The sequence below is a fragment of the Mesoterricola sp. MK458 genome, assembly GCF_055384935.1.
In genome coordinates this window covers 3,525,598-3,582,841 of sequence record NZ_AP045075.1, presented here as the reverse complement: position 1 = coordinate 3,582,841, position 57,244 = coordinate 3,525,598, and the positions used below count along the sequence as shown (strand labels likewise).

The window sequence follows — 57,244 nt, the reverse complement described above, 5'->3', positions numbered from 1 at the left end:
CCTCCCGTCAAGTCTTCCCAATGTAGGCAGGGTTCCCGGGGCTTGCCAGCACAATCGATGCCGAACGGCGGCGGGTCAATTTGCCACCCCGTGCCCAAAGGGTTTGGTGGGAGAATCAGGGAATGAAACAGAAAATGAACCCCGAGGAGCGCCGGGAGCGCCGGAGGCGGGTTGTCGCCCGGTCGAAGTTCGCCCTGCCCTCCGCCATCACCCTGCTTTCCGTCTTCTGCGGATTCTCCAGCGTGGTCATGTCCATCAACGCCGCCGGAGACCATCCGGGCGTTTACTTCCTGTGGGCCGCGGGCCTGCTCCTGGCCGCCGGTGTGTTCGATGGCCTGGACGGCCGCATCGCCCGGGCCACCAACACCGCCACCGAATTCGGGGTCCAGCTGGACTCCCTTGCCGACGTCCTGAGCTTCGGCATGGCCCCGGCCATCCTGGCCTACCGCTACGGGTTCTTCCAACTCGGCCTGGCCGACCCCCAGCTTCGCGCCGTGGGGTGGGGGGCCTCCTTCTTCTTCGTGGCCTGCGGGGCCCTGCGCCTGGCCCGGTTCAACGTCCAGGTGGGGTCGGTGGACGCGCGCTTCTTCGTGGGCATGCCCATTCCCGCGGGCGCGGCCTGCATCGCCGCGGTGATCCTCTGCTGGCCGGAGGCCCCCACCCGGGCCTGGGTGGCCTACGCCTTCGCCGCCCTGCTGTTCCTGGTGGGCCTGCTGATGGTCTCGACCCTCCGCTTCCCCAGCTTCAAGAAGCGCTCCGCCAGCCCGGGCGCGGCCCGGCTCCTGACCCTGGCCCTCCTCCTGGTCCTGGCCATGATTCCCATCCTGCGGGAGCGCTTCTTCGTCTACTTCTTCTCGGCCTTCATCCTGGGCTCCCTGGCCCTGAACCTTGCCTGGATGGCCGGCTGGAGGGGGGTCGAGCCCCCGACCCGGAAGGTCGCCGAGCCCCCGCCCCCGGTGGAATAGTTATTTCCTTCTCCCCTTGCGGGCCTTCACGCCGTCGGCCGGCACCGGAAGGCCCCCGGTGACGCGCGTGCCGTCGCTCAGGGTCAGGTTCCAGCCCAGGCGATCGCCCTTGCGCAGGGACAGCCTCCTGAGGGTGCCCGAGGGAAATTCCACGAAGTGCCGGGAAAGGACCGCCCCGCCGTAGGTGGGGCAGTCGTCGCCCCGCATGGGGGAACAGGGGGGCACGGCCTCGGCGGTCTCCACGATGGTGCCGTCCTCCTTCACCCAGGCCACGTCCAGGGAGATGAGGCAGTTCTTCATCCAGATGCTGCGGGTCCCCTCGTCGGGGTAGATGAAGATCATGCAGCGGTCCTTGGCCAGGGAGGTGCGGCGCATGAGGCCCAGGGCCTGCTCCTGCGGCGTGCGCGCCACCTCGGCCAGGAACTTCTGGCCCTTGGCCACGACGGTCCCCCCGTCGGGAACCACAGGGGCGGCGGCGAGCAGCAGGCTGAGGAACAGTGGGGTCATGGGTTCTCCGGGGCGACCCTCCATGGTAGAGCGACTATTCCAGCCAATCCACCACGCGTTCCACGTCCTCGGGATCGTGCCAGCCGTGGAAGGCCACCCGCAGGTAGCCCTCCCGCACCGAGGCGTAGACGCCCCTGCGCATGCCCTTCATGAGAAGTTCCTGCATGGCCGCGGGTCCCCGGCCCCCGTGGTGGAGGCTCAGGATGGAGCCCAGGCGCCCCGCTTCCAGGAGGGTCCGCAGGCGCTGCGCCTCCTCCGCCCAGGCGGGGTTCCGGGCCAGCCCTTCCAGGAACCGTTCCTGAAGCCGGCGGATGTGGGCGGCGATGGCCGGGATGCCGGCCTCGTTGACGGTGCGGAAGGACTCCAGGGCTCCGGCGCAGGAGACGATGCTGAGGGTTCCCGGCTCCATGCGCTGGCCGTCCTCGAGCCAGGCGCGGTTGTGGTCCGTGGAGGCGCGGTCGAAGGCCGTGCCTTCCTCCACCGACATCCAGGAGCCCATGGGGATCAGGTCCTTGCGGAAGGCGGGGTCCGTCCACAGGAACCCCTGTCCCTGGGGGCCCAGGAGGCCCTTGTGGCCGCCGGAAGCGAACGCGCTGACCCCGGTGAGGTCCGCCGGCAGGGTGCCGGCGCCCTGGATGCCGTCCACCACCAGGTGCACGCCCCGCGCCCGGCACGCCGCGCCCAGGGCGGCGACGTCCAGCTTGAGGCCGTCCTGGAAGCGCACCCACGAAACCGCCAGGACGCGGGTGGCGTGGCCCAGCGCCGCCAGGAGGCGGGCTTCCACGTCGTCGCCCGCCCGGGGCGCCGTGGAACTCCACGCGGCCGCCCCGGCCTGGTGCCCGTCCCAGAGGGGCACCTCCCGGAATCGCACCCCGCGGGCCTCCAGGGCCTTCCAGGGCCAGATGTTGGTGGGAAACTCCCCCAGGGGCGCCACCACCTCGTCCCCGCGGCTCCACCGCAGGCTCTGGGCCACCGTCACCAGGCCCGAGGAGGTCGAGGGGGTGAGGGTGATGTCCGAGGCTTCCCCACCCACGATCTTCGCGGCCTCCCGGCGCAGCTCGTCGGGAATGCCCAGGTAGTCCTCCTTCCACTTCAGCTCCCAGGGCCAGAGTTCCTTGTGCAGGTAGGCCCGGACGCTGCGCACCACCGACCGGGGCACCGGCCCCTCGGAACAGTGCATGAGCCAGAGGTGGTCGGAGTCCAGGTGGAGGAGGGCGGGATTGAGCGGCGGGAGGGTCACGGGTGGACGTTCTCCAGGAGGGCCTTGAGGGCATGGGGGTAGAGTTCCTCCACCATGCGCCGAACGGCGTGGGCGTACTGCTGGATCTCCCACTGGGCGTGGCCGTCGGTGCGCAGGCGGATGAAGTGGGCGACGGCCTGGAGGCTGACGGTCCAGTAGACTTCGGAATAGAGCCCCAGGGGCAGGACGCAGCGGGCCTGTTCGCGGCAGACCCCGAGAGCAATTAGCTTTTTATACTGGGCGACGGCGTTCCGGCAGCTGTCCAGGAAGATGGCGTGGGCCTGGTCCCCCGCTTCGCCGTCCACCTGACCTTCGGACCCCTGCTTGTTCACCTTGGCCTGGCGGCGGAAGGTCTCAGGCACGAAGAACTCATCCTCGGGGAATTCCACATAGCGGCCGCTGATCTCATTGAACTCGCTGGCGATGCGGTGCTTCATCCACTGGCGGAAAACGAAGATCGGCGCCTTCACATGAAAGGTCAAAGCCGTGTGCCGGAAGGGCGAGGTGTGGTCGTGTTCCGCCAGATAGGAAATGAGCTTCCCGTCCGCCTCGTCGAACACCTCCTTGCGCTTCCCGAAGGACACCCGCGCGGCGTTCACCACGCTGAGGTCCGAACCCATGTGGTCCACGAGCTTCACGAATCCGCGGTCCAGGACGGCCAGTTCGGTCAAGGGCATGGGAGGTCTCCAGTTGCCCCATTGTAACCAGAGGCGGCGGCCTGGCTCCGCCCGGCCACCGCTCGTTCATGTCGACGCCCCTTCCGGCGCCCCCCGGGACCTGCGAGAATGGGGATGCTTGGCAGGCGAACCCCGCGCGCCCCGGCCGGCCCCAGCGGGCCGAGGGGGCGCGCGACTTCCAGGCCCCAAGGAGATTCCATGAAATTCTTCATCGACACCGCCAACATCAGCGAGATCAAGCGCATCAACGAATGGGGGATCCTGGACGGCGTCACCACCAACCCCAGCCTCATCGCCAAGGAATCCGGCAAGCCCTTCGAGGCGATCATCGAGGAGATCTGCTCCATCGTGGACGGCCCCATCTCCGCCGAGGTCATCGCCCTGGACGCCCCGACCATGATCAAGGAAGGCCGCCTCCTGGCCAAGATCCACAAGAACGTGGTGGTCAAGGTCCCCCTGACCGCCGAAGGCCTCAAGGCCACCCACGCCTTCAAGGCCGAGGGCATCCGCACGAACGTCACCCTCTGCTTCAGCGCCACCCAGGGCCTCATGGCCGCCAAGGCCGGCGCCACCTACGTGAGCCCCTTCGTGGGCCGCCTGGACGACATCAACGCCGTGGGCATGGAACTCATCGAGGATCTGGTGACGATCTTCACCAACTACGACCTGGAGACCCAGGTGCTGTCCGCCTCCATCCGCAGCCCCCGCCACGTCACCGAGTCCGCCCTGGCCGGCGCCCACGTGGCGACGATCCCCACCAAGGTCTTCGACCAGATGCTGGCGCACCCCCTGACCGACAAGGGCATCGAGGGCTTCCTGGCCGATTGGAAGAAGAGCGGCCGGTAGAGGACTGACAGGAAAAGGTTCGCCTCAACGCACGAACCCGTCGCCCGGCGAAAACCAGAAAAAGCGCTGGGGAGGAGAAGGTTCTATCCACTTCATCCCTGGAATCTGCGTCTCTACTGGGGCGTCAGGGAGCTCTTACGTCGGGCCAAGGCATTCCGGGAGGCGGTCGAGGATCAGGTCGGCCACAGAAGGGACACCAGGGCAAGGTTCGGATTGCCTCTCGGGCGACCCAGGCCCTCAGGGTGGGGATGGAAAACGGGCTATGGCGTTCGGGCCGGACCAGCGGGGGTCCGCCAGGAACGGGCTTCGGGAAAGGGAGGTTTCGGAGATCCAAGGAGTTCGTGAATCGTAGGGGGGAAAACCCGAGCTCGCTCGGTGACCAGGAACGCAAAGGTGGCCAAGCAACAACTGCCATGGTGGTGGAAGCCGGCCCAGGTCCGGCCCTCGAAGTGTCCCAAGCCGAGTTCCCCCTTCAATTCCTGGTAGTCCCGCTCGACCCGCCAGCGCAGCTTGGCCACCTGGACTAGGGCTCGCAACGAGGTGTTGGCCGGTAAGTTGGAGAGCCAGAACCGCACCGGGCTGGGAGACTCCGGTGGCCACTCGACCAGCAGCCATTGCTCCGGATGGATGAACACATAGTTGCCCTTGGAGCGCAGGAGCCCCGGCACCAAAACCCTGCAGGCGGCGAATCGGGAGGTCAATGGTCCCTTCGAGCCTTCTCGCCATTCGATGGATCTCCAAGCCGTCTTCGGTAGCCCCTGGGCCAGGACCAGGACCTTTCGGGTCGGCTGCTTCGGGTTGGGCCTGAAACATTGCGAGTATCTCCCGCGCTTGGGCCTCCGCCGCCGGGGTGGCAGCGGACCTTGTCCCTCCTTCCAGGCCAAGATGCTGGAGCGGACTCCCACCATGAAACTCAAACCTCGATCGGCCAGCCCCTTGCGGAAGGCACCACTGTCGCCGTAACCCGCATCGGCGACTACCGGCGCAAAGTCCGTTCCTTCTGCAATCAGGTCATCGATCAGTCCAAGCGCAATCTCCGGCTTGGAAAGGAACTTCATGTCCTCCGGGATGCCGGTCATCCGGCGGCGGGCTGAATTCTGCGTCCATTCCTTGGGCAGGAACAGCCGGTAGGCGGTAGGCAGGCTCGCAAATTGGTTGGCAAGGTTGATCGTAACCACGCTTTGGCAATTGGCGACGATGCCCCGCTCGCCGCAGTATTGATTGGCCACCCCTACGGAGCAGGAACCGCGTTTCGGAAAGGAGGTATCGTCCACGACCCAGGCTTCCAGGGCACCCCTGGAGAGCAGAAATGGCAAGGCATAGTCCCGGGCCCCGCGCAGAATGGCCCGGTGATCCCAGACGGAATCCGTGATGAATCGTTGCAGCGACGCATGCTTGGCCTGGGTGCTCTCGGGTGCGAGCCGCGCCGCCATGGGCTCCATGCTTTTTCGCTCGCCGGGCAGCGCCAGCCCTCGACAATAGTCGCAAACGACTTGCTCCGGACCCCACCAGTTGGCCTTCCGCAAGGCCGGCACCAACAGAGCACTGGCAAATGCCACTACCTTGGCCTGATCGATCTCCTGTACGGTCATCTGACACCTCCAGACCCCGTAATCTCTACTGCCGCATCGGGACCGAGGGTTACATCCTCCCCCCAGCATCCATAACCCCTGCCAATCCAAGATTCCGGGAATGGCAGACGCGCGCCCCAGTAGAGGCGTCCATGAACGGCGATGCTTGGGATTAAGAAGGATGGGGCTCGGCCCTGGCGCCGGCCGAAGACTACATCTTTTTCCAGAACCCCCGGTGCAGCTCTGCGACCTCCTCCTCCACCTCGGGAACGGGGCCGATGACCTGGATCGCCTTCTGGCTGTGGGCATAGATGTAGCGCGCCGGCACGTCCATGGTCGGGTTTTCCGGGTCGCTGCCGGTCAGTTTCAGCAGGCGCCTTTCGTCCATGCCGTAGACGAGCCGGCCGATGTTGGCCCAGTACTGGGTCGCGGCGCACATGGCACAGGGTTCCACCGTGGTGTAGAGGGTGCAGCCCCAGAGGTATTCCGGGGTGAAGTTCATGTCCGCGGTGCGGGCCAGGACGCTTTCGGCGTGGTTCACGGTGCTCACGTTGCCCTGCTCCAGGAGGACCGTCTCGTGGTCGGGGGCCACCAGGAGGGCCCCGAAGGGGTGGTGGCCCATGGCCATGGACCGGGCGGCGACCGCGTTGGCCCGGCGAAGGTGGCGCTGGATCTGGCCGGGGGTGGGCCCGGGCTGGTCGGTCATGGGCAGGCCTCCGTTTACACGTGTGGTGCCTCCAGGGTACTACCGGGCGATGAACAAAATTTTATTATTCCAGGAAAAAAATAAGCCATTTTGGGGAGTGCTGGTACACTCGAGAGTGAAAATCCCTTAACCCAACCAGGAGGCAGACCATGAGGAAGCCAGTTCTCGCGCTAGGAGCGGTCTTCGCGTTCACCTGCGGACTCTCCGCAGCTCCGCCCAAGGCCAAGGTCAAGATCGCCCTTATCGTCGAATCCACCGTGGACGACAAGGGCTGGTGCCAGTCCATGCACGACGCCATCAAGCAGGTGCAGAAGACCTACGGCGAGGCCAAGGTCGAGTACAGCTACAGCGAGAAGATGAAGCCCGTGGACGCGGGTTCCGCGGCCCGCCAGTACGCCTCCAAGAAGTTCGACATCATCATCTGCCACGGCGCCCAGTACAAGAACCTGGTCACCGAGATGGCCCCCGACTTCAAGGACACCACCTTCGTGTTCGGCACCAGCGCGGACATCGGCGGCAAGAACGTCTTCACCTACATGCCCGAGAGCGAAGAGACCGGCTACCTGAACGGGATCATCGCGGGCATGGTCACCAAGACCAACGTCGTGGGCCTGGTCGGGCCCGTGGACGGCGGCGATGCGGCCCGGTACGACCGCGGCTTCGTCCTGGGCGCCAAGGCCGTGAACCCCAAGGTCAACGTCAAGGTCGCCCACACCGGCAGCTTCGGCGACTTCGTGAAGGCTTCCGAGCTCGCCCAGACCCAGATGAAGGCCGGCGCGGACTTCCTCACCGGTTCCTCCCAGCAGGCCATGGGCGCCCTGCGCGCCGTCGCCGCCAGCCCCAACAAGGGCATCTGGTGGGCGGGCCAGGACCTCTCCCAGCTGAACGTGGCCGAGTCCCCGCGGGTGCTTGCCGCCTCCAGCTACAACTACGCCACCGTGGTCGAGGTGCTCATCGCCAAGCGCGAGGCCGGCGTCAAGGGCGGGGAGAACATCCCCCTCAACTTCCGCAACAAGGGCTTCGTCTTCGACTACAACAAGAAGGTGGGCAAGGTCCTGACCCCGGCCATCAAGAAGGCCGTGGACAAGGCCAAGGCCGACCTCGCCACCGGCAAGCTCAAGCTGGACTGGAAAGCCGTCAAGTTCTAAGGCATCACCGGAACGTGGACCCCGGCGTGCCCTAGGCATACCGGGGTCCGTTCTCTACCGGAGTCCCCCATGGCGAAAGCCGAGCCCATCCACGAACTCCAGCTCACGGGCATAACCAAGCGCTTCCCCGGAATCCTGGCCTGCAACAACGTCTCCATACGGGTGGCCCGCGGCGAGGTGCTGGCCCTGGTGGGCGAGAACGGGGCCGGGAAGTCCACCCTCATGAACATCCTGGCGGGCCTCTACCAGCCGGATGCGGGGACCATCGCCATCAACGGCGAGGACGTGCGCTTCCACACCCCCAACGACGCCTACGCCCGGGGCATCGGCATGGTGCACCAGAACTTCATGCTCGTGCCCAACATGACGGTGACCGAGAACGTGGCCCTGGGCCTCAAGCAGCACCACAAGTTCATGAACCTGGACCTCAAGGCCACCCGGGCCCGGATCGTCGAGGTTTCGGAACACCACGAGCTGCCGGTGAACCCCGACGCCTACGTGTGGCAGCTCTCCGTGGGCGAGCAGCAGCGGGTGGAGCTCATCAAGACCCTCTGCTTCGGGGCCCAGGTCCTCATCCTGGACGAACCCACCTCGGCCCTCACGCCCCAGGAGACCGACGACCTCATCGACCGGCTCAAGCGCATGACGGCCGAACTCTCCATCATCTTCATCAGCCACAAGCTGCACGAAGTGAAGGAACTCAGCCACCGGGTGGCGATCCTGCGCCACGGCGCGGTGGTGTTCAACGGCCGCACCGAGGACCACACCCCGGCCGAACTGGCCGCGCTCATGACCGGCCGCGAGATCCACCTGCCCCGCAACGAGGGCCTGCTGGTGGAGGGCCCCGCCATCCTGGAGGCCCGGGACCTGAAGGTGCGCGGCGACCGGGGCCACTTCGCCCTGGACGGCCTGAACCTCGAGGTGCATGCCGGGGAGATCCTGGGCCTGGCCGGCGTTTCCGGCAACGGGCAGCGGGAACTGGCCGAGGCGCTCACGGGCCTGCGACCGGTGGAATCCGGCACCGTGCGGTTCCTGGACAAGGACATGACCAACCGGAGCCCCGCGGCCATGATCGCGGCCGGCCTGGGCTATATTCCCGAGGACCGCCACCACGAAGGCATCGTGCCCCGGTTCACGGTGAAGGAGAACCTGGTCCTCAAGGACTTCCCCACGCCGCGGTTCAGCTGGTCCGTGGTGCTCAAGCTGGGGGAGATCGCCCGCAACGCCGAAAGCCTCAAGGCCTCCTTCGACATCCGCTGCTCCTCCACCTCGGCGGCCGGAGGGTCCCTTTCCGGCGGCAACATCCAGAAGGTGATCCTGGCCCGGGAGCTGGCCCGGGAACCCAAGGCCCTCATCTCGGTGTACCCCACCCGGGGGGTGGACATGGGCGCCCAGGAATTCATCCATTCGCAGCTCCTGGCCCGCCGGCGTGCGGGGGGAGGCATCCTCCTCATCTCCGAGGAGCTCGAGGAAATCATGAACCTCTCCGACCGCATCGCCGTCATCTACAAGGGGCGGATCCTCAAGGTCCTCACCAGCCTTGAGGCCACGCGCGAGAAGCTGGGCCTGCTCATGGCGGGGGTGGCCGAATGAACCGCTTCAAGTTCTTCTACGGCGGCTCCATCATCGTCCTGGCGGCCCTGGCCTCCGCCCTGGGCGCGGCCCTGGTGCTCACGGCCATCGGCGCCAGCCCCACGGCCACCTTCGTGACGATCTTCACGGGGCCCTTCGCGGACGTCTTCGGCCTGACGGAGATCCTGGTGCGGGCGATTCCGCTCATCCTGGTGGCCCTCGGGATCGCCATCGCCTTCCGCAGCGGCATCATCAACATCGGCGCCGAAGGACAGATGCTCATCGGCATCCTGGCCGCCACGGCCACCGCCCTGGCGCTGCCCACCTGGCCCAAGGCCGCCCTGCTTCCGGTGGTCATCCTGGCCGGGGCGGCCGGCGGCGCTTTCTGGGCCGCCATCGCGGGCACCCTGCGGGCCCGTCTGGGGGTCAACGAGATCCTCTCCACGGTCATGCTCAACTACATCGCGGCCCAGCTCTACACCTTCTTCCTGCGCGGTCCCATGATCGACCCGGGCGAACTGGAGACGGGTTCGGGCACCCCGCAGTCCATGCGTCTGCCCGAGGCCGCCTTCCTGGACCGGCTGGTGCCGGGCACCCGGCTCCACATGGGCCTGGTCCTGGCCCTGGTGCTCTGCGTGTGCGTGTGGTTCTTCCTGTGGCGCACCACCTGGGGCTTCCGATTGCGGGCGGCGGGGGCCGAGGCCAAGGCCGCGCGCTACGCGGGCATCCACGTTCCCGGTTCCCTGGTGGCCGCCATGAGCCTGTCGGGGGCCTTCGCGGGCATCGCCGGGGCGGTGGAAGTCTCCGGCGTCCACCACCGCGCCATCGAGAACATCACCTCGGGCTACGGGTTCGCGGGGATCGTGGTGGCGCTCTTTGGGGCCCTCCACCCCGCGGGCATCGTGCCGGCGGCCTTCTTCTTCGGGCTGCTCCTGGTGGGTTCGGACATGACCCAGCGGAGCGCCGGCGTCCCCGCCAACATGATCCTCGTCCTCATGGGCGTCCTCATCCTCTGCATCGTCTCCGCCAAGATGTACCTCAACAACCCCTATGCGCAGGAACGGGCGGCGAGGTTCATCGCCCGCTTCCGCAAGCCCGGCGCGGGAGAGCCCTCATGACCCACGACCTCGTCTACAACATCCTGTCGCTGGGCGTGCCCTTTTCCGTGGCGCTGCTCCTGGCCTCCCTGGGGGAGATGTTCAACCAGCGCGCCGGGGTCTTCAACCTGGGCTGCGAAGGCATCATGTGCATGGGGGCCTTCCTGGGCTTCCTGCCGGCCTTCTTCATCAAGACGGGCCCCCTGGCCCCCTACGGCATCGTCCTGGGATTCGCCGTGGCCGCCGCGGTGGGCGTGGTCATGGGCCTGCTGTTCGCCCTGGTCACGGTCACCTTCCGGGCCGAGCAGGGCATCGCCGGCATCGGGCTCCAGATGATGGGCTGGGGCGTGGCGGGCACCCTCTTCCGCCACTTCGTCGGCGGGGTGACGGGGGTGGAAGGCCTGGCCTCCTGGCCCATTCCCGGCCTTTCCCGCATCCCCTTCCTGGGTGGCATCCTCTTCAATCACAATCCCATGGTCTACATCGCCTTTCTCATGGTCCCGGCCAGCTGGTACCTGCTCTTCAAGACGCCCTGGGGCCTGAAGGTGCGGGCGGCGGGCACGGAACCCCGGGCGGCCGACAGCATGGGCATCAACGTCAACCGGGTCCGGTACCAGGCGCTCATGCTCGGCGGAGCCATGGCTGGCCTGGGCGGCGCCTATCTCTCGCTGTGCCAGGCCAAGATGTTTGCGGACGACCTGGTGGCCGGACGTGGATTCATCGCCGTCGCCCTGGTGTACTTCGGCCGGTGGAGCCCCCTGGGCGTCCTGGGCGGCGCTCTGCTCTTCAGCCTGGCCCAGTCCCTCCAGCTGGCCATCCAGGTGGCGGGCATCAAGTTCCCCTACGAATTCGCCGTGATGCTCCCCTACGTCCTGGTCATCCTGGTCCTCTCCCTGGCCCGCAAGGCCCGCATGCGCGGCCCCACGCACCTGGGGGTGCCCTTCAACCGCGAAATGAGGTACTGAGCATGGAACCCAATCTCGAAATCCTGCTGGCGACCCTCCGCTCCACCTACCCCACCTCCCTGGTGCGGGTCCTGCCTGAGCCGGCCATGTTCCTGCGCAGCAACACGGGCCGCACCTTCCACGCCGAGGGCATGCAGGTGCTTTCCGCGGAATCGGCCCTGGCCTACGCCGCGGCCTACATGGACGGCCTGCGGGAGCGCATCGGCGCCACCGAGGACTACCAGCTCGACGGGGAGCACCCCTGGATCATCGGCGTGCACCCCGGGGACCTGACCAGCCCGCCCCTGATCTTCATCTTCGGCAACATCATCCGGAGCGGGAAGGAGACCTGGGTGGAGCTCGGCTACCCCCGGTACGAACCGCTCGAATTCCCGTCATAAAAAAATTTACTCCAGGGTGAAAAAAATCCACCTGCGCTAGACTGGACGCACCCAGTGAAAGGCGATGACATGTCCACGCTCCAGGTAAACGGCCGGGAAATCGTCACGTCGAAGGACATGAACCTCCTGGAATTCCTTCGGGAGGAACTCGGCATCACGTCCGTCAAGAACGGCTGTTCCGAAGGCGCCTGCGGCTCCTGCATGGTGCTCATCGACGGCAAGGCCTCCCGGGCCTGCCTCTTCAAGATGGACAAGCTGGACGGCCGGAAGGTGGTGACCGTGGAGGGCCTGAGCCAGCGGGAGAAGGACGTCTTCGGCTGGGCCTACGCCGACGCGGGCGCCGTGCAGTGCGGCTTCTGCATGCCCGGCATGGTCATCAGCACCAAGGGCCTGCTGGATGCGAACCCCGATCCAGGACCCGCGGAAGTCACCAAGGCCCTGGCGCAGAACATGTGCCGGTGCACCGGCTACGTGAAGATCGAGAAGGCGGTGCTCAACGCCGCGAGGATGCTCCGGGAAGGGGCTCCCGTCCCCGCCGATTCCGACCAGACACTGGCCGTGGGCGAACGCATCTGCCGCACCGACGCCCGGGACAAGGCCCTGGGAACCGGTCTCTACGTGGACGACATGAAGCGCCCCGGCATGCTGCACGGCGCCGTCCTCCGTCCCCCCAAACCCCGGGTGCTGGTCAAGGGCATCGACGCCACCGAGGCCCTGGCCATGCCGGGCGTGAAGGCCGTCCTCACCGCCGCCGACATCCCCGGCGAGCGGCACCAGGGGCACATCATCCACGACTGGCCCGCCATGATCGCCGTGGGCGAGGCGACCCGCTACGTGGGCGACGCCATCGCCTTGGTGGCCGCCGAGACCCGCGCCCAGGCCAAGGCCGCCGTGGCCATGATCAAGCTGGATTTCGAAGAGCTCCAGCCCCTCACCGACCCCCGCCGCGCCCTGGACGAGGATGCCCCGAAGCTCCACCCCAAGGGCAACCTCCTGGCCAAGACGGTCCTGCGCCGGGGCGACCCGGACAAGGCCATCGCCGAGGCCGCCCACCTCATCGTCAAGACCTTCAACACGCCCGAGACCGAGCACGCCTTCATGGAGCCCGAGAGCGCCCTGGCCGTGCCCGAGGCCGACGGCACCCTCACCGTCTACACGGGGACGCAAAGCATCTACGACGACCACAAGGGCATCATCGGCGTCCTGGGCGTCGGCCCCGAGCAGGTGAAGGTGATCAGCGCCTACGTGGGCGGCGGGTTCGGCGGCAAGGAGGATCTCATCGTCCAGCACCATGCCGCGCTCCTGGCCAACCATCTCAAGGTTCCCGTGAAGGTGACCCTGGGCCGCCAGGAGAGCCTCAAGGTCCACCCCAAGCGCCACGCCTTCGAGATGGAATACACCGTGGCCGCCGATGCCGAGGGCCGCATCACCGCCGTGAAGGCCCACCTGCTGGAGGACACCGGCGCCTACGCGAGCCTGGGCGGGCCGGTGCTGCAGCGCGCCTGCACCCACGCCGCGGGTCCCTACAAGATCCCCAACGTGGACATCGTCGGCACAGGCGTCTACACCAACAACCCCCCGGGCGGCGCCTTCCGCGGCTTCGGCGTCACCCAGTCCTGCTTCGCCATGGAATCCTGCATCACGCTCCTGGCCAAGGAGGTGGGGCTCACCCCCTGGCAGATCCGGTGGCTCAACGCGGTGGAACCGGGCGACGTCCTTCCCAACGGGCAGGTCGTGGACGCCGGCACCGCCCTGAAGGAGACGCTCCTGGCCGTCAAGGACCTTTGCGAGCAGCGTCCCGACGCGGGCATCGCCTGCGCCATGAAGAACGCCGGCATCGGCGTGGGCCTGTCGGACGTGGGCCGGGTGCGCATCCGGGTCCAGGACGGCCAGGCCGTCATCTACACCAGCGCCGCCTGCATCGGCCAGGGCCTCGCCTCGGTGCTCATGCAGTTCGTGGCCAACGCCTCGGGCCTCTCCTGGGGCCAGATCCGGGTGGCCACCCCCGACACCTCCAACTCCCCCAACGGCGGCACCACCACCGCCTCCCGCCAGACCGTCTTCAACGGGGAGGCCGCGCGCCTCGCCGCCCAGGACCTGAAGCTGGACCTGGCCGGCCATACCCTCGAGCAACTGGAGGGCCGGGAGTACTACCGCGAGTACGCGGGCGTCACCGACCCCTTCGCCTCGGACAAGCCCAACCCCGTCAGCCACGTCGCCTACTCCTACGCCACCCAGGTGGTGCTCCTGGACGGGGCCGGCCGGCTCGAGAAGGTGGTGGCGGCCCACGACATCGGAAAGGCCATCAACCCCACCCAGGTGGAGGGCCAGATCGAGGGCGGGGTCGTCATGGGCCTGGGCTACGCGCTGACCGAGGACTTCCCCCTCAAGGACGGCGAGGTGATGGCGAAGTACGGCACCCTGGGGCTCTTCAAGGCCGCCAACGTGCCCCCCATCGAGTCCATCATCGTGGAGAAGAACCCGGATCCCCTGGCCTACGGGGCCAAGGGCCTGGGCGAGATCACCACCATCCCCACCGCCCCGGCCGTGGCGGGCGCCTACTTCCACCGGGACGGCGTGTTCCGGGTGGACCTGCCCCTGGCGGGCACGCCCTACTCCCGGAAGAAGGGATGAGCCTCGAGATCGTCAGGGCCCTGGCCGCCGCCCGGGAACCCCGGGTGCTCTGCACCGTCCTCAAGGTGAAGGGTTCCGCGCCCCGCCACGCCGGATCCATGCTCCTGGCCGGGCCGGAGGGTCTGCTCATGGGGTCCGTGGGCGGCGGCCGCGGGGAATCCATGGTCTTGGCCGCCTGCGGGGAGCGCCTGGGCGGCTCAGCCCCGGCCACCCTGGAGATCGACATGCAGGGCATGGAAGCCGAGGGCCCCGCCATGGTCTGCGGAGGCACCAGCCGGATCCTCGTGGAGCCCCTGCGCGATCCTGCGCCCTACCGGGCCGCCCTGGACCGCCTCGAACGGGGCGAACGGATCGTCCTCGTCAAGCGCCTGGACTCGGGCGAGGTGGGGGTGGTGGATGCCGCCGGCGCCTGGATCCACGGCCGGGTGGCCGGGGCCGACCCGGCCCTGGCCGCCCAGGCCCTGGCCTCGGGGCACCCCGTCCTGGCCGAGGCGGAAGGGATCTTCTTCGACCCGGTGCTGCCCCGGGAAAAGCTCCTCATCCTGGGCGGCGGCCACGTGGGCCGGGCCCTGGCGGCCCTGGCGCCGGGCCTGGGCTTCCAGGTCACCGTGGGCGACGACCGTCCCGAATACCTGGCGCCGGAACGGTTCCCCGTGGGCATGCCCACCCTGGGGGGCACCTTCACCGAGATCGTGGCCCGCTACGACTTCGACCCTTCGACCTACGTGGTGATCGTCACCCGGGGCCACCTGTGCGACCTGGAGTGCGTCCGCGCGGTGCTGGGCCGGCCCTACCGCTACGCCGGGTTCATGGGAAGCGCCCGCAAGACCCGCCTGGTGCTGGCCCAGGTGGCCTCCGAGGGCTTCGACGCCCGGAAGGTGGAGGCCCTGTGCGCCCCCATCGGCCTGGAGATCGGCGCCGAGACGCCGGAGGAGCTGGCCGTGGCCATCGCCGGGGAACTCATCGCGGTGCGCCGGGACGGCGCCTGGATCCAGGCGCGGGTCCCCGCCCGGAAGGCCCGGCGCGGCACCCCATGAACCTCGCGGACGCCCTGCTTCCCCTGCTTCCGGGCGGCGGGGGCGTCATCGCCTTCGTGGGCGGAGGTGGCAAGACCACCGCCCTGTTCCGCCTGGCCCGGGAACGGGCCCCCCGCCCCGTGCTCCTCACCGCCACCACCCACCTCGCCGACCCGCGCCTGGAACCGGGCCGGGAGGGGAGGCTGGTCCTCGACCCGCGCATGGAGGGCCCCTGGCAAGGCGAAGCCGTGGCCTGCGCCGGGCCGGGCCCGACGATCCTCATGGCCCGGGAGGCCGACGCCCCCGGCAAGGTCAAGGGCATCCATCCGTCCTGGATCCCCGCCCTGGGCCGGGCCTGGGACCTGGTCCTGGTGGAGGCCGACGGCTCCCGGGGCCTGCCGGTGAAGGCCCCGGCCCCCCACGAGCCGGTGCTGCCCCCGGACCCGGACCTGGTGGTGGGGGTGATCGGGCTGGACTGCCTCGACCGGCCCCTGGACGGAACCGTCGCCCACCGGCCGGAGCTTTTTTCGGCCCTCACGGGATGCGCGCCGGGAGAGCCCATCGGCTGGAAGCACCTCGGCGCCCTGGTGCGCCATCCCCGGGGCCTCTTCAAGGGCGCCTCCGGAGCCCGCGTCCTCCTCCTGAACAAGGCCGACGCCGCCGGCGGCCGCCAGCCCCCGGCAGGGCTGTTCGACGTTCCGGTCCTGGTGGGTTCCCTCAGCGCCCCCGATGGCGTCATGCTCGTAGGGGAGGGTGCCCCGTGACGATGATCCAAGGCCGGCTGGTGGTGGTGCGGGGGGCCGGTGACCTGGCCACCGGGGTCATCCTGCGCCTGGCCCGCGCCGGTTTCCGCGTGGTGGCCCTGGAAACGCAGAAACCCAGCGCCATCCGCCGCACCGTGAGCTTCTCGGAGGCCATGTACGACGGTTCGGCCTGCGTGGAGGGCCTCTGGGCGAGGCGGTTCGACGCCCTGCCCGAAAGGTGGTCGCCGGGGGACCCGGTGGCCATCCTGGAGGATCCCCGGGGGGATCTGCTGGCCCGGGTCCGGCCCGCGGCCCTGGTGGACGCCATCATCGCCAAGCGGAACCTGGGCACCACCCTGGACATGGCCCCCGTGGTGGTGGCCCTGGGCCCGGGCTTCACGGCCGGGGTGGACGCGCACGCGGTGGTGGAGACCAACCGCGGCCACGACCTGGGCCGGGTGCTCCTGCGCGGCAGCGCGGAGCCGGATACGGGCGTTCCTGGCCTCATCGCGGGCCACGGCTCCGAGCGGGTCATCCACGCCCCCTGCGCGGGCCGGGTGGAGGCCCTGTGCGAAATCGGCGACACCGTGGCGGCCGGGGACCCGGTGCTGGCCATCGGGGGCGAGGCCGTTCCCTCCACCATCGGCGGGGTCGTCCGGGGCCTCATCCGGCCCGGCTACGAGGCCCGGGCGGGACTCAAGGTCGCCGACGTGGACCCCCGGTGCGTGCGGGCCCACTGCCATTCGGTTTCCGACAAGGCCCGGTCCATCGCCGGCGGGGTCCTGGAGGCCCTGCTCATGCTGGGTGCGCCTTGAAGACCCCGCCCCGTCCTGGCGCCGCCGAATCCCCTGAAGGAGCCCCTCGCGTGAACCTCACCTCCTACACCCGGTTCTCCGGCTGCGGCGCCAAGCTGGGCCCCGGCGTCCTGGCCAAGGCCCTCTGCGGCCTGGAGCAGCCCGCCTACCCCGACCTCCTGGCCGACTTCGGGGGGAGCGAGGACGCGGGCATCTTCCGCATCGGGCCCCACGAAGCCCTGGTGCAGACCGTCGACTTCTTCCCCCCCATCGTGGACGACCCGCATCTTTTCGGACGGATCGCGGCCGCCAACGCCCTCTCCGATCTCTATGCCATGGGCGCCCGCCCCATCACCGCCCTGGCCCTGGTGTGCCATCCCCTCAAGGCCCTGGGCCTGGAGCCCCTGCGCGAGATGCTCGCCGGCGGGCTGGAAGCCCTGGTGGAAGCCGGCTGCGCCCTCCTGGGGGGCCACAGCATCGAGGACCCCGAACCCAAGCTGGGCTACGCGGTGACGGGCCTGGTGGACCCCGCCCGGGCCTGGCGCAACAACACCCTTCGCCCGGGGGGGAGGCTCATCCTCACCAAGCCCATCGGCACGGGCCTCGTGAACATGGCCCTGCGCGCCCAGTGCGCCTCCCCTGAGGCCCAGGCCGCCGCCCAGCGCTCCATGGCCACCCTCAACCGCGCCGCGGCGGAGGTGCTGGCGCGGTTCCATCCCATGGCCGTCACCGACGTCACCGGGTTCGGCCTGGCCGGGCACGCCGCCGAGATGGCCGCGGGGGACTGCGGGCTCACCCTCCGCTTCGCCGACGTCCCCCTTCTGCCCGGGGTGGAGGAATACGCCTCCATGGGCCTCGTCCCCGAAGGAACCTACCGCAACCGGGAGGGCCGCCTCCACTGCGTGCCCGGCGAGGTGCCCCCCCTGGTGCTGGACCTGGCCTTCGACCCCCAGACCTCCGGGGGCCTCCTGGCCGCCCTGCCCGGGGACGAGGCCGAGGCCGCTGCGGCGGCCCTGCGGGAGGCCGGGGCCGGCGGCTGGATCATCGGCGAGACTGGCGGCGCCCCGGGCACCGTGCGGATCCTCTAGGAGGCTGTCCCCCGTGCGCCTCCTGGCCACCTACCCTTCCACCAGCGCGGCCCTCAGGGCCGAACACCGGCTCAAGGCCTCGGGGCTCGCGGTGGAACTCATCCCCGTCCCCCGGCAGGTGCGGAGCAACTGCGGGTTCTGCCTCCTGGTGGACGCGCCCGAATGCGATGAATCATTGCGTGCCAGCGGCCCCGACGGGCTTTGGCGCGTGCTCGACCCCGAACCCGGCACTCCCAGGAGACGCTATGAGCCCTATCCGTAGAACCCTCGACGCCCGGGGCCTGCCCTGCCCCCAGCCCGTGATCCTCACCCGCAAGGCCATGGCCGAGGGTGGCTTCGCCGCCCTGGAGGTCCTCGTGGACGACGCCGCGGCCCGGGAGAACATCCTGAAATTCGCCGCCTGGGCCCGGTGCGAGGTCGAGGAGGTCGTCACGGAGGGCACCCTCACCCGCATCGTCCTGCGACCCGGCACCCCGGGCGAGGCGGCCGAGCCCGCGCCGGTGGTCCCCGCCCCCGCCGGGGCCGCCACCGTCCTGCTCACCTCCGACGGCATCGGCGCCGCCTCCCCCGACCTGGCCAGGCTCCTCATGCGCGGCTTCCTGTACACCCTCACCGAGTGCGATGTGCCGCCGGTGCGGATCATCCTCATGAACGCGGGGGTGCGCCTGGCCCTGGAGGGTTCCGATTCCCTGGACAACCTCCGCACCATCGCGGACCGGGGGGTGGATATCATCGCCTGCGGCACCTGTCTGGAGTTTTATAAATCGACAGAGGTCCTTGCCGTGGGCAGAATTTCGAATATGTATGAAATTTCAGAGCATTTGCTGAGTGGGCCCAGTGTCATTCTGGGGTAAGCAGCCTTAATTCAGGTATATAAATAACATGATGGACGGGTCTTTATTGTCGTTCATCGGGGCACACCTAGATGATCAAATAATGGGGACCGAGAATCCCCAAAGACCCGAGTGAATTAATCATAGACAGGTCCGTTTTAACAATAATTAACATCAATTCACATCCCGCAGATCCGCCTTGATCTTCAGGGAAACCTTGAGAATTCAAAAACAAAAGGGCGACCATTCGCCTTGAATCTCAATGTTTTCTTAATGCACCCAGGCCTCGCAATACGCTGCCTTTTGAAAATTTTGTGAATTCGATGGAAATAAGCCTTGAAAAATCCCTTGGCCAAGGCTTAATGAATCCCGCCAATCGTCACGCAATTGCCACACATTGAAACCTTGAGTCCGCGCCCGCGAAAGGAGTTGACCCAATAGCGGATGGCTATGCCCTGCTTTTTTCAGAAGTTGTGTTTCCCACCTCACCTTCAAAGGAGCCAATCCTATGCACCGAAACCTCTCAAGGCTCGGACTGACAGCCTTGACCCTCGTGGCCGGGCAGATCCTGGTCGCCCAGACCGTCACCACTGGCGCCATCAACGGACGCGTGACCGACAAGACCGGCAACCCGGTCGCCGCCGCCACCGTCCGCCTCACCTCCGGCCAGGTCAGCCGCACCGTCGTGACGGCCGCCGATGGTCACTTCCAGGCGGGCCTGCTCAACGCCGGCTCCTGGACCGTCCAGGTCACCAAGGCCGGGTACTCCGCCACCCGCCAGACCCTGACGGTAACCATCAACACCGCCACCACGGCGAACCTCAAGCTGGACAAGGAAGGCTCGGCGACCGTCGAAGTCGTCGCCTCCAACGCCGCCATCGACACCACCAGCACCACCACGGGCGCCAACTTCAGCCTGGACACCCTCTCGGCGGTTCCCACGGGACGCGAGATGGCCTCCCTGGCCTACATGACCCCCGGCGTCACGACCTCGGGTTTCGGCGCCTCGAACGGCAATGCGGGCCTGGGCCTCGAGATCTCCATCGGCGGCGCCTCCGGCGCCGAGAACTCGTTCTCGGTGGACGGCCTGAAGACCAACGACATGCGCTATGGCGGCCAGAGCGTCACCATGGTGCAGGACTTCGTCGACCAGGTCGACATCCAGACCGGCGGCTACAAGCCGGAATACTCCGCCATGGGCGGCGTGTTCAACGTCCTCACCAAGTCCGGCTCCAACGATTTCGCCGGTTCGGCCTGGGCCAGCCACATCCCGGGCACCCTTTCCCCCAAGGCCAAGGGCACGCCCTGGTTCCGCGAACTCCCCGCCGCCAGCGTCACGGACGTGGGCGCCCGGGTGGGCGGTGCGTTCGTCAAGGACAAGTTCTTCTATTCCTTCGGTGTCAACTACACCCTCACGAAGGTCCCCACCTACCCGAACCTGAGCGACCTGGAGGTCGGCTCCACCAAGACCCCCGACCTGCAGTTCATGGGCAAGCTGCAGTACTACGCCACCACGGACAACCAGCTGACCCTCACCTACTTCGGCAACCGCTCCACGGCCACCCTGGACCGCGGCGCCGGCTCCCCCAGCAACATCTATGACGGCCGGGGCAACGCCGACACCAGCGGCGACACCGTCCACAACACCAGCAACTTCAACCTGATCTGGGACTCCACCCTCTCGCCCAACCTCACAATGTCCCTCAAGATGGGCCAGGCCAAGGCCGAGAACAACATCACGCCCAACTCCAACATCTCCCTCATCCGCGACCGGACCTACTACGCGGCGGGCGGCCCCGGTGAAGGCCTTGCGGACGAGCTGACCTACTGGGCCACCGGCGGCGCGGGCAACAATGCCAAGGAAACCAACACCACCACCCAGTTCACCGGGGACCTGACCTGGGTCATCGGCGCCGACCACTCCCTGAAGGTCGGCTACTCCTACCTGAAATCCAACTATGCGGACGTCACCCACCGCAACGGTGGCCAGACCTGGCAGTTGCAGAACTCCGCCGGCTTCCTGCGGGCCGTGAGGAACGTCTACGACAACGACTCCGAAGCCAACGCCTACTTCCAGGCCATCTACCTCCAGGACACCTGGCAGGTGAACAAGAAGCTGAACCTCTTCTATGGCATCCGCATGGAAGACCAGAAGCAGGTCGGCGCCAACGGCTCCACCTTCATGCACTTCAAGTTCACGGACTACATCCAGCCGCGCATCGGCTTCACCTACGATGCCACCGGCGACGGCAAGTCCAAGATCTCCGGCAGCTTCGCGCAGTACTACATGCAGATCCCCCAGCGCATGGCCATCCGGACCTACGGCAAGGAATACTACCACCTCCTCTATTACGGAGGCGCCGACACCCCCAACAGCACCGCCACCTTCAACCGCGCCACCAACACGGTAACGGTGACCGGCGCGCCCTACACCGATATCGACTACTCCACGGGCTGGTCCAACGACCCCCTGGCCGACGGCCTCAAGCTGCCCAAGCGCACGGAAGTCCTGCTGGGCTATGAGTTCCAGGCTACGGCCGCCAGCACGGTCGGGTTCCACGCCCGTTACCGCAAGCTCGTGGATCCCATCGAGGATTCCGAGATCACCGACAGCGACGGCGTGCCCCGCGATCCCAGCGATCCCGGCGACGGCGGCGGCCAGGCCATCATCTGGAACCCCCGCGGGAGCGTCACCTGGACCTCTCCCTTCAGCCACCAGAAGATCACCGTCAACGACACCCTGTACCCCGAGGCCTACAACGAGTACAAGGCCTTGGACGTCACCTACACCTACAAGACCTCCGACACCTACCTGTTCCTGGGCTACACCTGGAGCCGGGATTACGGCAACTACGAGGGCCTGATCAGCGCCACCAACGGTCAGCCGGACGGCGGCATCACCGCCTCCTTCGACTACTATCCCTACGTCGGCACCGGCTACCTGCCCACGGATCACACCCACCAGTTCAAGTCTTACGGCTACAAGAAGATCAAGGTCGGCAAGGGCGACCTGTCCCTGGGCTTCAACTTCCTCGCCCAGAGCGGCCGCCCCTACAGCCTCCAGGACGACGGCAGGACCAGCACCCCGCCCATGCCCGATCCCGGCGGCTACGCCAATGCCAACTTCCAGGACCTCAAGATGGGCAACAAGGGCCGCCTCCCCTGGCTGACCCGCCTGGACCTGACCTTCCACTACGACATGCCCATGGAAGGCAAGATGCACCTGGAGCCGTTCTTCGAAATCTACAATGTCCTGAACCACCGCCCCGAAACGGCCGTGCTTGAGCAGTTCACGGACCGCTACGGCAACGAGCAGGTGCCCGGCCGCTACGCGTCCCCCACCGACTACCAGCCGTCCCGGTCCTTCCGCTTCGGCTGCAAGCTGAAGTTCTAGGCCCCAGATCCACCCCGAAGGACCCCCGCCCCGGCGGGGGTCCTTTTCATGGATGGCTTTCCCGGGCCTTCGGCTGTATAAGATCCGCAGGTGAACCATGAACTCCCAGACTCGTGCTGAACTGCTCATGACCTATGCCCGGGGTCCCCAGGCGCTCCGGGACGCGGTGGAGGCGCTGCCCCCCGAGGCCCTCGACTTCCAGCCGGGCCCCGGGGCCTGGAGCCCCCGCGCCATCCTCCTCCACCTGGCCGAAGCCGAGGTCCACGGCTACCTGCGGGCCCGCACCCTCATCGCCCAGCCGGGCACCACCATCGTCCCCTTCGACCAGGACCGGTGGGCCTCCACCCTGGACGGCGCCGCCCAGCCCCCGGGGGAGGCCCTCGACCTCTTCCGCCTGCTGCGGGAAATGCTGGCCCGGCAGCTGCGGGCGCTGCCGGAGTCGGTGTGGGGACAGACACTCGTGCATCCCGAGCGGGGCACCCTGACGCTGGACCGGCTTCTGGAGCTGTACGTGGGGCACCTGGACACCCATCTGAAACAGCTCGCCCGGACCCTGGCCGCCTGGCGGGACCGCTGAGACGGGCTCTCAGCCATTTAGGCGTTGGCCGCGCCTTGCACGCAAAGTTACAATGAAGGGTTTGCGTACGGGAGTTGCCACCATGATCGGCCTTTGCCTCATCCTGCTCGTGGGGGGAACCCCGGCGAGCGCCCCCCCCAGACCCGCGGTGGAATTCGTGGAACTGCGCCGGGCCGTGGTGGTCCCCGCCGAGGCCCTGGACCAGGACCTGCCCGAGGCCGAGGCCGACGAGGCCCCCGAACCCGCGGCCCCCAACGCCCAGGTTCCCCTGCGCAAGGCCGCGGTCGTGCGGGCCACCGATCCCACCAAGGAGTACTGATGACCCTTCAGGAAAAATTCGACACCCTCCGGTCCCGCTACTCGGAGGCCATGAAGGGCGGCGGGCCGGCCCGCGTGGACAAGCAGCACCAGGGCGGCAAGCTCACCGCCCGGGAGCGGGTGGCGGCGTTCCTGGACGAGGGCTCCTTCGAGGAGGTGGACGCCCTGGCCCTCAACCCCACCCCCGGCGAGGCCAAGATGCCCGGGGACGGCGTGGTCACGGGCTTCGGCCGCGTCGACGGGCGCCCCGTGGCGCTGTTCGCCCAGGACTTCACGGTCGTCGGCGGCAGCCTCTCCCTCACCCATGCCCGGAAGATCTGCAAGATCATGGATATGGCCATGAAGGTTGGATGCCCGGTCATCGGGTTCAACGACTCGGGCGGAGCCCGCATCCAGGAGGGCGTCAATTCCCTGGCCGGCTACGCGGAGATCTTCCTGCGCAACACCATGGCCTCGGGCGTGGTGCCCCAGATCTCCCTCATCATGGGCCCCTGCGCCGGCGGCGCGGTGTACAGCCCGGCCATCACCGACTTCATCACCATGGTGCGCAACACCAGCTACATGTTCGTCACGGGCCCCGAGGTCATCAAGGCCGTCACCCACGAGGACGTGACCAAGGAGGAACTGGGCGGAGCCTCGGCCCACGGATACAAGTCCGGCGTGGCGCACTTCCTGGTGCCCTCGGACCTGGCGGCACTCGCCCACACCCGTGAGCTGCTCAGCTTCCTGCCCTCCAACAACCTCCAGGAGACCCCCCGCAGGGCGCCGCTCATCGAGATGCCCCTGGAGAATCCGGCCCTGGACGCGATCATCCCCGAGGACCCCAGCAAGCCCTACGACGTGCGCCAGATCATCAAGGGCGTGGTGGACGACGAGCACTTCTTCGAGGTGATGGACGCCTACGCGGGCAACATCGTCATCGGCTTCGGCCGCCTCGAGGGCCGCAGCGTGGGCATCGTGGCCAACCAGCCCGCGCACCTCGCCGGCGTGCTGGACATCGCCTCCAGCGAGAAGGGCGCACGGTTCGTGCGGTTCTGCGACGCGTTCAACATCCCGCTCATCATCATCGAGGACGTCCCGGGCTTCCTGCCCGGCGTGAACCAGGAGCACGGCGGCCTGATCAAGAACGGCGCCAAGCTGCTCTACGCCTTCTGCGAAGCCACGGTGCCCAAGCTCACCATCATCACGCGCAAGGCCTACGGCGGCGCCTACATCGTCATGGCCTCCAAGCACATCCGGGCCGACTTCAACTTCGCCTACCCCACCGCCGAAATCGCGGTCATGGGCGCGGACGGCGCCGCCAACGTGCTCTACGCCAAGGAGATCGCCAAGGCCGAGGACCCCGCCGCCAAGCGCGCCGAGATCGTGGCCGACTACAACGAGAAGTTCGCCAACCCGTATGTGGCCGCGGGCCTGGGTTACGTGGACGAGGTGATCATGCCCCGGGAGACCCGCAAGAAGCTGCTGCGTGCCCTCAACCTCCTGGAAGGCAAGCGCGAGTCCATGCCCCCCAAGAAGCACGGCAACATCCCGCTCTAGTGGACGGTCTTTTCATCGGATCCGGCAACGCCCTCCGCCCCGGCTGGAGGGCGTTGCTCTTCTACGTGGCGGCGGCCTTCGGCTACCGGCTGCTGCTGGACATCGTCCCGGGCGTGCCCAGGGCCGCGGGCCTCTGCGCGGTGCTGCTCCTGCTCTCGTGGCTCTTCCTGGCCCTGGAAGGCCGGCCCCTGGCCTCCCTGGGCCTGCGTCCGGGCGCGGCGTGGGCCCGGGAGTTCGCCCTGGGCGGCGCCCTGGGCTGCGTCATCATCCTCCTTTCGGCGCTGCTGGCGTACGGCGCGGGCGGCTTCCATCTCGCCAGGGGCGCAGGGGCGGGGGCCCTGGCCTCCGGGGCGGCCTACTACCTGCTGCCCGCGCTCAGCGAGGAACTGGGATTCCGCGGCTACATCTTCCAGCGCGTGGAATGGAGCCTGGGCACCCGCGGCGGCCTCGTCCTCATGTCCCTCCTGTTCGCCGCCGCCCACTTCTCCAACCCGGGAATGACCGGAACGACGCGGGTCCTGGCCGCCCTGAACATCTTCCTGGCCGGCGTCCTCCTGGGCCTGGCCTACCTCGGGACCCGCAGCCTCGCGCTGCCGCTGGGCCTGCACCTGGGATGGAACTGGTGCCAGGGCTCGCTTCTCGGCTTCGGGGTCAGCGGCACCCAGGCCCTGGGGTGCTTCGTTCCCGTGCCCCATGCCGGGCCCCTGTGGGTGACCGGAGGCGCCTTCGGGCTGGAGGGGAGTCTCCCCTGCACCCTCGTTTGCCTTCTGGCGGGTTACCTGCTGCTCTGTCGCTGGCCCGCTCGAGAGCCTAAGACGGCTTTTTTCAAGAAATGAATAATAGGTAAAAAATTTTTTTTCCAGTGAAAATTTTTTATTGATCTACGGGTCGTTTGTTCCCACAATGGTCCTGTCAACGTGGTCCAAACTTGAAATCCCGATATGCGGGAGCGGCTTCATGAAGCACCCCCTGCTGTGATCCAGGCCCAGTGCAGCCGCCTCTATCCTTTCCCAACCAGGGTGGCCCGGCGCCGTCGCCGGCGCGCCGACCCCCTTCCCCACCCGGAGGACTCCATGTCCAGTTCAGGCGTCTTGACCAACCTCGATACCCGCATCTCCGAGCTTGCGGCCAAGTACCTGCCGCTCGCCTCCGAAATGCTGCGTGAAGCGATCCGCATTCCCGCGGATTACGTGGACAAGCCCGTGGACCAGGGCGGCGACCCCGCCTGCGGCACCTCCAACCACGAGTTCCCCCGCATCGACTACCTGCGCAGGAAGATCGTCGAGATCAAGGCCGTGCGCCGCGACGAGGACGCCTTCTTCGACGAATTCGGCAATCTGGTCTGGTTCGTCGATGATCCCAACGACGGCATCGACCCGGACAAGAAGAAGGTCATCTACATCGACGGCCACACCGACACTGTCAAGCCGCTGCGCGCGCAGTGGCTCGCCAACAGCGGCGTGGACTGCTTCGACGGCATCGTGGACCCCGCGAAGGTCAACAAGACCTTCCTCAACAAGGAACTGGGCTACCTGCCTCCCGAAGGCGAGTGGAACCACCTCATCTTCGGCCGCGGCTCCGCGGACCAGCTGGGCGGCGTGATCAGCGCCGCCATCGCCACCAAGATCATGCTGGAACTGGAAGCCGAGGGCGCGCTCAAGGGCGTCATCGTGCGCTCCTACGCAACGGTCTGCGAAGAGGACAACGACGGCGCGGGTCCGATGTACCTTGTCCGCAAGGTGTTCCCCACCGCCAAGCCCCAGATCGTGCCCGACGTGGTGATCCTCACCGACAGCTCGGGCTGCTCGAAGAACGGCGCCCTGGGCATCTACCGCGGCCAGCGCGGGCGCATGCAGATCGAGGTCACCGTCACCGGCAAGTCCTGCCACGGCTCCATGCCCTGGGAAGGCAAGAACCCCCTGGAGTTCGGCGGCGCCATCCTGAAGGAGGCCGCCGACAAGTACGATCGCCGCATCGGCTTCCTGGACCACCCGTTCCTGGGCCACGGAACCCGCACGGCCTCCTGGTCGAAGCTTGACACGCCCAGCGACTGCGCCGTTCCCGAGAAGTTCACCTTCCGCTTCGACCGCCGCCTCACCATTGGCGAGACGCCTGAACAGTCCTGCGCCGACGTCGAGGCCCTGGATGCCGTGGCCGCCGCCCGCAAGGCCGGCCTCGGCGTGGAAGTCTCCATCCCCACCTACACCGAAGCCAGCTGGAAGGGCTTCGTGCTGAACAACCCCCAGGTGTACGTGGGCTGGGTCACCCCCGAGGAGCACCCCGCGGTGCAGGCCGCCGTGGCGTCCTACAAGAAGGTCATCTCTCCCAACGTGGACGGCAAGGTCGGCACCGGCGGCGTGGTCACCAAGGAGCCCCGCGTCGACCGCTGGGTCTTCTCCACCGACGGCGTCGGCTACCCGATGGCCATGGACTACAGCGTCCCCGGCAGCAAGGACAAGAAGTGGGTCGAAAACGGGATCTACAAGCACCCCGCCATGATCGGATTCGGCACCGGCATCGAGCAGAACACCCACAAGATCGGCGAATGCCTGGATGAGCGCGAGCTGCAGCACGCCGCGGCCTTCCTGGCCCGGTTCCCCACCGTCTACGCGGCGATGTAGCCTCAACCCCCCTGCCCCCCAAGCCAGACAGGTAACCCGATGGAAAAAGCATTCCGCCCCGCCCCGCTCGAGCTGATGGCCAGCTGGATCTTCCGGGATCTCGACGCCCGCGAGACGGTCCTTGGCATCCCCAAGGCCAATATCCAGATTCCCCACGCCAAGCTGGCGACGGAAATGTTCGGACACACCGTGGCCGCCCCCCTCGGGGTGGCCGCGGGACCCCACACCCAGCTGAGCCAGAACATCGTGGCCAGCTGGCTGTGCGGGGCCCGGTTCATCGAGCTCAAGACCGTCCAGATCCTGGACGAGCTCACCGTGAGCCGGCCCTGCATCGATTCCGCGGACGAGACCTACAACTGCGAGTGGAGCCAGGAGCTCAAGCTCGAGCAGTCCTTCGACGAATACCTCAACGCCTGGGTGCTCATCCACGCCCTGGCCCACCGCCTGGGCCTCAAGGATCCCGGCACGCACTTCAACATGAGCGTGGGCTACAACTTCGAAGGCATCCGCTCCGACCGCGTGCAGGCCTTCATCGCCCACATGCGCGACGCCTCCGACGCCCTGCCCGGAGCCATCGAGAAGGTGGCCAGGGTCTACCCCGCGGTGCGGGACCTGGCCATCCCCTCCCGCCTCTCCAACCACATCACCCTTTCCACCATGCACGGGTGCCCCCCGGCCGAGATCGAGCGCATCGCCACCTACCTCATCCAGGACCTGGGCGTGGACACGTGGGTCAAGCTCAACCCGACCCTCCTGGGCCCCGAGCGCCTGCGCGGCATTCTCAACGACACGCTGGGCTTCGACATCGAGGTGCCCGACGAGGCCTTCGGGCACGATCCCAAGTTCGCCGACGCCATGGCCATGGTGAAGAACCTGGCCGCCGTGGCCAAGGGCCGGCCCAACCGGTTCGGCCTCAAGCTGTCCAACACCCTCGAGGTGGTGAACCACCGTCCGGTGTTCCCCGCCAACGAGAAGATGATGTACATGTCGGGGCGCTCCCTGCACCCCCTGACCCTCACGCTGGCTTCGCTCGTGACCGAAGAGCTGGACGGGGCGGTTCCCATCAGCTTCTGCGGCGGCGCCGACGCCAACAACTTCCCCGACCTGGTCGCCGACGGCATGTATCCCGTCACCGTGTGCACGGACCTGCTCAAGCCCGGCGGCTACGCACGGCTCCAGCAGTACCTGGTCAACCTCGAGGACGCCATGACCTCCACGGGGGCCACGGACCTGCCGGGCTTCGTGAAGGCGGTTTCCGGCGGCCACGGCGCCCGGTTCAACCTTTCCCGCCACGCCATCCGCGCCGCCAGCGACGACACCTATTCCCGCCGCGCACGGCCCCTGGTCTTCAAGGGCGACCGCCCCCTGGGATCCTTCGACTGCATCGCCGCGCCCTGCGCCGAGGCCTGCCCCACCCACCAGAACATCCCCGACTACATGTGGCTCGTGGCCCACGGCCGGCCCGGGGAGGCCATGGACGTCATCCTGCGCACCAACCCCCAGCCCGGCATCACCGGCAGCGTGTGCGACCACAAATGCACCGAGCGCTGCGTGCGCAACTTCTACGACTCCCCCCTGGCCATCCGCGAAATCAAGCGCTTCGCCTTCGAGAACGCCACCCCCGCCGCGCCCGTCGCGGGCCCCGCCCGGGGCGTGAAGGTGGCCATCATCGGCGCGGGCCCCGCCGGCCTTTCCGCGGGCTACTTCCTGGCCCGCATGGGCTTCTCCGCCGAGATCTTCGAGGCCCGCAACGAGATGGGCGGCATGGTGAGCGGGGTCATTCCCGGCTACCGGCTCGCGAAGGAGACCCTGGAGGCCGACCTGGACCGCCTGCGGGCGCTGGGCGTCACCTTCCACTTCGGCAAGGCCCTGGGGCGCGACATCACCCTCGAAGGGCTGCGCCGGGACTTCCCCTTCGTCTTCCTGGGGGTGGGTGCCCAGAAGGGCAAGCGCCTGGGCATCCCGGGCGAGAACGCCGCGGGCGTCATGGACGCCCTGGAGTTCCTGGACAAGGTGCGCTCAGGCGCCCCCATGGACCTGGGCTCCCGGGTGCTGGTCATCGGCGGCGGCAACTCCGCCATGGACGCGGCGCGCAGCGCCCGGCGCCTGGTGAAGGACGGCGAGGTCACCCTCGTCTACCGGCGCACCCGGGCCCAGATGCCCGCGGACCCCGCCGAGGTGGAGGACTGCATCCAGGAGGGCATCGGCCTGCGGGACCTGGTGGCCCCGGATTCGGTGGAGGTCACCGACGGCAAGGTCACCGGCCTCGTGTGCGGAAAGATGAGACTCGGGGAGCGCGACGCCTCGGGCCGGCCGCGTCCCGTGGCCATCGATGGCGCCTTCGAGACGCTGCCCGCCACCACCATCATCCCCGCCATCAGCCAGGAGCCCGTGCTGGACTTCCTGGAGGGCCTCGGGGTGCGCCGCAGGAAGGACGGCACCCTGGAGGTGGATCCCGCCACCCGCGAAACCAGCCTGGAGGGCCTTTTCGCCGGCGGCGACGCGGTGCACGGACCCTCCTCGGTGATCCAGGCCATCGCCGACGGCCGGGCCGCGGCGGAAGCCATCGCCCGCCGGCACGGCGTGGCCATCCCCACGGAACCCCAGCTGGCCAAGGGCATCCCCGCGGCCGCCGCCATGGACAAGAAGAGCCGCACCCTGCGCCCCCAGACCGTCCCGGTGCTGCCGCTCACCGAGCGCGAAGGCTTCGCGGAGGTCATCCACGCCTTCAGCGCCGAGGCCGCCGCCCTGGAAGCCAGCCGCTGCCTGGACTGCGATGATCTGTGCAGCCTGTGCGTCACGGTCTGCCCCAACCGGGCCAACCTGGCCTATGCGGTGGAGCCCTTCACCCTCCAGGTGCCCACCCTGGTGATGCGCCAGGGGCGGCTCGTGGCCGAAGGGGCCCGGGACTTCCAGGTGGCCCAGGGCGTCCAGACCTTCAATGTCGGCGACTTCTGCAACGAGTGCGGGAACTGCGACACCTTCTGCCCCGCCAGCGGCGCGCCCTACAAGGACAAGCCCAAGTTCTGGATCGACGAGGAGGGCTTCAACGAGGCCAAGGGCGACGCCTTCCGCTTCGAGGCCCTGGCCGGCGGGGTGGGCCTGCGGGCCCGCCTGGGCGGCGAGGACCACACCCTGGCCGTGCGCGACGGCGTGGCCGAATACCGCACCGGGAAGATCGTGGCCCGCTTCCAGGCCCCCGGGTGGGACCTGCTCGGCTTCGAGGCCCTGGGCGCCCTGCCCGAAGGGACCCAGATCGACCTCGCCCCGTGCGCGACGATGCTCGGATTGCTGTTTGCCCAGGCCGAACTTCCGGTCTGATGAAAAATTTTCCAGGGACTGAAATTTTTTGTTGACGCGCGGGTCGTCTATTTTAAACTTACAGGCAAATCAACCGATCTTGCCCCCGCGCCGCCGCCAGGAAGCCATGCAGCCCCTCCCCTTTCCATCACGCCCGGAGAGGCGCATCCACGGAGTTTGAAATGAGCAACAATCCTGCGGTCCATCCCGTAGACGAGGTCCTGCCGCTGGGCAGGCTCTCGCTCCTGGGGATCCAGCACGTGCTCGTGATGTACGCGGGCGCCGTGGCTGTTCCCCTCATCGTCGGCGGCGCGCTCAGGCTCCCCAAGGAGCAGCTGGCCATGCTCATCAACGCCGACCTCTTCGCGTGCGGCGTCGCCACCCTCATCCAGGCGCTGGGCATCGGGCGCTTCGGCATCCGCATGCCCGTGATGATGGGCGTGACCTTCGCCGCGGTGAGCCCCATGGTCGTCATGGCCACCAACCCGGGCATCGGGATCACGGGCATCTTCGGCGCGGTCATCGTCGCGGGCCTCTTCGGCATCCTCATCGCACCCGTGGTGAGCTGGCTGCTGCCCCTGTTCCCGCCGGTGGTGACGGGCAGCATCATCTCGGTCATTGGCATCTCCCTGATGAAGATCGGCATCAACTGGGCCGCCGGCGGGCCCCACCCGGGGATCCCGGGCTACGGCTCCCTGGGCAACCTGGCCATCGCCGCCACGGTGCTCGCGACCATCCTGCTCATCATCCGGTTCGTGCGGGGGTTCTTCGCCAACATCGCGGTCCTCGCCGGGATCATCCTGGGCATGGTCATCTGCATCGCCCTGGGCCGCGTGAGCTTCGCCAACATCGGCGCCCAGCCCTGGTTCGCCGTCGTCAGGCCCTTCCAGTTCGGCTGGCCCACCTTCCACTTCGGCGCCGTGCTCACCATGTGCCTGGTGATGGTGGTGGTGATGATCGAGTCCCTGGGCATGTTCCTGGCGCTCTCCGAGATCACCGGCAAGCCCGTGGGGCAGAAGGAGCTCTCCGACGGCCTCCGCGTGGACGGCCTGGGCACGCTCATCGGCGGCGTCTTCAACACCTTCCCCTACACCTCCTTCTCCCAGAACGTGGGCCTGGTGGGCGTCACGGGCGTGCGCAGCCGGTTCGTGTGCGTGGCCGGCGGGGCGATCCTCCTGTCCCTGGGGCTCATTCCGAAGCTGGCCTTCGTGGTGGCTTCGGTGCCCCTCTACGTCCTGGGCGGCGCGGGCATCGTGATGTTCGGCATGGTGGCCGCCACGGGGATCCGCATCCTGGGCGGGATCGACTTCCAGAAGCACCGGAACGACCTCTACATCGTGGCCATCAGCATCGGATTCGGCATGATCCCCATGGTGGCCGACCGGTTCTTCCAGGAAATGCCGAAACCCCTCGAGCCCCTCCTCGGCAGCGGAATTCTCCTGGCCTCCCTCGTTGCTGTCGCGCTCAACCTGTTCTTCAACCAACTCAAACGCCGCGACGAGGCGAACGAGGAATCCATCACCGCCTCCAAGGCAAGCGAAGCCTGAGCACCCAAAAGAGGACTTTCAGGTCATCATTTCTTCAAGTTTCCCCCCCAACTCATGTGGCCACGCTGTTTCAGCCCGGCCCAAACCAAGGAGAACACGAATGAAGAAGCTCACGCTCGCCGCCCTGGGCATCCTCGCCCTCGCCACCCCCGCCAGCGCCGCCAACTGGAGCGACACGTCCATCGCCATCCGCCGGGGCAGCCAATACAAGGAGCCCGGAATCGCCGTCTCCATCGCCAAGACCTACGTGGCCCTGAACCACGTCTCCGGCTACGCCTACGGCGGCAACTTCTTCAACGTGGACCTCATCCAGTCCGACAGCAACGATCCTGCCAATTCCGAAGGCCCCGGCACCTCCGGCGGCGCGCACGAAGTCTACGCCACCTACAAGCACACCCTGAACTTCAGCAAGCTCTTCAACACCAAGACCGCCTTCGGCCCCGTGCGGGACGTCGAGTTCACCTTCGGTTTCGACTACGCCGCCAAGAACACCCGCTTCGCCCCCGCCGTATACAAGCTCATGGCCGGTCCCCAGTTGGCCTTCAACGTTCCCGGCTTCCTCAACGTCGCCCTCCTCTACTACAAGGAGAAGAACCACAACTCCTTCGGCACCTTCAACCCGCAGGGCGCCATGGACGTGACCTTCGATCCCACCTACCAGATCGCCGCCGCCTGGGGCATCAACGTCCCCCTGGGCAAGGTCAACACCACCGTCAAGGGCTTCGCCACCTACACCGGCGCCAAGGGCCGTGACGGCTCCTACGTGGAGACCAAGCCCGAGACCCTCGCGAACCTCCACTGGATGTTCGACGTGAGCCCCGTTTTCGGCGCCAAGAAGGGCACCTTCCAGATGGGCCCCGGCATGCAGTACTGGGACAACAAGTTCGGCGATCCCACCAACGACACCCCCGCCTCCACCCCCGCCGGCCAGGTCGTGAACCCCAGGACCACCGCCTTCCAGTTCTCCGTGGAATACCACTTCTAGAACCCGACCCCAACGCCGCGCGGGGGTTCGCCCCCGCGCGTTTTCCTCCAGGACCACCGCCATGACCCCATTCAGCTACCGGTGCACGGACTGCGGCAGAACCTATTCCCGCGACGAGGTCCGCTACCTGTGCCCGGAGTGCGGGAAGTCCTACCGCCCCGGCATCCCCCTCAAGGGGGTTCTGGAGGCGGTCTTCGACTACGACGCCATCGCCGCCGCCTTCGACCGGACCCGCCCGGACTGGAACCTCTTCTGCCCCGTGGAGACGGAGTTCCATCCGCCCCTGCCCGTGGGCGGCACCCCCATGGCACGGGTGGCGAGCCTGGGCGAGGAACTGGGCCTGGGCGAGCTCTGGGTCAAGAACGACGGCCTCAACCCCTCCGGCAGCCTCAAGGACCGCGCGTCCTTCCTGGTGGTCGCCGAGGCCCGGCGGCTGGGCATCGACCTCATCGTGGCCGCCTCCACCGGCAACGCCGCCTCGGCGCTGGCCGCGGTGTGCGCGTCCAGCGGCACCCGGGCCCTCATCTTCGTGCCGGAGAAGGCCCCCAAGGCCAAGCTGGTGCAGATGGTCCTCTACGGGGCGACCGTCGTGCCCGTGAAGGGCACCTATGACGACGCCTTCCGGCTCTCCCTGGAATACACCGACAAGCTCGGCGGCCTGAACCGCAACACGGCGTACCACCCGCTGACCCTCGAGGGCAAGAAGACCGTGGGCCTGGAGATCTGGGCGCAGGCGGGCTTCCGGGTCCCCGACGCGATCTTCGTGTCCGTGGGGGACGGGGTCATCATCGGCGGCGTGCACAAGGCCTTCGTGGACCTCAAGCGGGCCGGCCTCATCGACCGCCTCCCCCGCCTCATCGGCGTGCAGGCGGAATCCTCGGACGCCATCCACCGGTACGTGGAGACCGGCGTCTATTCCGACGCGGCCAACCCCACCACCCGGGCCGATTCCATCTCCGTGACCTGCCCCAGCAACGCCCACGGGGCGCGCAGGGCCATCCTGGAGAGCGGCGGCCTCACCCTCACCGTCACGGACGATGAGATCCTTTCCGCCCAGGCCGCCCTGGCCGCCCGCACCGGGATCTTCACGGAACCCGCCGGCGCCACCGCCCATGCCGGGCTGGTCAAGCTCCAGGGGGGCGCAAAGGCTCTTCCCTCTGGCGCACGCGCGGTTATCCTTGCCACGGGCAATGGCCTGAAGGACGTCGAGGCCCCCCTGTCCCGCATCTCCATCCCCCCCGCCATCGAACCCCGGCTGGAGTCCGTACCCCGATGAAGCTCGCCATCCGAAACGGCCGCGTGGCCCAGGGCGACACCCTCGTGAAGGCCGATGTCCTCGTGGAGGACGGTCTGGTCAAGGCCGTCGGCCAGGTGGGCCCCGCCGACCGGGACCTCGACGCCGCGGGCTGCTACGTGCTGCCCGGGTTCATGGACTTCCACACCCACGTGGACGACCACATCGGCCGCTTCTACCTGGCCGACAGCTACGAGACCGCGACCCGGGAGGCCCTGCTCAACGGGATCACCACTCTGTGCACGTTCGTGACCCAGGCCGAAGGCCAGACGCTGCGCCAGGCCATGGCCGCCGCCCGCGCCAAGGCCCTCGACCACTGCCACGGGGACGTGCTCTGGCACCTCACGCCCACCTCCTTCGGCCCCGGCGACCTGCGCTTCCTGGCCGCGCTGCTGGAGGCCGGATACCGCACCCTCAAGCTCTACACCACGTACCGGCCCGCGGGTCTCTACGTGAGCTACCAGGACCTGGGCGAACTCTTCGAGCGCCTGGCGCCGCTGGGTGCGACCTTCATGGTGCACTGCGAGGATGACGACATCATCGCCCACGTGGAGCCTTCGGCCCTGGATCTCTCCAAGGCCGTCTCCCACACGCGGCTCCGGTCCGAAGAGGCCGAAGTGGAGGCCATCCGGCGGGTGACGGCCCTGGCCGTGGCCAAGGGCGCCTCCCTGCACGTCGTGCACGTCTCCACCCTGGAAGGGGCCCGCGCCATCGTGGCCGCCAAGGGCGAGGGCGACGTCACCATGGAGACCTGCCCCCAGTATCTCTACCTGGACGACACGTTCCTGGAACGTCCCGACGGCCACCACTGGCTCTGCTCCCCGCCGCTGCGCGGGCATCGCGACGCCTTCCGGGCGCTGGCCCGGGAAGGCGCCTTCGACATGGTCGCCACGGACCATTGCGCCTTCCGCCCCGAGGACAAGGACAGCTGGAACGGCAAGGACCTGCGGCAGGTCCCCAACGGCATGCCCGGCCTGGGCGCCCTGCCCCACGTCACCTGGAAGATCTGGGAGGATGATCCCGACCGCTCCGCCCTGGGCCTGGCCACGCACCTCGCCCTCAATCCCGCCCTGAGGGCGGGGGTCGCGCACCGCAAGGGGGCCATCCTGCCCGGCATGGACGCCGACATCGTGGTCCTCGACCCGCAGGGTCCCGAGCGTCCCGTGCGCTCCACGGGCGTCCCCACCTTCGAACCGTTCCCGGGCTTCACCACGAAGCTGCATCTCCGTTCAGTACTGCTCCGGGGCGTCCCCCGGGTCCAGGATGGGCGCCTGCTGGAACCCGACCGTCCCCTGGGGGTCCCCCTCCAGCCCGATCCCGAAACGCTTCCTTTCAACTGATTCCTCAAGGAGGATCCCCATGACCGCGACCCCCACCATCACCGAGAACCTGCGCGCCTTCCAGGGCCTGAAGACGGACCTCTTCCACAAGGACTTCCTCCTCACCTGGGAGCATCCCGAGGAGGAGATCCGGGCCATCGTCACCCTGGCCGACACCCTCAAGCAGCTTCACAAGGCCGGCCATTCCTACAAGGCCTTCGACACGGGCCTGGCCATCTCCATCTTCCGCGACAACTCCACCCGCACCCGCTTCAGCTTCGCCAGCGCCGCCAACGCCATGGGCCTGGGCCTGTCCGACCTGGACGAGCAGAAGAGCCAGGTCGCCCACGGCGAGACCGTGCGCGAGACCGCCAACATGATCAGCTTCCTGACGGAAGTCATCGGCATCCGCGATGACATGTTCCTGGGCGAGGGCCACACCTACATGAAGGAAGTGGGCGACGCCCTCACCGACGGCACCGAGCGCGGCGTGCTCCACCGCCGGCCCAGCATCGTCAACCTCCAGTGCGACATCGACCACCCCACCCAGTCCCTGGCCGACCTGGCCTGGCTGCGCCAGCACTTCGGCAGCCTCGAGAACCTCAAGGGCAAGAAGATCGCCATGACCTGGGCCTACTCCCCCAGCTACGGCAAGCCCCTGTCCGTCCCCCAGGGCATCATCGGCCTCATGTCCCGCTTCGGCATGGACGTGCGCCTGGCCCACCCCGAGGGCTACGGCCTCATTTCCGACGTGGTGGACCTCGCCGGCCGGCAGGCCGCGAAGTCCGGCGGCAAGTTCACCGTCACCAACAGCATGGAAGAGGCCTTCGACGGCGCCGACATCGTCTACCCCAAGAGCTGGGCCCCCTACCAGGTCATGGAGCGCCGCACCGAGATGCTCAAGAACTCGGACAAGGAAGGGCTGCGCGAACTGGAAAAGGAGTGCCTGGCCAACAACGCCAAGCACACCGACTGGGAGTGCACCCGCAAGATGATGGACCGCACCGCCGACAAGAAGGCGCTCTACATGCACTGCCTGCCCGCCGACATCACCGACGTGAGCTGCAAGGCCGGCGAGGTCTCCGCGGAGGTCTTCGAACAGTACCGCATCCCCACCTACCAGGAAGCTGCCTACAAGCCCTTCATCATCAGCGCCCTCATGTTCCTCACGCGCCTGAAGGATCCCGGAGCCAAGCTCGAGCACATCGTCAACCGCGCCCAGGCCCTTCACCTGTAGGTCCCAGAGGAGTCACCCATGTCCAGAATCGTCAAAACCTACAACGAAGAAGTCGTGAAGCGCACCGCCAAGCGGTGCAAGGACCGGGGCATCATCATCCCCACCTTCGCCCAGATGCGCCACCCCGAGACCGCCCCCGAGTCCGTCAAGGCCCGCCTGAAGAACGTGGGCCTGTGGGACGTGGATCCCGCCAACCTCTTCCGCATCACCTGGAAGAACGACCATGAGACCGGCCTGTTCGGCGGTCCCAACCACCTGGAGATCCCCCGGGAGATCACCGGCGTCAAGGCCCGCATCATCGGCCTGGTCGGCAAGTACTTCCCCACCGGCGCCCACAAGGTGGGCGCGGCCTTCGCCTGCCTCGTGCCCCGGCTCGTGAGCGGCGAGTTCGACCCCGACAAGCACAAGGCCGTGTGGCCCTCCACGGGCAACTACTGCCGCGGCGGCGCCTTCGACTCGGCCGTGCTGGGCTGCACCGCGGTGGCCATCCTCCCCGAGAACATGAGCCAGGAACGCTTCACCTGGCTGGCGGAGATCGGCTCGGAAGTCATCGCGACCCCCGGCTGCGAGAGCAACGTCAAGGAGATCTACGACAAGTGCTGGGAGCTGAAGAATGATCCCATCCACATGATCTTCAACCAGTTCGAGGAGTTCGGGAATCCCGTGTGGCACTACAACGTCACGGGCCCGGCCATGGAGGACGTGTTCAACGGCATCAAGACGCCCGCCACGCGCCTGGCGGCCTACGTCAGCGCCACCGGCAGCGCCGGCACCATCGCGGCGGGCGATTACCTCAAGGCCCACCACCCCGGCGCCAAGGTCATCGCCACGGAAGCCTGGCAGTGCCCCACCCTGCTCATGAACGGCTTCGGCGACCACCGCATCGAGGGCATCGGCGACAAGCACGTGCCCTGGGTCCACAACGTCCGCAACACGGACGCCGTCGCCGCCATCGACGACGAGGACTGCATGCGCATCCTCCGGCTCTTCAACGAGCCCGAGGGCCAGAAGCACCTGGCCGGCCTGGGCATCAGCCAGGACGTCATCAAGAAGCTGGGCCTGCTGGGCATCAGCGGCGTCTGCAACATGCTGGCCGCCATCAAGGCCGCCAAGTACTGGGAGCTGGACGAGAACGACGTGATCTTCACGATCTTCACCGACAGCGTGGAGATGTACCGCTCCCGCCTGGAGGAGCAGACCACGGAGCACGGCGCCTTCACCGCCGTCGACGCCGCCACCACGCGGATCGGCAGCCTCGAGCGCCAGGGCGTGGACCACTTCAAGGAGCTCACCTTCCCCGAAAAGAAGGCCATCCACAACCTGAAGTACTACACCTGGGTCGAGCAGCAGGGCAAGACCTACGAGGAGATCTGCGCCCAGTGGGATCCCGAGTACTGGCGCCAGCTCTTCACGGAGGAGGCCGCGGCCTTCGACAAGCTCATCGAGAAGTTCAACCAGGAAGTGGCCCGGTCCTAGGCTTCCCCTGTTTGGGCCGGTGACGGGTGATATCATCACCACCCGTCACCGGCCTTTCCCTTGAACCCGGTATCAGGAACGTTCCCATGCGAATCCTCATTCACGGCGCCCCCGTCATCACCTTCGGCAATCCCTGCAAGGTACTGGAGGGCCAGGCCGTCCTCATCGAAGACGGGCGCATTGCCCGCATCGCGCCGAAGGCGTCCATCCCCGGACCCTTCGACCGCACCCTGGACGCCACCGGCAAGGTCGTCATGCCCGGCCTGGTGAACGCCCACATGCACTTCTACTCCACCCTCGTGCGGGGCCTGGGCAAGGCCGCCCCCAGCGCCAACTTCCAGGAGGTGCTCGACAACCTCTGGTGGCGCCTGGACCGCAAGCTCTCCCTGGACGACGTGGAGGTGAGCGCCGAGGTGATCCTCGCCGACGCCGTGCGCAAGGGCACCACCACCCTGGTGGACCACCACGCCAGCCCCTTCGCGGCCACCGGTTCCCTGGACCGCATCGCCAGCGCCGTGCGCCGCAGCGGCGTGCGGGCCTGCCTGTGCTACGAGGTCTCCGACCGGGACGGCCAGGCCGTGACCGATGCGGGCCTGGAGGAGAACGCGGCCTTCGCCCGGCGCTGCGCCGAGGAGAAGGACCCCCACCTGCGCGCCCTCTTCGGCCTTCACGCCGCCTTCACCCTCTCCGACAGGACCCTGGACCGCGCCGCCGCCATGGGCCGGGAGGCGGGGGTGGGCTTCCACGTGCACGTGGCCGAGGCCGCCTCGGACGTGGCGTTCAACCTCGACCACCACGGCCAGACCTCCGTGGCGCGCCTGGCCGCCCACGGCCTCCTGGGCAAGGGCAGCATCGCCGCCCACTGCGTCCACGCCACCGAGGCCGACCAGGAGATCCTGGCCTCCACGGACACCTTCGTGGCCCACAACCCCCAGTCCAACCTCAACAACGCCGTCGGCATCGCCGACGTCCTGGGCCTGGTGCGCCGGGGCGTGCGGGTGGGCCTGGGCACGGACGCCATGACCGTGAACATGCTGGAGGAGATCCGCGTGGCCATGTGGGCCCAGCACCTGCGGCAGGAGAACCCCACCTGCGCCTTCATGGAGATCGCGGGCACCCTGTTCACCCGGAACCCCGAACTGGCCACGCAGCTCTGGGGATTCCCCCTGGGCACGCTGGAGGAAGGCGCCGCCGCGGACGTCATCCTCGTGGACTACCACGCCCCCACGCCCCTGGACGGCAACACGGTCCTGGGCCACCTGGTCTTCGGCATCTCCCAGGCGACGGTGGACACCACTATCTGCGCGGGCCGGATCCTCATGGAGGGCAAGGTCCTGGCCAACGGCCTGGACGAGGCCGCCCTGGCCGCGAAGAGCCGCGAACTGGCCGTGAAGCTCTGGGACCGTTTCTAGCCATGCGGGGGTTCGGGGAGATCGCCGCCGGGCTGCGAACCCTTCCGGAGCCCTCGGCCCTGGCCACCCTGGTGCGCACCAGGGGAAGTTCGTACCGCAAGCCCGGGGCGCGGATGGTCTTCCGCCCCGGAGGCCTCCAGCAGGGCGGCATCAGCGCGGGCTGCATGGAGACCGACGTGAAGGAGCGGGTGGCGGCCGTGCTGGAGGGCCGCACCCCCCTGCTGGTCACCTTCGACCTGGGCAGCGAGATCGACCTCATCTGGGGCACCGGCATGGGCTGTGCGGGCCGGGCCGAGGTGCTCCTGGAGCGGGTGGAGCCGGGGCATGTGCCGCCCTGGCTGGAGCACTGCGAGCGGCTCGTGCGGGACCGGAAGTCCGGCCTTCTGGCCACGGTCTTCGGGGTCCGGGGCGAGGTGCCCATTTCCCCCGGGGACCGCTTCGTCTTCGAGGACGGACGCCCCCTCCAACCGGTCCCGTCCGCCCTGGAGGCCCCGCTCCGGACCCCCATTCCCTCCGCCGAGGCCCGCACCCTCCGGCTGGAAGGCGGGGAGGCCGATCTCCTCCTGGAACCCGTGGTCCCGCCCGTGGCCCTGTGGATCTACGGGGCCGGGGAGCACGCCATGCCCCTGTTCCGCCTGGGACGGGAACTGGGCTGGTTCCTGGGCCTGGCCGACCACCGCCCCGGCCTGGCCACCGCCGGGCGTTTCCCCGAGGCCGATCGCATCGTGGTGGGGCATCCCCCGGAATCCCTCGCCGGCATCCCCTTCGACACCCGCACCGCGGCCCTGGTGGTGAGCCACGTGTACGAGGCCGACAAGGCCGCCCTGGCCGCGCTCCTGAAGGCGCCCCTGGGCTACCTGGGCCTCCAGGGCAACCGCACGCGAAGCGCGCGGATGGTTCGGGAACTGCAGGCCGAGGACGGCCCCCTGACGGAAGCCGCCCGGTCCGTCCTGCACGCCCCCGCGGGCCTGGACATCGGGGCCGAATCGCCTGAACTCATCGCCCTCTCCATGATCAGCGAGGTGCAGGCCGTGCTCGCGGGCAGGCCGGGGCTGTCCCTCCGCGACCGGCAGGGACCGATCCATCCGGATTGACACGGGCTTGGCGGTCCCTACCCCTTGCGCTCGGCCTTGAACGCGCCCGGGCGCATCGGCAGCCAGTGGTCCACGAACAGCGGCTGGGCCACCTTGTCCGCGGCCTTCAGGCGGTGCAGGGTGCCCGACTGGTCCTGGCTGGCGGCCACGATGGCGAAGGCGTGGGCCAGGGCGGAGAACGTGGTGACGCTGCAGCTGAACAGGAGGTCCTCGCTGGGCACGGGGATCAGGATGTCGGCGTAGGGGGCCAGGGGGGAATCGGCGCGGTCGGAGAAGGCCAGGACGGGCACGCCCGAGGCCTTGGCGAAGACGGCGGAGTCCACGGTCTCCCGGCTGTAGGGCATGAAGCTGAGGACGATCATCAGGTCGTGCTCGCCCAGGTTGGCAACCTGGTTGGAGAAGTCCGAAGGGATGGCGGCGATGCAGGGCAGCCCCGCCTGGGTGAGATAGAAGGCCAGGATCAGGCTCATGACGTGGGAGACGCCCCGGCCCACGATCACGCGGTGCCGGGCCTGGGTGATCATCGCCACGGCCGTCTCCAGGGTGGTGTGGTCCACCACCTGGATGAGGCGGTTGAGGTTCTCGCCGTCCCGCCGGGCCACCTCGGCCAGGGCGCCGTAGATGTCGGTGGGGGCCTCCAGCAGCTCGAGTTCCGAATCCCCGCTCCGCTCATGGCAGGCCAGGCGGAGGGCATCCCGGAATTCGCTGAAGCCCTTGTAATCCAGGCGCTTGGCGAAGCGGACCACGGTCCCCACGCTCACGTTGGCGCGCTGGGCCATGGACTCGATGCCCCACAGGGCCCCGAGGAGGTGGTCGGACATGAGGACATCAGCGATCCGTCGCATCGCCTCGGGAAGGTCCCTGTAGGCTTCCGCGAGGCGTGACTGGATGGGGATGTCGGGTGCGGGATTCGTCATTTGATATCGATAAGTGTAGCACCATGGAGGGAAATCCCTGCAACCCCCGGCGCAGGTTATCCTGGGGAATGCGCTACGCCTCGCTCGCCTCGGGCTCCAAGGGGAACTGCCACGCCTTCTCGCAGGGCCCGGAAACCCTTCTGGTGGACGCCGGAATCTCCCTCAAGCAGATCCGGCTGCGCCTGGCGGAGGTGGGCTGGGACCCGGGTCAGGTGCGCGGGGTCGCCATCACCCACGAGCACTCGGACCACATCGCGGCCCTTCCCGTCCTGCTGCGCAACACGGACTGGGACATCCTCGCCACCCCCGAGACCCTCGCGCGGATCCAGGCCATCCAGGGCATCGAGATCCCCCGGTCCCGGTGGATCCCCCTCCGCGCGGGCGAGGCCGCGTCCTGGAACGGTTTGACCGTCCTGCCCTTCACCACGCCCCACGACGCGGCGGACTCCGTGGCCTACCGCATCGAGGCCGGGGGCGTCTGCGCGGCGGTGGTCACGGACCTGGGCCACCCCACCGCCCTGGTGGAGGACCACTGCAGGGGCCTCGACCTCCTGGTGCTGGAGGCCAACCACGACGTGCAGATGCTCCGGGAGGGCGGGTACCCCGCCGTGCTCAAGGCCCGGATCCTGAGCCGGGTGGGGCATCTCAGCAACGAGTCCATGGCCGAGCTCCTGGGCCGCGTGCTCTCCAGCCGCCTGCGCACCGTGGTCCTGGCCCATCTCAGCGAGCAGAACAACGATCCCGAACTGGCCCGGTTCACCGCCGGCGGGATCCTGGAAGGCACGGGGACGGCGCTGCACGTGGCGAGCCAGACGTCGCCTCTCCTGGTTGCGGACCCTGGACATTGAGCGGAGGATGATTCCATGACAACCCCCCGATTCCTCACCCGGACGGCCCTGGCCGTCACCGCCGCCGTCCTGCCCCTGGCGGCCCAGACACCCCTGTTCAACGACGCGCCCGCCTTCGGCGGTTCCAAGGTCTTCTCCGAGGGCATCAATCCCCTGGGGAACCCCGCGCGCTTCGACCGCGCCTCCGCGGGCTGGTACCTCACCTACGTGGACGGCGACCAGCGGGCCCAGGACAACCGGAGCCTGTTCCAGGACACCACCTCCGCGGACGCCGCGGTGGTGACCGCCGCCCTGGGCAAGCTCAAGGACGCACCCTGGGTCCAGCGCACCCGGGCCTACGGCATCACAGGATCCCGGGACGCCACCAACTTCGGGTTCACCCGCGAGGAGTTCCACACGGCCACGGCCCAGCCCGACCTGGACCCCGCCCATCTGTCCAGCGGGTCCGCCCTGCAGAACAACGCCTCGTACGTGGATGGCCGCCGGGCCATCGTGAACCGGGTCCATTTCGGCGGCGGGGCCCTGACCGCCGGGACCGCGGCCGGCTTCAACCTGCGCGTCGAGCAGTGGTCCCTGGGCGTGAAGACCCCCTACCTGAACCAGCTCCCCCCGGGCGTCTACACCTTCGCCCCCGGCGGCGCCTTCCCCTTCCGCTACACCGCGGACGAGCTCGCCCTGGGCCAGTCCGACACCGACCGGAAGTCCCTCATGGTGGCCCTGGACGCGGGCTTCACCACCGAGCTGGCCCAGGGCCTGCGCGTGGGCGTCACCGTCGACCAGCTCAACGGCAAGCGGCTCTGGGACGTGACGATGAACCCGCAGTACCGGGGCGCCCTGCAGCTCGACCTGGGCGCCAACACCCAGCTCACCCTCGAGAGCGACATCAATGCCACCATGCGCATGCCCTTCCCGGTCAAACAGCAGTCCAGCTCGGCCTCCCTGCGCTACCAGGTGAGCCCCTCGGTGATCTTCCTGGTGGGCGGCGAGCGCCGGAAGATCGGCGACGCCAGCGTGACCCGCCTGGGCGTGACCCTCCAGATGCGCACCGCCCGGATGTTCCTGGCGGTGGGCTTCCAGGCCGGCCAGGACAAGCCCCTCAAGGGCGCGACCCTCATGGTGAACTGATGGGCGGGCTCTTCCGGAAGGCCGCCTTCGTCGCCCTGGCGCTCCTGCCCCTCGCGGCGCAGCCCTCGGTCCAGGAAGTGGTGGCGCGCTTCGACGCCGCCCAGGCCAGGGTCGCCACCCTCCAGGCCCCCTTCAGCCTCACGATCCGCCGGGCCATGCTCAGGACTCCCACCGTGACGCGGGGCACCCTCTACCTGCAGGAATCGGACTTCGTCCATTTCAGCTTCGCCCCGCCCGAGGACCTGATCCTGCACCTGACCCCCAAGGCGCTCATCTCGTACAGCCCCGCGGAGGGCGCCGCCGAGCTCCTCAAGATCGGAATCATCCGGAACGCCAACCGCAAATTCCTGGGCCTGGGCCAGCGGCTTTCCTACCTTTCGGACTATTTCCGGATCTCGGCCGGGGACGGCAAGGGCGTGCCGGGGTCCATCCTGCTCACCCTCGAGCCCCGGAGCACCTCCGTGAGGAAGCGGATGCAGGTGCTGCTCATCTGGGTCGACAAGGAAACCTACCTGCCCCGGCAGGTGAACTGGGTGGAGCGCGGGGGGGATTCCTGGCTCCTGGAACTGGGGCCCCTGGTCACGAACCAGCCCCTTCCGGCGGCCGTCACCGGCTTCAAACTGCCACCGGGCATCCCCATCAAGGACGAGTTCAGCTTTTTTGCAACCAGAAGGAAGTAGAATTGGCCTTGGCATTCCTGGGGAATTCATGATCGTCATCTGCCCATCCTGTGCATCCCGGTTCCAGTACGGGGAAGAGCGCTTCCTGGGGGCGCAGTCCAAGCGCTTCCGGTGCCCGAAGTGCGGCGAGACCTTCGAGGTCATGAACCCGACCCTGGCGCCGGAACTCCCGCCCGTGCAGCCCACGCCCAGGCCCCTTCCCCCGGCCCCGCCCGAGCCCCCGCCCAAGGCCACCGAAACCAGCCGCCGCAAGGGCCGGGACGCCATGATGGACCTCACGAACCTGAAGAACGACGGCATGCCCTCCGGGCTGCGGTTCACCCTGGCCTTCCTCACCGGACCCTTCGCCTCCACCGTGCGGGTGCTGGATACCCCCCTGACCGTCATCGGCCGGGAGGAGGGGGACGTGGTGATCAGCGATCCCGAGATCTCCCGGCGCCACGCGCGCATCGAGATCCACCCCGACGGCACCGCCTGGCTCACCGACCTGGATTCCACCAACGGCACCTTCGTGGGCGGCGCCGCCATCGCCGGCCCCACCAAGCTCGCCGACCGCCAGGAGTTCTCCTGCGGCAGGAGCACCTTCATGCTGCTCATCCGGGACACCAACATCATCGGACTGGACTGACCGTGGCCTCGCCCTTCGAACCCTACCTCCACCAGGCCAGGGCCCTGTTCGAGGCCGGCGACATCGTGAAGGCCGGCCAGATCTGGCAGGCCATCCTGAAGCGCGACCCCGGCAGCGAAGAGGCCCGCGCCGGGCTGTACAAGGTCAAGGCGCACTTCGACGCCCGGGCCACCCAGGACGGGCTGCGCGCGGCCCCCGAGCCCGCAGCCGACCGCCAGACCCTCACGCCCCCCAGCCCCGAGGTGAACAGCCTGCTGGACGCCGGATGCGCCCTCTACGACGCCGGGCTCATCGCCAAGGCCATCACCACCTGGGAGCTGGTACTGCGCCAGGACCCGGACAACGCCCTGGCCAAGGGCTACCTGGACGGGGCCCGGCGCAAGCTCGAAGTGGAGAGCGCCCCGCCCCCGCCGCCCCCGGAAGCCCCGCCGGCGCCCGGAGCCCCGGACGAGATCGACAAGCTTCTCCGGGACGGCTGCACCCTGTACGACATGGGCCAGGTTGAGGACGCACTGAAGAAGTGGGAACGCATCCTCGCCATGGATCCCCGCAACACCCTCGCCCAGGCCTACGCCAACGACGCCCGCAGGGACCTGGGCCTTGCGCCCGTGGCCGGCGGCGCCCGCCCCGCCCCGTCTGCCGCCTCCCCCCGGGAGGTTCCGGTCGGCGGAGACGACGAGACCTCCCACGCGGAAAGGCTCGTGCGCGAAGGGGTCCAGATCTATGACATGGGCATGGCGGAAGAGGCCATGGAGAAGTGGCGGCAGGCCCTCGCGCTGGAACCGGGGCATCGCGACGCCCTCGGCTACCTGGAGATGGCCCGCCGCGACCAGGAACAGGCCTCCCCGGCCAGCGCCCCGCCCAGGGCGGAACCCCCTCCCAGGGCCGCCGCGCCGTCCGATCCCCTTGAGCCCAGGGTCCTCGCCGCCGAGAACCTGCTGCGCAACCAGCAATTCGAGGAGGCCGCCTTCGCGTTCCAGCGCCTCATGGAAGCCGGTTCCCGGGATGCCCGGGTCCTCCATGGCTACCAGCAGGCCCGGTCCGTCCTCGGCGCCCGGGAGGTGGCTCCGGCCGTGCCGGTTCCGGCCCCCGTCCCCTCCCCGGCCCCCGTGGACCCGCCCCGGGCGCTGACGGTCAAGGCGCCCTCCCGCGGCGGCCTGAAATTGCCCGCCTTCCTGGGTGACCACGCCCTTCCGCGGTGGCTGGACAGCCCCTCCCGCGTCACCCTGGCCGGCGGCGGCGCCGTCCTGCTGGTGCTGGCCCTGCTCGGCTACCGCCATTTCCAGCGCAACGCCGCCCTCACGGATGCCGTGGCCGCCGCCAAGGCCACCGCCATGGCCCCCGTCGCCCGGCGGTCCCAGGTCGTCAACCTCGGGGAGACCCCGGAGGAGATCCGCAGCGAGTGCACGCACGCCCTCACCGATGATCCCCTCACCGCCTACTTCCGGGCCCAGGAGCTCCTTCGGCTGGACCCCGGCGACGCCACCGCCGCCCAGCTCCTGGGGCGCGCCCGCGGGCGCATGGCCGCGGTGCCCCCCGTGGGGTCGGAGAAGGACCTGGACCGCAGCATCAAGGACGGCGACCTGGAATCGGCCCGCAACGCCGTGGGCGACCAGCTCCGCAGGAACCCCGACGATCCCGAGCTCAGGGCCCGGGCCCGCACGATCTACCTGGCCCTGGTCCAGATCAAGGCCACCGGCGAGCATTTCAACGAGGCCCGGGAGCTCCTGAAACAGGGCCGGGCCATGTTCCCCCAGGACCGCACCTGGGCCGCCAGGCTCCGCCTCCTGGACGAGATCCAGGCCATGGGGAAGGCCACCCGGTCCGCCTGGATCCCCCTCCTGGGCTGAAGCCGTGACCCGCCCCCCGTGCCCCAGCTGCCATACGCGCATCATGCCCCTGGCCCAGGAGTGCCCGGTGTGCGGCCTGCCCGTGGCGCGCCGCCCCCTGCCCCGGCCTCTCCTCTTCCAGGCCAGCGCCCTCTCCGGCGCCGTGGCCCAGCCCCGGGAGGAACGCCTGGGCATTTCCGTGCCCGCCCTGGGCCGGGTGGAGCCCCTGACCCTATCCGAACCCATGGAGGCCCTGTCCGACGCCTCACCGGCCCTGCCCGAGCTTCCCGCCCGTCCCACCCATGAACTGGATCTCCTGGATGCCTTCTGGCCCGTGGTGAGGATGGAGGCCGCCGAGTTCGCCGCCCTTGCGACGCTCAACGCCTTCCTGGTCCTGGTGGCGTGCCTCGCCTCGGGCGCAGGGCCCTCGCGGCTCTACGGCGAGTTCTGGGGGTACCTCCTGGTGGTGCACGCGACCCTTTCCTGGGCCTTCCTCATGGTGCCCCTGGTCCTGGTGGGGCAGTCCCCCATGATGGGAATCCTGCGCCTGGCCGTGGACACGGACCAGCCGGAACGCCGCATGGCCTTCTCCCTCCTGTACCTCGTCTCGGCCACCGCCTTCCCCCTGTCCTTCCTGTGCATGGTGCTGACCCCCGACCACCGCACCCTCGCCGAGCTGCTCTCGGGCAGGGAGATCCAGCAGATGCCGTATGCGAGGATGCGGTAGGCCGGCTAGTCGGGGAGATGCATGCGAACCGACGTCACGATCACCCCGGGCACCAGCATCAGCGAGGCCTTGATCCGGAAGGCCATCTGGTTGTGGAGGAGCCGCTGCCACCATTTGGACGTGACGTACTCCGGCAGGATCATGGTCAGGCACACCTCGGGTTCCGCGAGCCTGAAGCGCTTGACCTCCTCCAGGATCGGCTCGACCACCTTGCGGTAGGGGCTGGGCACGCTGCGCAGGGGGACGCCCATGCCGTAGTAGGACCAGTCCGCGCGCAGCTTCTGGATGGCGGGGCTCTCGTGGAAGCCGTCCGAGCCCAGGTCCACGGTGAGCGCCTCCACCCGGTCCCCCGAGATGAGGCGTGCGTAGGAGAGCGCCTGCACCGTGCCCGCGTGCAGGCCCGAGATCAGGACGATGGCATGATGCTTGGACGGGAGGAAGGCGTCGGTGCGGCTCGCGGCCAGGGTCGACTTCACCCGGATGTAGTGGCGGTGGATGTTGAAGAAGGTCATGACCAGGATCGGCACCAGGACGGTGACGATCCAGGCGCCCCCCGCGAACTTGGTCACCGCGATGTCCAGCATCACGATGCCCGCGGCGCAGGCGCCCACGCCGTTCACCGCGAGCTTGAACTTCCAGTGCGGGCCTCGCTTGCGGTACCAGCGGACCACCATGCCGGACTGGCTGATGGTGAACCCCAGGAACACCCCGAGGGCGTACAGGGGCAGGAGCACGTCGGTGTTGGCGTGGAACAGCACCACCAGGCCCCCCGCCAGCACCGAAAGGATGAGGATGCCGTTGGAGAACACGAGCCGGTCGCCCATGCTGGTGAACTGGTTGGGCAGGAAGCCGTCCTTGGCCTGGATCGCCGCCAGCCTCGGGAAGTCGGCGTAGGCGGTGTTGGCGGCCACCACGAGAATGGCGAAGGTAAAGCCCTGGAGCACGTAGTAGTAGATCTTCGCGGGCAGGGTCACCAGCACCCCGCCGGTGCCGAGCACCTGCCTCGAGAGGTTGGAGAGCAGGGTCTCCTGCACCATCGTGGGGTCCGGGCTGTGGCGGTAGGTGATGCCGAAATGGTGGCTGAGGAGCGTAATGCCCATGAACATGGTTCCCAGGAGGAAGACCATCCAGGTCAGCGTCATGGCGGCGTTCTTGCCGGACGGCTCCCGGAACACGGCCACCCCGTCGGAAATGGCTTCGACCCCCGTGAGCGCGGTGCAGCCCGCGGAGTAGGCGCGCATGAAGACCCACACGAAAGCGAGGCCGGCCAGCCGCGGCGCCTGGTGGGTGGCGGCCTCCACCTGCGCCGGCGCGACGTCGGGGCTCAGGATCCACCGCACGGCGCCGATGGCGAGCATGCCCATGATCGAGATGAGGAATCCGTAGGTCGGGATGGAGAACAGCATGCCGCTCTCCTTCACGCCCCTGAGGTTGGCCGTGGCGATGAAGCCGATGGCCAGGAGCGTCAGGGAAACGTTGTAACCCTGAAGCGCCGGCACGGCGGCGGTGATCGCCGCGATGCCGGAGGAGACGGACACGGCCACCGTAAGGATGTAGTCCACCAGGAGGGACGCGCCCGCCGTCTGCGCCGCCATCTCGCCCAGATTGTCCTTGGCCACAAGGTAGGCGCCGCCGCCGGTGGGGTAGGCGAGGACGGTCTGGCGGTAGCTGAAGGCCAGGATGACCAGGAGGGCCGTGATGCCCATGGCCACGGGGACCGACAGACCGAAGATGGCCGCCGCCGCGGCTCCCGCGGCCACGGCGCCCCCGTGGCCCAGGGCGGTGGAAAGGGAAGCCATGATCTCCTGCGTGGCGTAGGCCACCGAAGACAGGGCGTCGGAGGAGAACACCGCAAGGGCGATCGGATTGCTGATCCGGTTGTGGTGGCTCTCGTCACTTGCCAGACGGCGGCCGAGGAGGAGACGTCGAAAATCAGCCATATGGACCCGTGAGAGACTTCCCTTCCCTGGATTATGCCCCAGGAACGCGCCCCAGAACCATGGCGGCGGGACGGATTCGGAGGGCCTCCATCACGTGGACCTGCCCCGGCGCCACCGGCCACACCCACCGCTGATGACCTTCCACGGACCGCCCCCGGAAGGCCCCCGCCACGTCGACCCCGCACAGCGGGTCCTCCGCCTCCAGCGGCAGGTCCGCTTCCAGTTGCGAGGTCCAGGGTTCGGCCAGGGGACCCAGGCGGAAGGGCGCTTCGCCGAAGAGGACGCCCCGGTCATGCAGGAGCCAGAGATCCGCGCCGCTTTCCGCGAGGACCTCCAGGAAGGCGGCCACCGCCCGGGCCGTCCAGGCCCGCAGCGCGGCGTCCAGGGGATCCTCCTCGTCGTTCCAGGGGCTGGCGCCGCGGAAGGCCTCCTCCACCGCCCTCTGGGCCAGGACGCCGAACTGGCCCATCACGTTGGCCGACAGGATCGTGGCGGGCCGATGCTCGGCGATCCAGGCCCGCAGGGACCCGGCCGCCGGATCCAGGGAGCCCAGGAGGCCGGCCAGGCGCCGCGAGGCGGCCCGGGTGACCCGCACCCGCCCCGACCAGGGCTGGCGGGCGGTCCTGAGGGCCGTGGTCCGCAACGCCTCCATGCCCCCCGTGAGGTCCTGGAAGACCCACGGGGCCCAGCGCCGATGGCGCAGGAAGGTGAGGATGCGGCTCCATGGATCCGCGTCCCACCCCACGGTGCCCGGGGGCGCCAGGGCCCAGGGCACCTCCAGCCCCGACCCCGCGCCCAGGACGAGGGCGGGACCTTGCGCTTCCTTCAGGCCCTGGCCCAGGAAAGCCCGGGCGGCCTCCAGGTGCCCGCCCCACGCCCCCCGGCGCCGGGCCAGGTAGGCCCGCTGCTCCCGGGCCAGGATCGACGCCAGCGTCCGGTCCATCACCGCTTCCAGATGTCGAAGGGCTGGGTGCCGATGAGGGCGTTGAACGACCCCGAGGAGGGTCCCCACCCCGATCCCGGCTGGTACGAACGAAGGAACCCGTAGCTCAGCTCCACGTAGAACCGCGCGAAGATGGTGCGCACCAGGGCGCCGGTGCCCATCAGGCGCCGGTCCCGGAACAGGTCCCGGGAGCTGCCCGCGGCGACCGCGTAGTCCAGGCGGGGCACCACCTGGAAGGAAAGGCCGAAGGGCCCCGCCATGCGCAGGGGGATCCCGAGCTTGGCCACCGCGAAGCCCGGCGCCTGGAGGCCCAGGGCCTGGGATCCCACCAGGAAGGACGGGCCGCCCAGGTTCCAGAACCGGTCCAGGGGAAGGTTCCGGCCGTAGCCCCACTCCAGGTCCAGGTCCAGCCCCAGGTTCGCGCTGGCGCGGGCCGAGCCGAAGGTGGTGATGCCGCGCGCCCGCATGTAGCCGAAGCGGAAGGTGCTCGCGGGCAGCTGGTCCGCGAGGCACTCCCCGAGGGCGTAGCGGCCCCTCAGGAGCAGGCCCTCCCTGGGGAAGGTGTGCCGGTCGAAGTTGTCCCATTCCGTGGAGAGTTCCAGGGTGCGCTGGTGGCGCAGCACCCGCGTGCCCTCCCACGCGCGGGAGGCTTCCCTCCAGGTGGTGGCCAGGCCCATCTTGCCCGTGCCCATGTTGCCGTACCGCACGTAGCCGCCCACGCCCAGGTCCTGGGTGGACACCACGGCGCCCGCGGCGCCCAGGGCCAGTTCGGCTGAGGGATAGTCCGGGGCCCGTTCGAGACGCTGGCGGAACGCCGAGGCCCAGAATTCCATGGCGAACCCGGGGAAGGCCAGGAAGACCGGCCCCTGCAGGGCCAGGGAACCCGTCTGCTGGAGCCGGTTCCGCGCCCCCGAGAGCTCCCCTTCCACCCCGAACCCGCCGAAGTTCTCGGTGCGGTAGTTGATGCCCGTGGCCGCGCCCAGGGTGGTCTCGTAGCCCAGGCTCAGGTCGACCGCCATGGCCTTGTGGTGCACGGGCGTCAGCTCCAGCACGGCGTCCGGGGTGCCCGGAGCGGGCCGGATCTGGGCCCGCAGCTCGGACAGGTGGAGCCTTCGCTCGGCCAGGTCGATGTCGTTGCGAAGCCGCGTCGTGTGGACGATGCCGCCCCGCGCGTGGGCCAGGAGGCGCTGGAGGTAGCGGGACTCGTAGTCGGCCCGCGCGTCCCGCACCACGACCTCCCGGATGGCGGGTTCGTGGACCACGATGAGCAGCTCGCCGGTGGCCTCGTCGAAGCCCGAGCCCCGGACGTCCACCAGGGGGGTGCCTTCCGTGACAAGGCGGTGCACGAAGCCGCTGAGGAACGTGCCGAAGGTCTCGGGGTTGAAGGGCTCGCCCAGGGCGAACTGCGCCCGGGCCGGATTCTCCAGGGTCCGCACCAGGCGCGGGCTCCCCTGGACCGAGACCGAGCGGATGCGTCCGAAGGGCGTGACGTCGATGTGCAGCGTGCCGCCATCCACCCTGGCCGTGGCGTCCCGGGCCCAGCCGTGGAGCAGCAGCTGCTGCAGGGCCACCTGCACGTCCTGGCGGTGCACCGGCCTGCCCGGGGGGAGGGCCCGGCCCAGCATGGCCGTCGCGGCGGTCTCCAGGGGGCGCACCGTGTTGACGGCCACCGCCGAAACGGGCAGCAGGTCCCCTGTCCCCTCGAGGCCCAGGATCGCCTCCCTCAGGGCGGGAAGGCTGGCGTCGAAGGCGTCCCGGCCCGCCTGGATCATGGAGGGCAACTGGCTCCCGTACTCCAGGAAGTCGGTGGTGCGGAGCTCGGGCCTCACCAGCACCGTCGCCGCGGCCCGGCTCTCCCACTGCCGGCGTTCCACCACCAGGTCGAGGCTGCGCGCGGCCAGCGAGAAGAAATTCGTCACCGAGGCCTTCTGGAAGGGCATGCTCACGTCCACCGCGAGCACCACGTCGGGCCGGAAGATACCCCGGGCGATGAAGACCGGGAGGTTCTCCACCAGGGCCCCGTCCACGTAAGGCTGTCCGTCGATCACCACGGGCCGGAACGCCCCGGGCACGGCCATGGAGGCCCGGAGCACCTCCACCAGGTCGCCCCGGTCGAACACCTTGCCCCGGCCCGTCTCCAGGTTCGTGGCCACCACGCGCAGGGGGTGCTTGAGCCGGTCGTAGTCCCCCCCGGAGAAGTAGTCGGCGCGGGTCATGAGGCCTTCCAGGGTCTTGCGGATCTCGACTCCCTCCCGCAGGGCGAGGGCGAAGGAAGGCACCCCGGCCTCCAGGCGCAGCGACATGAGCGTGCCGTTCTCGGCCTCGTCCTCCTGCAGGGTCCGGCCCAGGGTGCGCCCCAGGGGATCCAGGAAGGACCGGTTGAAGTCCACCCGGGTGAACAGCTCCTCGATCTCGCGCCCGGAGAAGCCCCCGGCCATGAGGGCCCCCATGAGGGACCCGGCGCTGGTGCCCGTGATGCTGTCCACGGGCACGCCCACCTCCTCCATGCGCTCGACCACGCCGATGTGGGCGACGCCCCGGGCGCCGCCGCCGCTGAGCACCAGGGCCACCTTCGGACGCCCGGGGATCTCCACCTTCGGCGAGAACGTGAAGACCATGTCGGGGGGCACCACCTTGACTTCGATCGCCCCCTGGGCGAAAGCCAGGGCGGGCGCCAGGAACGCCGCGCCGAGCCTCATCCCGCGAGGACGGCCTTGCGCTGGGCTTCCATGAGCGCCGCGCATCCCTTCAGCCCCAGGTCCAGGAGGGACGTGGCCTCGAGCCTGCTGAAGCTGCGACCCTCCCCGGTGGACTGGAATTCCACCACGGCCAGTTCGCTCTCGGCCCCCGTGGGCCGCGAGGCCACCAGGTTGCAATCCACCGCGGCACGGTGGTCCTCCTCGTATTCCAGGTCCAGGATGAGCCCCTGGCGCAGGCCGGGGCACCCTTCCAGGATACCCACGCTCACCGCCGCCACCTGATGGATTAGTGCCTTCTCCAGGCCCCTGGCCTTCAGGGCCAGGGCCAGGGCCACCCAGGCGCCGGTGATGGACGCGCAGCGGGTCCCGCCGTCGGCGTTGACCACGTCGCAGTCCAGGGTGAGCTGCACCTCGCCCAGCGCCGCGAGGTCCACCGCCTGCCGGAGGCTGCGGCCGATGAGGCGCTGGATCTCCACGGTCCGGCCCTGCTGCTTGCCCTTGGCGGCCTCCCGCGCCGAGCGCGTGTGCGTGGCCCGGGGCAGCATCCCGTACTCGGAGGTGATCCAGCCCTTGCCCCGGCCCCGCATCCACTCCGGCACGCGATCTTCGAGGCTCGCGGAACAGAGCACGTGGGTGTTCCCCAGCCGGACGAGACAGGAGCCTTCCGCATGGAGCTGGACGCCCGTCTCCAGCTTCAATGGCCTTGATTCTTCTGGCATTCTCATCGCGCTAGACTCCCGGCTCGATCTTTTTCACCCGAAATTCGTGCCTGCCCCCTTCAAAGGGGGTTTCCAGGAAGGTTTTGAGGTAGTATTCAGCTTGAAGCGGATCCGTCAGCCGCTGGCCGAAAGCGATGGCGTTTGCGTCGTTGTGCATCCTGGCCAGCCTGGCGTGCTCAGGTGAAGTCACCAGGGCGCAACGGATGCCCCTGTGGCGGTTGGCTGCAATGCTGATGCCGATGCCGGACCCGCAGACCAGCACAAGGCGTTCCCACGAATCCATTCCTTCCGCAGCCCGGTGCGCGAAATCCGGATAATCCACAGAGGCATGGCCATAGGTTCCAAAGTCCACCGCCTCGTGTCCCTGGGCCAAGGCCCACGCCTTCAGGCGCTCCTTGAGGTCATAACCTGCATGATCGCTAGCAAAGCCGATTTTCATAATGCATCTCCCATCCTTGAGGGTAACTGAATGACCCGGCCCATCCTCCAGTATCGTCCACTGGACCGGGGTTTTCTCCTGTGCATGCCCGGCGAGGGCACCAGCCAGGACTGGCAGCGGACCCTGAGGACCCTGCCCGGCAACCTCCACGGCCGCGACCGGCTCACGCCCGCGCGAGCGCGCCTGTTCCTTCCGGATTCCAGCCTGGTGGAAACCCACACCGTGCCCCTCCGCTGGCAGCGGGCCCTGCCCTGGCTGGCCTCCATGTCCACGGACCCGGAAAAGGTGGGCGGCAGCCTGGCCTTCTGGGCCTCGGCCCTGCGTCTCCTGCAATCCCTGGTCATGCGCGGCGCCCTGCTTCCCCAGCTGGACACCCGGGGCAACCCCTGGCGGGCCACCTGGGGCATCAGCCTCACCAGCCCAGCCGACCGCCAAGCCCTGGATGAACTTCTCAAATCCATGCCCCCCTCCGTGCTCGCCTTTCCCGAGGACGACGGGTGGATCTTCACCAAGGGCCTGGCCCTTGGCGCCCTCGAGACGGAGGAGGTGGACGACGACCTGGCCCAGCCCCCCGCGCCGGCGTTCATCCTGAAAGCCTTCCTGGAGGACGGCGCCGATTTCCTGGTCCGCTTCGTGGCCGGCTCCCTGCGCCAGGGGGAGGACCCCCGCCTGGGACTCATCCACCGGCTCCGCGGCCACAAGCGGGACCGGCTGCCCTGGGACGAGCGCCTCATGGTGGCCCTGAGCCACCCCATGAACGAATTCCCCACCATCGGCGTTACCGAGCGCACCCTGGGCGAGCAGCTCGAGCAGTGGAGCGAAGGCGCCCGGGTCCAGTGGATCCGCCCCAGCCTCAAGCTGGAGGCGCCCCCGGTGCCCGCCGAGGTGGATGCCATCCACGAGGCCGACCGCCTCTCCGAGGCCGGCTGGATCCTCCGGGTGGGCCTGGAGACGCAGGAGGAGGATTTCATTCCCGTGGCCCGCCTTTGGGAACCCTCGGTGGAACCCGAGGTGCTCGAGGCCCGCAAGGTCCTGCTTCGCGGCCTGGCCCGCGCCATGCCCTTCTTCCCGCCCCTCCAGGGGGCCCTCTCGGGCATCCAGCCCGAGGACCTCCCGCTGCTTCCCACCGAGGCCTGGCAGTTCCTGACCCGCGGCGCCGCGCAGCTCAAGGAGGCGGGATTCCTGGTGCACATCCCCGAGCAGCTCGCCGAATTCGGCGGCGCCCGGCGCCTTCGCGCCAAGGTCAAGCTGGGCGCCAGGCGCATCGAGGCGGCCCCCGAGACGGCCGCCGCCCAGGAGGGCCTGGACGGCTCCGTGTCCGCGGACTGGTCGCTCATGCTGGGCGACGACAACCTCGACCTGCAGGACTTCGCCCAGATGGCCAGCCTCAAGCACCCGCTGGTGGCCTGGAAGGGCAAATGGGTCGCCCTGGATCCCGAAACCCTCAAGCAGATCACCCAGGTGATCCAGGCCAGCCGGGGCGCCGGCTTCGAGAGCATGAGCCGGGGCGAGGCCCTGGCCGCCGCCCTCACCGGCAGCGCCCACATCCCCGGCGTCTCCGAGGCCATCGAGGTGGAGGTGGCGGGCGACTTCGGCGCCGCCCTGGACGACCTCAAGATCCTGCCCGACAAGCCCATCACCCAGCCCGAGGCCTTCAAGGGCATGCTGCGCCCCTACCAGCTCCGGGGCCTGGCCTGGCTGGAGGGGCTGTCCCGCCTGGGCCTGGGCGGCATCCTCGCCGACGACATGGGCCTGGGCAAGACCATCGAGGTGCTGGCGCTGCTCCTGTACCGCCAGCAGCAGGACCCGCACGCCGGCAACCCGACGCTCCTGATCTGCCCCACCTCCCTGCTGGGCAACTGGGAACGGGAGATCGCCAAGTTCGCGCCCACCCTCCCCTTCTTCGTGCACCACGGCAACAACCGGGACAGCCTGCCCAGGATCTTCAAGCCCCACACCATCGTCCTCACGACCTACGGGGTGATCCGGCGCGAGGAGGACGTCTTCGGCGACAGGGCCTGGTCCATGGTGGTGGTCGACGAGGCCCAGGCCATCAAGAACGCGGGCTCCTTCCAGGCCAAGGCCGTGCGCAAGCTGCGCGCCCCCTTCAAGCTGGCGCTCACCGGAACGCCCATCGAGAACCGGCTCCTGGAGCTCTGGTCCATCCTCGCCTTCGCCCTGCCCGGCTACCTGGGCAGCGAATCGCGGTTCAAGGACCAGTTCGCCTCGCCCATCGAGAAATACCGCGACACCGACGCCGCCACCGAGCTGCGCCAGCGCGTGGGCCCCTTCATCCTCCGCCGCCTCAAGACGGACCGCTCCATCATCCAGGACCTGCCCGACAAGAACGAGATGAAGGTCTACACCCAGCTCACCCGGGAGCAGGCCGCCCTCTACCAGGCCCGCGTGGACCAGATGGAGAAGGACCTGGAGGCCGCCACCTCCATCGAGCGCCGGGGCCGCATCCTGGCCCTGCTCACCCACCTCAAGCAGATCTGCAACCATCCCTCCCAGTTCCTCAAGCAGACCGGGCCCTACAAGGGCCGCAGCGGCAAGCTCGAGCGGCTCACCGACATGCTCGAGGAGGTGCTGGAGAGCGGCGAGAAGGCCCTGGTCTTCACGCAGTTCAAGGAGATGGGCGACCGCCTGCAGGTGCACCTCGCCGATGTCCTGGGCTTCGAGCCCCCCTTCCTCCACGGCGGCTCCAGCCGCGAGCAGCGCGACGAGATGGTGCGCAGCTTCCAGGAGGACGAGGACGGCGCCAAGGTGATGCTCCTGTCCCTCAAGGCGGGCGGCGTGGGCCTCAACCTCACCGCCGCCACCCACGTGTTCCACTTCGACCGGTGGTGGAACCC

The 57,244-nt window shown here is 68.6% G+C and carries 47 protein-coding genes (1 of these 47 cut by a window edge); 36 read left to right on the top strand and 11 right to left on the bottom strand.

All coding sequences use genetic code 11. The features are described from left to right. Positions 1–122: 122 nt before the first annotated feature. A complete protein-coding gene (gene pssA / locus ACZ5LB_RS15650) occupies positions 123–965 on the top strand; it encodes a CDP-diacylglycerol--serine O-phosphatidyltransferase (RefSeq protein ID WP_464603142.1) in 843 nt (280 codons plus the stop codon). Here the strand turns inward: pssA and ACZ5LB_RS15645 are convergent, their stop codons facing one another. From ACZ5LB_RS15645 to thyX, 3 genes are read right to left on the bottom strand one after another with little or no spacing between them, the layout of a single operon-like run. After that, positions 966–1,472: a DUF192 domain-containing protein gene (locus ACZ5LB_RS15645; protein ID WP_464603141.1), complete on the bottom strand. Its 507-nt coding sequence runs from the start codon at positions 1,470–1,472 to the stop codon at positions 966–968. A 34-nt stretch (positions 1,473–1,506) separates the two neighbouring features. Then, positions 1,507–2,712 carry an aminotransferase class V-fold PLP-dependent enzyme gene (locus ACZ5LB_RS15640; protein ID WP_464603140.1) on the bottom strand — a complete coding sequence of 402 codons (1,206 nt, stop codon included), beginning with the start codon at positions 2,710–2,712 and terminating at the stop codon, positions 1,507–1,509. Further along, complete coding sequence (gene thyX / locus ACZ5LB_RS15635) at positions 2,709–3,389, bottom strand: FAD-dependent thymidylate synthase (protein WP_464603139.1); 681 nt, start codon at positions 3,387–3,389, stop codon at positions 2,709–2,711. The genes ACZ5LB_RS15640 and thyX overlap by 4 nt, the downstream gene beginning before the upstream one ends. 198 nt (positions 3,390–3,587) lie before the next feature. Between thyX and fsa the strand changes: the two genes are divergently transcribed. Next, entirely contained in the window at positions 3,588–4,235 is a 648-nt protein-coding gene (gene fsa / locus ACZ5LB_RS15630; RefSeq protein WP_464603138.1) for a fructose-6-phosphate aldolase, read from the top strand. A gap of 260 nt (positions 4,236–4,495) precedes the next feature. Here fsa and ACZ5LB_RS15625 read toward each other — a convergent pair whose 3' ends face one another. Both ACZ5LB_RS15625 and ACZ5LB_RS15620 read right to left on the bottom strand, forming a co-directional pair. Further along, positions 4,496–5,827 (bottom strand): IS701 family transposase, encoded by a 1,332-nt coding sequence (locus tag ACZ5LB_RS15625; RefSeq protein WP_464603137.1) that lies wholly within the window; start codon positions 5,825–5,827, stop codon positions 4,496–4,498. 190 nt (positions 5,828–6,017) lie between these two features. Next, positions 6,018–6,512, bottom strand: a complete 495-nt coding sequence (locus ACZ5LB_RS15620) for a nucleoside deaminase (RefSeq protein WP_464603136.1) — start codon at positions 6,510–6,512, stop codon at positions 6,018–6,020. A gap of 149 nt (positions 6,513–6,661) precedes the next feature. On the opposite strand from ACZ5LB_RS15620, the gene ACZ5LB_RS15615 reads away from it, so the two are divergent. The 27 genes from ACZ5LB_RS15615 (at position 6,662) to ACZ5LB_RS15485 (ending at position 40,895) form a co-directional block, all read left to right on the top strand. After that, a complete protein-coding gene (locus ACZ5LB_RS15615) occupies positions 6,662–7,660 on the top strand; it encodes a BMP family lipoprotein (protein WP_464603135.1) in 999 nt (332 codons plus the stop codon). A 69-nt stretch (positions 7,661–7,729) separates the two neighbouring features. Further along, a complete protein-coding gene (locus ACZ5LB_RS15610; RefSeq protein WP_464603134.1) occupies positions 7,730–9,253 on the top strand; it encodes an ABC transporter ATP-binding protein in 1,524 nt (507 codons plus the stop codon). After that, entirely contained in the window at positions 9,250–10,350 is a 1,101-nt protein-coding gene (locus ACZ5LB_RS15605) for an ABC transporter permease (RefSeq protein WP_464603133.1), read from the top strand. Before ACZ5LB_RS15610 ends, ACZ5LB_RS15605 begins: the two co-directional genes overlap by 4 nt. Next, positions 10,347–11,294, top strand: a complete 948-nt coding sequence (locus ACZ5LB_RS15600) for an ABC transporter permease (RefSeq protein ID WP_464603132.1) — start codon at positions 10,347–10,349, stop codon at positions 11,292–11,294. The genes ACZ5LB_RS15605 and ACZ5LB_RS15600 overlap by 4 nt, the downstream gene beginning before the upstream one ends. 2 nt (positions 11,295–11,296) lie before the next feature. Beyond that, the gene (locus tag ACZ5LB_RS15595) at positions 11,297–11,674 is read left to right on the top strand and encodes a hypothetical protein (RefSeq protein ID WP_464603131.1); all 378 of its coding nucleotides are present in this window, start codon (positions 11,297–11,299) and stop codon (positions 11,672–11,674) included. Between the two features lie 69 nt (positions 11,675–11,743). Beyond that, positions 11,744–14,308 (top strand): selenium-dependent xanthine dehydrogenase, encoded by a 2,565-nt coding sequence (gene xdh, locus ACZ5LB_RS15590; protein WP_464603130.1) that lies wholly within the window; start codon positions 11,744–11,746, stop codon positions 14,306–14,308. After that, positions 14,305–15,345, top strand: a complete 1,041-nt coding sequence (locus ACZ5LB_RS15585; protein ID WP_464603129.1) for an XdhC family protein — start codon at positions 14,305–14,307, stop codon at positions 15,343–15,345. Before xdh ends, ACZ5LB_RS15585 begins: the two co-directional genes overlap by 4 nt. Then, complete coding sequence (yqeC, locus tag ACZ5LB_RS15580; RefSeq protein WP_464603128.1) at positions 15,342–16,088, top strand: selenium cofactor biosynthesis protein YqeC; 747 nt, start codon at positions 15,342–15,344, stop codon at positions 16,086–16,088. Before ACZ5LB_RS15585 ends, yqeC begins: the two co-directional genes overlap by 4 nt. Before the next feature lie 2 nt (positions 16,089–16,090). Then, positions 16,091–16,882, top strand: a complete 792-nt coding sequence (gene yqeB / locus ACZ5LB_RS15575) for a selenium-dependent molybdenum cofactor biosynthesis protein YqeB (protein ID WP_464606320.1) — start codon at positions 16,091–16,093, stop codon at positions 16,880–16,882. After that, a complete protein-coding gene (selD, locus tag ACZ5LB_RS15570; RefSeq protein WP_464603127.1) occupies positions 16,879–17,949 on the top strand; it encodes a selenide, water dikinase SelD in 1,071 nt (356 codons plus the stop codon). Before yqeB ends, selD begins: the two co-directional genes overlap by 4 nt. 13 nt (positions 17,950–17,962) lie before the next feature. Next, entirely contained in the window at positions 17,963–18,211 is a 249-nt protein-coding gene (locus tag ACZ5LB_RS15565; RefSeq protein WP_464603126.1) for a putative Se/S carrier protein, read from the top strand. Further along, on the top strand, positions 18,195–18,803 hold the full coding sequence (gene yedF, locus ACZ5LB_RS15560) for a sulfurtransferase-like selenium metabolism protein YedF (protein ID WP_464603125.1): 609 nt from the start codon (positions 18,195–18,197) through the stop codon (positions 18,801–18,803). Before ACZ5LB_RS15565 ends, yedF begins: the two co-directional genes overlap by 17 nt. A 487-nt stretch (positions 18,804–19,290) precedes the next feature. Then, the gene (locus ACZ5LB_RS15555) at positions 19,291–22,176 is read left to right on the top strand and encodes a TonB-dependent receptor (protein ID WP_464603124.1); all 2,886 of its coding nucleotides are present in this window, start codon (positions 19,291–19,293) and stop codon (positions 22,174–22,176) included. Positions 22,177–22,273: 97 nt separating this feature from the next. Then, a complete protein-coding gene (locus ACZ5LB_RS15550; protein WP_464603123.1) occupies positions 22,274–22,753 on the top strand; it encodes a DinB family protein in 480 nt (159 codons plus the stop codon). A gap of 82 nt (positions 22,754–22,835) precedes the next feature. After that, positions 22,836–23,072, top strand: a complete 237-nt coding sequence (locus tag ACZ5LB_RS15545) for a hypothetical protein (protein WP_464603122.1) — start codon at positions 22,836–22,838, stop codon at positions 23,070–23,072. Next, complete coding sequence (locus tag ACZ5LB_RS15540) at positions 23,072–24,610, top strand: acyl-CoA carboxylase subunit beta (RefSeq protein WP_464603121.1); 1,539 nt, start codon at positions 23,072–23,074, stop codon at positions 24,608–24,610. The genes ACZ5LB_RS15545 and ACZ5LB_RS15540 overlap by 1 nt, the downstream gene beginning before the upstream one ends. Further along, on the top strand, positions 24,610–25,446 hold the full coding sequence (locus ACZ5LB_RS15535) for a lysostaphin resistance A-like protein (RefSeq protein WP_464603120.1): 837 nt from the start codon (positions 24,610–24,612) through the stop codon (positions 25,444–25,446). The genes ACZ5LB_RS15540 and ACZ5LB_RS15535 overlap by 1 nt, the downstream gene beginning before the upstream one ends. A 237-nt stretch (positions 25,447–25,683) precedes the next feature. Continuing rightward, on the top strand, positions 25,684–27,231 hold the full coding sequence (locus ACZ5LB_RS15530; protein WP_464603119.1) for a M20/M25/M40 family metallo-hydrolase: 1,548 nt from the start codon (positions 25,684–25,686) through the stop codon (positions 27,229–27,231). A gap of 39 nt (positions 27,232–27,270) precedes the next feature. Continuing rightward, positions 27,271–30,552, top strand: coding sequence for a putative selenate reductase subunit YgfK (gene ygfK / locus ACZ5LB_RS15525; protein ID WP_464603118.1), 3,282 nt, complete (start codon positions 27,271–27,273; stop codon positions 30,550–30,552). A 161-nt stretch (positions 30,553–30,713) separates the two neighbouring features. Next, the gene (locus ACZ5LB_RS15520; RefSeq protein ID WP_464603117.1) at positions 30,714–32,078 is read left to right on the top strand and encodes a nucleobase:cation symporter-2 family protein; all 1,365 of its coding nucleotides are present in this window, start codon (positions 30,714–30,716) and stop codon (positions 32,076–32,078) included. Between the two features lie 100 nt (positions 32,079–32,178). Then, positions 32,179–33,063, top strand: coding sequence for a hypothetical protein (locus tag ACZ5LB_RS15515; RefSeq protein WP_464603116.1), 885 nt, complete (start codon positions 32,179–32,181; stop codon positions 33,061–33,063). 61 nt (positions 33,064–33,124) lie between these two features. Continuing rightward, complete coding sequence (thrC, locus tag ACZ5LB_RS15510) at positions 33,125–34,339, top strand: threonine synthase (RefSeq protein WP_464603115.1); 1,215 nt, start codon at positions 33,125–33,127, stop codon at positions 34,337–34,339. Further along, positions 34,336–35,697 carry an amidohydrolase family protein gene (locus ACZ5LB_RS15505; protein WP_464603114.1) on the top strand — a complete coding sequence of 454 codons (1,362 nt, stop codon included), beginning with the start codon at positions 34,336–34,338 and terminating at the stop codon, positions 35,695–35,697. Before thrC ends, ACZ5LB_RS15505 begins: the two co-directional genes overlap by 4 nt. Before the next feature lie 19 nt (positions 35,698–35,716). After that, entirely contained in the window at positions 35,717–36,913 is a 1,197-nt protein-coding gene (ygeW, locus tag ACZ5LB_RS15500; protein WP_464603112.1) for a knotted carbamoyltransferase YgeW, read from the top strand. Positions 36,914–36,931: 18 nt separating this feature from the next. Next, the gene (locus tag ACZ5LB_RS15495; protein ID WP_464603111.1) at positions 36,932–38,389 is read left to right on the top strand and encodes a pyridoxal-phosphate dependent enzyme; all 1,458 of its coding nucleotides are present in this window, start codon (positions 36,932–36,934) and stop codon (positions 38,387–38,389) included. An 86-nt stretch (positions 38,390–38,475) separates the two neighbouring features. Then, a complete protein-coding gene (gene ssnA, locus ACZ5LB_RS15490; protein ID WP_464603110.1) occupies positions 38,476–39,801 on the top strand; it encodes a putative aminohydrolase SsnA in 1,326 nt (441 codons plus the stop codon). Between the two features lie 2 nt (positions 39,802–39,803). Continuing rightward, entirely contained in the window at positions 39,804–40,895 is a 1,092-nt protein-coding gene (locus ACZ5LB_RS15485) for an XdhC family protein (RefSeq protein WP_464603109.1), read from the top strand. 17 nt (positions 40,896–40,912) lie between these two features. Here ACZ5LB_RS15485 and ACZ5LB_RS15480 read toward each other — a convergent pair whose 3' ends face one another. Next, entirely contained in the window at positions 40,913–41,812 is a 900-nt protein-coding gene (locus tag ACZ5LB_RS15480) for a MurR/RpiR family transcriptional regulator (protein WP_464603108.1), read from the bottom strand. A gap of 68 nt (positions 41,813–41,880) precedes the next feature. Between ACZ5LB_RS15480 and ACZ5LB_RS15475 the strand changes: the two genes are divergently transcribed. Genes ACZ5LB_RS15475 through ACZ5LB_RS15450 form a run of 6 tightly spaced genes read left to right on the top strand, consistent with a single transcriptional unit; the run spans position 41,881 to position 47,649 of the window. Next, complete coding sequence (locus tag ACZ5LB_RS15475) at positions 41,881–42,660, top strand: MBL fold metallo-hydrolase (RefSeq protein ID WP_464603107.1); 780 nt, start codon at positions 41,881–41,883, stop codon at positions 42,658–42,660. 15 nt (positions 42,661–42,675) lie between these two features. Further along, positions 42,676–43,785: a hypothetical protein gene (locus ACZ5LB_RS15470; RefSeq protein ID WP_464603106.1), complete on the top strand. Its 1,110-nt coding sequence runs from the start codon at positions 42,676–42,678 to the stop codon at positions 43,783–43,785. Further along, complete coding sequence (locus ACZ5LB_RS15465; protein WP_464603105.1) at positions 43,785–44,465, top strand: LolA family protein; 681 nt, start codon at positions 43,785–43,787, stop codon at positions 44,463–44,465. Before ACZ5LB_RS15470 ends, ACZ5LB_RS15465 begins: the two co-directional genes overlap by 1 nt. A gap of 28 nt (positions 44,466–44,493) precedes the next feature. Then, positions 44,494–45,093: an FHA domain-containing protein gene (locus ACZ5LB_RS15460; protein ID WP_464603104.1), complete on the top strand. Its 600-nt coding sequence runs from the start codon at positions 44,494–44,496 to the stop codon at positions 45,091–45,093. 2 nt (positions 45,094–45,095) lie between these two features. Continuing rightward, on the top strand, positions 45,096–46,943 hold the full coding sequence (locus ACZ5LB_RS15455; RefSeq protein ID WP_464603103.1) for a tetratricopeptide repeat protein: 1,848 nt from the start codon (positions 45,096–45,098) through the stop codon (positions 46,941–46,943). A 4-nt stretch (positions 46,944–46,947) separates the two neighbouring features. Then, on the top strand, positions 46,948–47,649 hold the full coding sequence (locus tag ACZ5LB_RS15450; protein WP_464603102.1) for a hypothetical protein: 702 nt from the start codon (positions 46,948–46,950) through the stop codon (positions 47,647–47,649). Between the two features lie 5 nt (positions 47,650–47,654). On the opposite strand, the gene ACZ5LB_RS15445 is transcribed toward ACZ5LB_RS15450, so the two are convergent. Genes ACZ5LB_RS15445 through ACZ5LB_RS15425 form a run of 5 tightly spaced genes read right to left on the bottom strand, consistent with a single transcriptional unit; the run spans position 47,655 to position 54,389 of the window. Next, on the bottom strand, positions 47,655–49,589 hold the full coding sequence (locus tag ACZ5LB_RS15445; protein ID WP_464603101.1) for an APC family permease: 1,935 nt from the start codon (positions 49,587–49,589) through the stop codon (positions 47,655–47,657). Positions 49,590–49,620: 31 nt separating this feature from the next. Then, positions 49,621–50,532 carry a hypothetical protein gene (locus ACZ5LB_RS15440; RefSeq protein WP_464603100.1) on the bottom strand — a complete coding sequence of 304 codons (912 nt, stop codon included), beginning with the start codon at positions 50,530–50,532 and terminating at the stop codon, positions 49,621–49,623. Then, on the bottom strand, positions 50,532–53,231 hold the full coding sequence (locus ACZ5LB_RS15435; protein ID WP_464603099.1) for a patatin-like phospholipase family protein: 2,700 nt from the start codon (positions 53,229–53,231) through the stop codon (positions 50,532–50,534). The genes ACZ5LB_RS15440 and ACZ5LB_RS15435 overlap by 1 nt, the downstream gene beginning before the upstream one ends. Further along, positions 53,228–53,956: a ribonuclease PH gene (gene rph / locus ACZ5LB_RS15430; protein ID WP_464603098.1), complete on the bottom strand. Its 729-nt coding sequence runs from the start codon at positions 53,954–53,956 to the stop codon at positions 53,228–53,230. The genes ACZ5LB_RS15435 and rph overlap by 4 nt, the downstream gene beginning before the upstream one ends. A 4-nt stretch (positions 53,957–53,960) precedes the next feature. Next, the gene (locus tag ACZ5LB_RS15425; protein WP_464603097.1) at positions 53,961–54,389 is read right to left on the bottom strand and encodes an RpiB/LacA/LacB family sugar-phosphate isomerase; all 429 of its coding nucleotides are present in this window, start codon (positions 54,387–54,389) and stop codon (positions 53,961–53,963) included. A 30-nt stretch (positions 54,390–54,419) separates the two neighbouring features. Here ACZ5LB_RS15425 and ACZ5LB_RS15420 point away from each other — a divergent pair, with 30 nt between their 5' ends. Continuing rightward, positions 54,420–57,244, top strand: partial view of a DEAD/DEAH box helicase gene (locus ACZ5LB_RS15420; RefSeq protein ID WP_464603096.1) — the 5' portion only. Its footprint extends 376 nt past the window's final position; 2,825 of the gene's 3,201 nt are visible here — the first part of the coding sequence; it begins with the start codon at positions 54,420–54,422; its stop codon lies off the right edge, out of view.

What these genes read in the sequence shown, in the direction of transcription:
- pssA (WP_464603142.1), top strand. Translation starts at nt 123, where the DNA reads ATGAAACAGAAAATGAACCCCGAGGAGCGCCGGGAGCGCCGGAGGCGG.
- ACZ5LB_RS15645 (WP_464603141.1), bottom strand. Translation starts at nt 1,472, where the DNA reads ATGACCCCACTGTTCCTCAGCCTGCTGCTCGCCGCCGCCCCTGTGGTT.
- thyX (WP_464603139.1), bottom strand. Translation starts at nt 3,389, where the DNA reads ATGCCCTTGACCGAACTGGCCGTCCTGGACCGCGGATTCGTGAAGCTC.
- fsa (WP_464603138.1), top strand. Translation starts at nt 3,588, where the DNA reads ATGAAATTCTTCATCGACACCGCCAACATCAGCGAGATCAAGCGCATC.
- ACZ5LB_RS15625 (WP_464603137.1), bottom strand. Translation starts at nt 5,827, where the DNA reads ATGACCGTACAGGAGATCGATCAGGCCAAGGTAGTGGCATTTGCCAGT.
- ACZ5LB_RS15620 (WP_464603136.1), bottom strand. Translation starts at nt 6,512, where the DNA reads ATGACCGACCAGCCCGGGCCCACCCCCGGCCAGATCCAGCGCCACCTT.
- ACZ5LB_RS15615 (WP_464603135.1), top strand. Translation starts at nt 6,662, where the DNA reads ATGAGGAAGCCAGTTCTCGCGCTAGGAGCGGTCTTCGCGTTCACCTGC.
- ACZ5LB_RS15610 (WP_464603134.1), top strand. Translation starts at nt 7,730, where the DNA reads ATGGCGAAAGCCGAGCCCATCCACGAACTCCAGCTCACGGGCATAACC.
- ACZ5LB_RS15605 (WP_464603133.1), top strand. Translation starts at nt 9,250, where the DNA reads ATGAACCGCTTCAAGTTCTTCTACGGCGGCTCCATCATCGTCCTGGCG.
- ACZ5LB_RS15600 (WP_464603132.1), top strand. Translation starts at nt 10,347, where the DNA reads ATGACCCACGACCTCGTCTACAACATCCTGTCGCTGGGCGTGCCCTTT.
- ACZ5LB_RS15595 (WP_464603131.1), top strand. Translation starts at nt 11,297, where the DNA reads ATGGAACCCAATCTCGAAATCCTGCTGGCGACCCTCCGCTCCACCTAC.
- xdh (WP_464603130.1), top strand. Translation starts at nt 11,744, where the DNA reads ATGTCCACGCTCCAGGTAAACGGCCGGGAAATCGTCACGTCGAAGGAC.
- ACZ5LB_RS15585 (WP_464603129.1), top strand. Translation starts at nt 14,305, where the DNA reads ATGAGCCTCGAGATCGTCAGGGCCCTGGCCGCCGCCCGGGAACCCCGG.
- yqeC (WP_464603128.1), top strand. Translation starts at nt 15,342, where the DNA reads ATGAACCTCGCGGACGCCCTGCTTCCCCTGCTTCCGGGCGGCGGGGGC.
- yqeB (WP_464606320.1), top strand. Translation starts at nt 16,091, where the DNA reads ATGATCCAAGGCCGGCTGGTGGTGGTGCGGGGGGCCGGTGACCTGGCC.
- yedF (WP_464603125.1), top strand. Translation starts at nt 18,195, where the DNA reads ATGAGCCCTATCCGTAGAACCCTCGACGCCCGGGGCCTGCCCTGCCCC.
- ACZ5LB_RS15555 (WP_464603124.1), top strand. Translation starts at nt 19,291, where the DNA reads ATGCACCGAAACCTCTCAAGGCTCGGACTGACAGCCTTGACCCTCGTG.
- ACZ5LB_RS15550 (WP_464603123.1), top strand. Translation starts at nt 22,274, where the DNA reads ATGAACTCCCAGACTCGTGCTGAACTGCTCATGACCTATGCCCGGGGT.
- ACZ5LB_RS15545 (WP_464603122.1), top strand. Translation starts at nt 22,836, where the DNA reads ATGATCGGCCTTTGCCTCATCCTGCTCGTGGGGGGAACCCCGGCGAGC.
- ACZ5LB_RS15540 (WP_464603121.1), top strand. Translation starts at nt 23,072, where the DNA reads ATGACCCTTCAGGAAAAATTCGACACCCTCCGGTCCCGCTACTCGGAG.
- ACZ5LB_RS15530 (WP_464603119.1), top strand. Translation starts at nt 25,684, where the DNA reads ATGTCCAGTTCAGGCGTCTTGACCAACCTCGATACCCGCATCTCCGAG.
- ygfK (WP_464603118.1), top strand. Translation starts at nt 27,271, where the DNA reads ATGGAAAAAGCATTCCGCCCCGCCCCGCTCGAGCTGATGGCCAGCTGG.
- ACZ5LB_RS15520 (WP_464603117.1), top strand. Translation starts at nt 30,714, where the DNA reads ATGAGCAACAATCCTGCGGTCCATCCCGTAGACGAGGTCCTGCCGCTG.
- ACZ5LB_RS15515 (WP_464603116.1), top strand. Translation starts at nt 32,179, where the DNA reads ATGAAGAAGCTCACGCTCGCCGCCCTGGGCATCCTCGCCCTCGCCACC.
- thrC (WP_464603115.1), top strand. Translation starts at nt 33,125, where the DNA reads ATGACCCCATTCAGCTACCGGTGCACGGACTGCGGCAGAACCTATTCC.
- ACZ5LB_RS15505 (WP_464603114.1), top strand. Translation starts at nt 34,336, where the DNA reads ATGAAGCTCGCCATCCGAAACGGCCGCGTGGCCCAGGGCGACACCCTC.
- ygeW (WP_464603112.1), top strand. Translation starts at nt 35,717, where the DNA reads ATGACCGCGACCCCCACCATCACCGAGAACCTGCGCGCCTTCCAGGGC.
- ACZ5LB_RS15495 (WP_464603111.1), top strand. Translation starts at nt 36,932, where the DNA reads ATGTCCAGAATCGTCAAAACCTACAACGAAGAAGTCGTGAAGCGCACC.
- ssnA (WP_464603110.1), top strand. Translation starts at nt 38,476, where the DNA reads ATGCGAATCCTCATTCACGGCGCCCCCGTCATCACCTTCGGCAATCCC.
- ACZ5LB_RS15485 (WP_464603109.1), top strand. Translation starts at nt 39,804, where the DNA reads ATGCGGGGGTTCGGGGAGATCGCCGCCGGGCTGCGAACCCTTCCGGAG.
- ACZ5LB_RS15480 (WP_464603108.1), bottom strand. Translation starts at nt 41,812, where the DNA reads ATGACGAATCCCGCACCCGACATCCCCATCCAGTCACGCCTCGCGGAA.
- ACZ5LB_RS15475 (WP_464603107.1), top strand. Translation starts at nt 41,881, where the DNA reads ATGCGCTACGCCTCGCTCGCCTCGGGCTCCAAGGGGAACTGCCACGCC.
- ACZ5LB_RS15470 (WP_464603106.1), top strand. Translation starts at nt 42,676, where the DNA reads ATGACAACCCCCCGATTCCTCACCCGGACGGCCCTGGCCGTCACCGCC.
- ACZ5LB_RS15465 (WP_464603105.1), top strand. Translation starts at nt 43,785, where the DNA reads ATGGGCGGGCTCTTCCGGAAGGCCGCCTTCGTCGCCCTGGCGCTCCTG.
- ACZ5LB_RS15460 (WP_464603104.1), top strand. Translation starts at nt 44,494, where the DNA reads ATGATCGTCATCTGCCCATCCTGTGCATCCCGGTTCCAGTACGGGGAA.
- ACZ5LB_RS15445 (WP_464603101.1), bottom strand. Translation starts at nt 49,589, where the DNA reads ATGGCTGATTTTCGACGTCTCCTCCTCGGCCGCCGTCTGGCAAGTGAC.
- ACZ5LB_RS15440 (WP_464603100.1), bottom strand. Translation starts at nt 50,532, where the DNA reads ATGGACCGGACGCTGGCGTCGATCCTGGCCCGGGAGCAGCGGGCCTAC.
- ACZ5LB_RS15435 (WP_464603099.1), bottom strand. Translation starts at nt 53,231, where the DNA reads ATGAGGCTCGGCGCGGCGTTCCTGGCGCCCGCCCTGGCTTTCGCCCAG.
- rph (WP_464603098.1), bottom strand. Translation starts at nt 53,956, where the DNA reads ATGAGAATGCCAGAAGAATCAAGGCCATTGAAGCTGGAGACGGGCGTC.
- ACZ5LB_RS15425 (WP_464603097.1), bottom strand. Translation starts at nt 54,389, where the DNA reads ATGAAAATCGGCTTTGCTAGCGATCATGCAGGTTATGACCTCAAGGAG.